Origin of the sequence: Qingrenia yutianensis, from assembly GCF_014385105.1 — a bacterium.
Classification (GTDB): domain Bacteria; phylum Bacillota; class Clostridia; order UMGS1810; family UMGS1810; genus Qingrenia; species Qingrenia yutianensis.
Genome location: NZ_JACRTE010000006.1, coordinates 1 through 57671 on the forward strand (window position 1 = coordinate 1; position 57671 = coordinate 57671).

Sequence of the window (57671 nt, forward strand, 5' to 3'; positions counted from 1 at the left end):
CGGATGGCAAAAGAAATCCTTAACTTGAGATCGCATTTTCTTTGGTAAAACTTCCGTTGTATTCTTCTGCACCAGCTTTAAATCCCCGGGCCACCCATTTTTTTCTTTATCTCTAAAATACAATTCAGTAAGAATTCCTTCATTATTATGAATGCTATTAAAATAGTCCCACACATGATAGGTCATTAGTTTATCGCAAAACAGACCAATTAGCAGATAATTTTCACGTTTTAAATGAAATTTTCGAATAACATTAGATATTCCTTGAATTGCACAACTTGTTCCCGTAACAATTATCTTCTCTTCTCTATGTGCAAGCATATATCGCACAACGTCCTCTTGAGAAACTGATATGTACCTAGATTTCTCACTTCCTGTTACTTGTTCAGGTTCTTTGCATATTTCAGTCTTGACCGTTGTTTCAAAATTATTCGACTTTACAACAAAGGCAGCTACATATCCATAAACACTTTTTTCTCTGAGTAATGTGGAAATTATACTTGAAATAACTCCACCAGATGTTGCTTTTTTTAACAATGCCTCATTAGTGGTATGACATATCTCTGTGGCTTTATAATCGCCTATACAATATGTTTTCACCTCATTTGATTTTAGAGATACCGCTTCATCTATGCCTGATTTACCCGGGCAAACATCAACACAAAGACCACATTGAATGCAATTTTCTTCATGTATTCTTGGTGTCGGTATTCCTTTTTTCATTTCCAATGAAATTGCCGATTTAGGGCAAACGCCAGTACAAATTCCACATGAACAGCATTGTCCACTATTAACAACTTGCTGTATACTTTTACTCATTTTTTCTTCCTCAATCGCCTTTCCAATTCATCAAAGCAATTTTCCTTCTGCACTTTATTCAAGTTCTGCCTGATTGTTTCTTCTTCCACTTTATGATTTTTATCCATTCTTTCAAGTGTTTCAATTATTACGATGTTGCTTACGTCCCCAACATCAAGAACATATTTACTTTGTCCCATAAGACCTAATAACTCTTGATATTTAACTGCCCACCCCAGTGCAACACAAGGGATACACTCCTTATAGGAATGTACAATAGAGTGATATCTTGCAGCAACTATATAGTCAAAATTTTTTACCAGTGATTCAAAAGCAAAACAAGAAAGCACCTCATTCAATATAACAACTCTATGCTCATTGTTAAACTCTTTCTTAATCTCGTTACAAATATTCAAATCATCGGTAGCATGACATAATAGATATACATTCTTCTTTTTTTCTAGTATCGTGTTCACAATAACTATATATTTCGACAATATGCGGTCGTGACCATACTGTTCATATAGACGTCTATTTACAACGAGACCAACGCTTTCATTTTTAATCTTGATATTACTATCTTGGAAAAAATCTTTAGCCGCTTCGAAAATCCGAGAATTTTGTAAGACAAGATCCGATGATATCTGCACATTAGCTTTTGGTGCAATTTTTTTCAAATCTTCCGCACTTTTTTTCTCTCTAGCGAAACAAACTAATGGGTATTTTAAATACTTCCTTATCAAAAGCCGAATAATATATTTAATTTTTCCGTCATAACTAAAGGGACCAAACGATTGTGGCATAAGAGCTGCTTCTGTTTTAGTCCATTTACACAGTGCTATTTTAAAAAGGTAGCGCAGCGTCGGATAATTTCCCAACTTTGAACACAGTTCATATCCGCTGATATCCAGCATCAGATCTGCTCGTTTGTATTCTTCCAACATTGCTATGAGCTTTTTCATTTTGCCGCCAGATTGCATTTTCTTAACACTGCTATTAGCTAATCGATTCAAATCTTCCAATGACCTTATTTCGAAAAAACCTTCTGCTAACTGCACACTGCAAACGCACCCATCAAATCGAGTAAAGCACTCATTCGCAGTCACATATAGCATTGCTTCAGCGCCTTTATTTACAAAATTACCGCCTGAAATAATCACTCGTTTCATCTTTATACCACGCGCATTGAGTAATGCGTACTCCTTTCTATTCAAAATTAGAGCAGCTTAATCCAGTCATCACATACCTTTTGAATTGACATATTAACGCGCACCTTCTTGGCTTCAGTGGATAGCTCTTTACATTCTTCTGGATTGCTCAGAAGCTTCTCTATTGCTGCTGCCATATGTTTCTCATCACCTACGGGAACCAAAATTCCATTTTTACCATCTTTGATTACTGCTTTCGCTCCTCCGATAGGGCAGTCTGTCGCAATTGTCGGAACTCCCATTGCCATTGCCTCCAGCATCGTATTAGACATACCCTCAAAATCAGAAGAAGAAACATACAACGCTGCACGATTCATAACTGCATAAATATTGTTAGAAAAGCCTTTTAGAGAAACTCTCTCCCGTAATTTATGATTATCAATATACAATTGAAGTTCTTCAGCAAACACACCATCTCTATATGTTTTATCTCCGTAAATATGCAGCACATATTCTGGGAACTTATTTTCAATCAATTCCCAAGCCTTAATTAACATCAAAAAATTTTTCTGCGGAACAATACGGCCAACAGCTAAAACAAGTTTTTCTCGATCACCTAAATCACAAGGATCCGGTAGTTTTTCAGAACTGATTGGATTTGCAATTATGATACCTTTTTCTTGTACACTCTTTGGAAAATAATTCTTTGCATCACTGGTTTGAAACACACAGCAATCTGCATATCTAAATGCAGTATTACGGATTTTTTTCATGAATTTTTTTCTTGGAATTATGTTTGGATCATTACGTTCTGACACAATATTTCTATTATGCAATCCAACAGATGCCAGAACACAATAGGCACTTACATCAGGAAAAAAAGAAATCACCGTACTATTCTCATGGTGTTTAAAATACTCTCTGAACTGAAGATATTTATCAAATATTTTCAGCGCCTTGTTTTTTTTCTTAGATGCAATTTTATCTACTGCAATACCTTCTGCTAGAGGATAGCTCTGCGCAGGTCGTGAACCTGTGACAAGAACTCTAACGCAAATTCCGCGTTCAGCCATTTCATTTGCAATATTTAAAAAAACTCTCTCTGCTCCTCCTCCTCCAAGCGTACCGGTAGCAATAATAACTTCTTTCATATTCTTTCCACTCTCATCTCTCCGATTTTTTTCTATACACATTTAAAAACTCCTCTGAAAGTTTATCCCATGTAAACCCATTTGAAATTGTTTCTTCCGCACTCTTTTGGATTAATTTTTTCTTTTCTTCCGTAACATTCAAAATTGTATTTGCCCACTGTAGAGCATCTTTTTTTTCAAAAACAAATCCATTTTCTTCATGCTCAATTAATGTGCTGGAACCGCCATTTCGAGTTGTTAGTACAATATTTCCGTAGTACATTGCCTCTAAAAGAACCATTCCAAAAATCTCATACTCCGTTGGTAACAAGAAAAAGTCTGCTTGTTTGTATATACAAGAAAGATATTTCTGCTCCATCTTTTCCTGACAAACCACCTTATCTCGAACGCCAGCGTTTTCCATATACAGAAAGACTTTCTTTATATACTCTGGATCTCCTGTTCCAATCATGTACAGCCGTGCGTTCACATTTTTCTCAAGAACTTTCTGGAAGACATCAATTATAAAAGGAATGTCCCTACGATCTTCAAATCGCCCAATGTAAAGCAGCTTCATACTACTATGGTCATCGGTCATTGCCTGATACAGCGGTTCTGAACATTTTTTTCTGTCATTTGACAGCATCTGAGCATCAATACCAACGCCTATCGTTTTTACGTTTTGTGAAGATATCCCTTTACTTATCAGAAATTCCTTTGCCATTTTACTTTTAACAATAAAGGAGGTTTTCTGCTTGATATATCGCTTAAGAAAAATCGCATCGAATGCTTTACACATCAAGTTGTAATGTTTATTGAATGGACTAAAGTAAGGGCCATGATAAATCACAGTTTTTTCAGGATACTTTTTTGCCAAAATCCACGCTTGCATCTGATTGTATTCGCACGGTTGAAGGACATCATACTGATTAAACAAATCTTCACAATTTTTATATACCGTATTTTTTAGCATTGTCATTCCATGTCTATAAAAGACATGAATGCTCCCGACATCATCTACCGGTATCGTTATTGTTTCTTCTTTCTTATCTGTCCAAAAAACGATATCACAAATGTGTCCTTTTCGTACTAGCGCCTTTGCCAAACCAACTTCTTGAATATTATATGTATTGTTCTTAACCGCCATATAAGACGGATAGTTTCGAATAATCAGTATCTTCATCTCTGCATCCTTCACAAGAAATCACTTTGCCTTAGTCACGCTGGAAAATATCTCTAGTGTAAACCTTATCCTTCACATCATCCAAGCACTTGTCATAGCGGTTCGCTATGATGGCCTGGCTCTGTTTTTTGAACTCCTCTAAATCATTAACAACACGGCTGCCAAAGAACGTATCCCCATTTTTCAGCGTCGGCTCATAGATGATCACAGTTGCACCCTTAGCCTTGATGCGCTTCATGACACCCTGAATGGAGCTCTGGCGGAAGTTATCACTGTTGCTCTTCATGGTCAGTCGGTATACACCAACAACAACTTCTTTTTCCTTGCTCTCATCCCAGCTGTCGTTTGCTTCATAAGCACCAGCAATTTCAAGCACACGGTCGGCGATGAAATCTTTACGGGTTCTATTGCTCTCGACGATAGCTTCAATCAGGTTTTCCGGTACATCGGCGTAGTTCGCCAGCAGCTGCTTGGTGTCTTTCGGCAGGCAGTATCCACCGTAGCCAAAGGACGGATTGTTATAATGAGTACCAATACGAGGATCCAGGCAAACACCGTTGATGATCTGCTGAGTGTTCAGCCCCTTCATCTCAGCATAGGTATCCAGTTCGTTGAAGTAGCTGACACGCAGTGCCAGATAGGTGTTGGCGAACAGCTTAACTGCCTCTGCCTCAGTAAAGCCCATAACCAGAGTGTCAATGTTCTCTTTAATTGCGCCTTCCTGCAGGAGTTCTGCAAAAGTGTGTGCCGCCTTTACCAGACGAGCATTATCCACATCAGTACCAACAATGATACGGGAAGGATAAAGGTTGTCGTACAATGCCTTGCTCTCTCGCAGGAACTCCGGGCTGAAGATGATATTGTCGCAGTGGAACTTCTCACGAACACTTGCAGTATACCCAACCGGGATGGTGCTCTTGATAACCATGATAGCTTCCGGGTTATACTCAATGACCAGTTTAATGACAGCTTCCACTGCAGAGGTGTCAAAGAAATTCTTCTTGCTATCGTAATTTGTCGGTGCTGCGATGACTACAAAGTCAGCATCAGAGTATGCTTCCTTGGCATCCAGAGTTGCGGTCAAATCCAGTTCTTTCTCTGCCAGATACTTTTCAATGTATTCGTCCTGAATCGGTGACTTCTTGTTATTAATCAGTTCCACTTTCTCAGGGATGATATCCACAGCAGTCACCTTGTGGTGCTGAGATAACAGCGTAGCAATGGAAAGACCCACGTAACCAGTACCAGCCACAGCAATCTTCAAATCCTTAAGTTCTCTCATGATATTTATCTCCTTTATTTGTAATCAGCAAAGTGCCAATATGAAACTTTCCTTACTTATAAAACTCAGCGTACCACTCAGCGAACTTTCTTAATCCAGTCTGCAGACTTGTGCTCGGCTTGTACCCGAAGTCACGCTCCAGTGCGCTGGTATCTGCATAGGTCACAGGCACATCACCAGGCTGCATCGGAACCAGTTCCTTGTGTGCCTCAAAGTCGTAATCTTCCGGCAGAACTTTTGCTCTCACTAACTCCTCACTCAGAATCTGCACGAAGTCCAGCAGATTCTCCGGGTTCTGATTGCCGATGTTGTAAACTGCATACGGCGGAATCGGCAGACCGTCCTCGCCATTCTTTTTGTCCGGCGCCTTCTTCATCACACGGACAACACCCTCGACAATATCGTCCACATAGGTAAAGTCACGCTTGCAGTTGCCATAGTTGAAGATATTTATGGTTCCGCCCTTCACCAGCTTGTTGGTAAATCCGAAGTAAGCCATGTCAGGACGGCCTGCAGGACCATACACTGTGAAGAAGCGCAGACCAGTAGAAGGAATGTTGTAGAGCTTGGAGTAGGCGTGTGCCATCAACTCATTAGATTTCTTGGTTGCTGCATAAAGAGAAACAGGATTATCCACCTTATCATCTGTGCTGTACGGAACCTTCTTGTTGGAACCGTAGACGGAGGAAGAAGAAGCATACACCAGATGCTCTAGACTCTCACTATGACGGCAGGCTTCGAGGATATTAAAGAAGCCGACCAAGTTAGATTCCACATAAGCATCTGGGTTTGTAATGGAGTAACGCACACCAGCCTGTGCTGCAAGGTTGACGACCACAGATGGCTTGTACTTCTCGAACAGTTTAGTGATCAGTTCCTTATCAGCGATGTTGCCTTTGACAAAAGTAAATGTGGGATACTTGGCCAGCTCGTTCAGACGGAACTCTTTCAGTGCTACATCATAGTAGGCATTCATATTGTCGATGCCGATAACCGTAGCGGAAGGCGCTTCCTGATAGATTCGCTTCACAAGGTTGGATCCTATAAAGCCCGCCGCGCCTGTGACTAAAATTGTTTTTTTATCTAAAGTTACTGTGCTCATATTTTTACTCCTCAATTTCTTATCTTCACAAATCTATTCGGATACAGGAAGAACTCCAACCACTTCGTTTTCTTCATAATCCAAGCTGCAATGATTGGACCCACAAAGCTAATTCCTAGTCCCAGCACCACATGAATCACAGAACTTCCGATACCCAACTTCAGTAAGACTGATCTCATTGGTGCCGCAAACAACGTATGCATCAGAAAAATCGGCATTGTGTATTTTGCAAGAAAATCCATGCCTCTACCGAACTTTTCCTCAAAACCCACCACCATCATGATAACAGCCACACAAGCCAATAATCCCATTACGAAAGAGACTGCACTACTGCTGATTTCCGCCGTATATACCATAATGCTCAGAATTATAAACAGCACTCCGCATATCATTCCTTGTACTTTTCTGCCCTTCAATTGCACGTTAAATACACAAATGCTCATGCCGAGTACAAACCAGATTTCGTTTGAGAGAACTGTCGATACTGCGTAAACGCTGTACCCCCCCGTCAAAATTAGACTTTTTGCAGCCAGTGCAACTACTAATCCAACTGCAGCTGCTTTCACACTGTTAAAAGTCGGCGTAACAAGAAAGATGAAGAACAATGCGTACAAATACCAGTACGGTGCTGTTGGATGAAGGAACAATGTTTCTCCTAGACCGCCGATTTGGTCGTTGACACTGCTTGAGAACACTTTTTTCAGTACCCATGTAGCAGTCGTAAAAGTCGCATATGGTACGCCGAGTGCCAGCACTTTTTTCGCTACATTTCTATACCAACTGCCTACACTGTTTACCTTGCTGTACTTCTGATACAGATATCCACTACAAATAAAGAACAGCGGCACGTGGAAGTAATAAATCGTTGTGTTGAACCACTCATATAAATCATTTTCGGACAGAATATTCGCCTTCGTCATGCTTTGGAAGAAATGACCTAGCACAACCAATATACAGGCAATGACTTTTACATCATCGACCCATTTTTCTCTTGTTCTTACCGCTGCCTTTTCATTCATTTAACTCACCCTCATTTACTTCTCCCTACAATGAACGGGAACCATCTATTTATGACATATGCAGGTAGTATCAAAATCACTGACAGAACAAGTGACAATCCCAAGCAAAATACTGATGATGCTACTACGTTGTTCAAAACAGTTGCATAATAAAGATGCCATGAACCTTTTTAATAGCGTCTGGATAGCGCTATACACTTTTCCGTGCAGAGCAAAATAAATCAAAGTATTTTGTCCTACATAGTTGATATATCTGTTAGTACTTACAACTTTTGCTATCGACACTAATTCAATAATTCCCACAACCGACAAGAGATACCGATACAGGATACCTGCTATCATCGGCAGTTCAATTTTTCCAAAAAACGGAATAAAAACTAAGAGCAAATATACTATTAGAACTGCTATTCTCGTCCTTTGTGTATTGCACTTATCAAACTCAGTTTCCATATTACGTCGAAACATATAACCAGTAACCATGTAAAACATAGCCTGAAACATATACTCCAAGTGCCAAGGAAGCGCTGTACTATTCCATGGAAACGTATTTGCTGGAACTAGTCGTGTATACAGGATACTAGCAAGCGAAAGGAGCCATGCAATTATGATTAGTATTACGCATTTGCTCCTGTAACCCCCGCTTACTTTATCAACTTCATCTTCATACCATTGAATAAAAAAATAAAATGGCACAAACGCTACAAATAACGCCGCTACAAACCAGATCAAATCGCCTTGTCCTCTGATTTGAAGAAAATTTCGCATCAGTTCTTCAAGCAAACTCTCATGTGCATTAAACGAAATCATCTGCGAAAGCACAATGTCAAAAACACTAAAAACCAGCCACGGTATAAATAACCGCCTAAACTTTTTAAACATAAATTCTTTGAAACTACCTTTTGGCTTATATACATACCCAGCCGTAAAGAAGAAAGCCGTCAAGAAAAAAGGTGTATAAAAAGCTCTCCAAACTTCTGTTCTTGTTTCAAGATGGGAAAGCATCACCATTATGATGCAGACATACTTAACTATGTCCACCCATTCAATTCTTTTCTTCTTTCCCATTTGTCCTCTCCTTTTACTTTTACTTCGTCTTCATCTGCTGTGCAATATCAGCATCCACGATTTCCTCGCCGGTTTTATGCTCCAGCTGCTCTTTACTTGCCTCACTCAGACCGTTGTTGATCACACAGTTCATATCGCAAGTGCTGCACTTATCCAGATCTTCTCTGGTGACCTTACCATCACGGTAGTCACGGCAAATCTTCAACTCATACATGCTGTACGGATGCTTGGTGAAAAGAGCCTTGAACTTATGAACCAGAACCCAGGTAGCCGGCTTCCAGATGTACTTATGCATCGCCGGAGAAACACTACCGATCATCCAGCAATCACGGTCACAGCAACGAACCTTTGCACGAACCTTCTCAGCCTCCGGGCTATTCCACAGTTCATCCCAAGTCTGGTTGTTCAGGTTGCCCATGACCTCTTTATCCTTGGTGCCATTACAAGGCATAACATCACCATACGGGTCGATGAAGAAGGTATCGAAGCTCATATCGCAAGGCAGCAGACGCTTCTGGCCGTAGATGTAATTGATCAGACCGTGGTTAAAGTAAGCCCGGAACCATTTCTTCGGGCTGTTGCTGCGGAGCAGTTCATTGACCAGATTCTCGAAGTTCTTTGCAACCATCGGACGATCATGGATGATATTCTTAGCCTCAACGAAGTAGAAGCTATTGTGCAGAGAAGCAGTTGCGAACTCCATGCCCATTTCATCGGAGATTTTATACAGCGGAACCAGGTCAGGAGCATTCTTATCCTGAACAGTCATGCCAAAGCCGACATCCTTCATACCCATCTCACGCAGTTTCTTCAGCGTGCCATAACCACGCTGGTAGCCATTCTGCAGACCACGGATCTCGTTGTTGGTCTGCTCCAGACCTTCAATAGAGATACGAATACCGATCTGCGGGAACTCCTTGCACAGGTCAACGATACGGTCGGTGAAGAAACCATTAGTCGAAATAACGATACGGTCGGACTTCTTGTACAGTTCACGCACGATATCCTTCAGATCGGTGCGGATAAACGGCTCACCGCCGGTGATGTTTGTGAAGTACATTTTCGGCAGCTTCTTAATGGTTTCGATGCTGATTTCCTCTTCCGGCTTGGAAGGCGCTTTATAGCGATTGCACATAGAGCAACGCGCATTGCAACGATAAGTAACGATGACCGTACCATTTAACTTCTTTTCTTCAGACATGATTAACTCTCCTATTGTTTACTCTCTCTTTTAAGAATGTTTCGATTTTATTTAAGAACCACTTGGCACATACCGAGAACACAACCGAACCGCAGATGACTGCAACAGCTGTGAAAATATATGCCAGCAGACCAATTTTTCAAATAGATGAACAAGGTGTAGCTTCTCAAGCACACGATAAATTACCATGTGGCACAGGTAAATCTCGAAGCTGATACCACCGAGGAACTTGGCAACTGGATTGACCAGACCCCCCGCTTGCATCCGAGGGTATAGACCAGTGCTGCCACACAAAAGAACAGCATCGTAAGTGTATTGTCACCTAAAGCAAAATAAGCAACTGTGGCAATCAGCAGAATTGCCGCGGCAACAATCTTGTACTTCGATGCAAACTCGGCCAGCTCTTTCCGATAGCGGAAGATCAGACCGCCTGCGATAAAATAAATTGCATCGTAGACGATATTAGTCCTCCCTGCTTTGAAGTAATTAGTGCATAACCAGTTAAACACCAGTGCTACAACAGCTACTCCCCATGCTCTCTTCTTATTTCCAATCAGGAAGCAGAAGAACGGGAACAGCATGTAGAACACAAAAATGACTGCCAGTGTCCAACTCACACCAATAACCGAAATCTTCGCATTTGGCAGAAGTCCCTGACATAAAGTCAAGTTTGCGAAAACCTCAAACAAGGATTCCTTGCTTGGTGAAATCACAAAGTCTAACGCACAAAGCAGTGCAAAGTACGGCCAGATCTTGATGTACCGTTTCTTGTAGAAATCCTCTACACTGATCTTCTGGTCAACAATTTTCTGGTAATAGCCACAGCACATACCAAAACCGCTGACCATCATAAAAAGGAAAACGAGGTTCGTGAAAGATGGTATTAGCCGTTCAAACACAAATCCTACTATTCCATATTCTCCGTTTGCGAGGACGTGCATCAGTGCAATGCCAATGATGGCATATGCCTTCAAACCGTCAATTCCCTCATATCGATCCGCTTTTGTAGCCACAAATTCTCTCCTCACATACCAGTCTTACTGATACACTTTCATAATTTTCTCATAATACTCATCAATGGTATCGAAGCTGATGTCCTTACAGTTCGCACTGTACTCCGCACACAGCTTCTTATCAGCCCAGAGCTTCTCGATCTTCTTCTTCAGATCTTCGGCATTACCGCTTTCAAACAGCTCGCCGGTCTTGCCAACCTGAATCAGCTCCGGGATGCCACCAATGTCTGCTCCCAGTACCGGTGTGCCGTACATCTGGGATTCCATAACGGAGAACGGGCAGTTCTCGTACCACTCAGACGGATAGATGGAGAACCGTGCCTCACGGATGAGCTTTCCCAGTGCCTCGCCTTTCTGGAAGCCAACGTTCTTGATGTTCTTAATACCATTTACTGTCTCTTCCAGCGGGCCAGTACCGGCGAAGATGAACTGCACGTCTGGCAGTTCCTTACAGACTTTAATGAGTGTGCCGATGCCCTTTTCCTCAGAGAAGCGGCCAAAGTAGAGGACATAGTCTTTTTTCTCTGTTTTCTTCCACTCCACCTTGTCGATGAAGTTGTGCATCGCCACGGTCTTCGTCGCAAACACCGGGTTGCTGTCCATCTTGGTCTTCATGAACTCAGAGCAGCAGATCATGGTGTCAATGTACTTATAGGTACCCTTCCACTTCCAGAACTCGGCTTCCATCATGCCAATGGCAGATTTTGCCGTGGAACCGTGGATGCACTTGCCTTTCATGCAGTTCACGAAATGGCCGCCGAGGCATTTCTCACAGTTCTGGTGGGTGTTCGGATTGTTCAGCATGTGGTTCGGGCAGACCAGCTGGTAGTCATGCGCCGTGAAGATGATCTTACAATCCCTTCCGGTCTCCTTACGCCACTTCACGATTTCCAGAATGATGGAAGGTGTTAGCTGGTAGTTAAAATTGTTCAGGTGACAAACATCCGGCTTGAAGTCATCTAGTACTAGTCTTAATTTTTCTCTTGCTTCCTTGCTGTAAATGGTCTTGATCGGGTAAGTCAGCTTGCTCAGTTTGCTGCCGCCGTGGAAATCCATATCAGATGTATAAGCATTGACCCGGTTACCCACGCAGCGGCCTTCGTGTTCCATACCGAAGTACTGAACCTCGTGTCCATGCTGCTCCAGTGCCTCACCCAATTTGAATATATACGTCTCACTTCCGCCGTTTCGGTGCAGAAATTTGTTAACCATTAAAATCTTCACGTTGTCCTACCTTTCGTACAATTCCAACGTTTTATCAACCACATCGTCCCAGTTATATTTACAGCAAATATAATCACTTGCACCGTTTTTATATTTTTTCACTGTATCGGGAGTGTCACAAAGCGACTGAAGCGTATTTTTCAAGGCATCTGCATTTCCCTGTTCAAAAACAACCGCCTTATCCTGCACAACCTCGGTGCACTCGGGAATACTCGAAACCACACAGCAATTCCCGTAGCTCATAGCCTCAAGCAGACTTATCGGCATACCCTCAAGATCACTCGGCAAAACGTAAATATACGCGTTGCTGTAAAGCTCTTCAAGTGTTTTCCCCTGAATAAATCCCGTAAAAATAATTCTGTCATCATCAACGGCCTCACGCTCGATTTCATTCATAAAATCCGTCGTATCACTCGAACCGCCCGCAATCACAAGTTTTTTATCGGTTTTGATGCTTTTAAATGCCTTTATCAAATATAAAATTCCTTTTTCAGGAACAATCCGCCCCAAAAACAGAATGTAGTTATCTTTTTCAAGTCCCCAGTTTTGCTTGATAATATCAGCGTCCTGCATTGGCATTTTATCAATTCCGTTGGGGATAAACCGTGTGTCGCGGTTATATGTATCCTTAAAATATTGTTGAACATTTTTTGAAAGGACAATAATTTCATCGGCGCATTTTGCGGCGACTTTTTCGCCGAACTGCAAATATTTTGTCGCAAAACCGCCCCATTTTGCCCTTTGCCAGTCAAGACCGTGGATTGTTGCGACAACGCGTTTGCCGAACATTTTAGGTATCCACATCATAGCGCAGGGTCCCTCGGCGTGAAAATGAACAACGTCGTACTTTCCGAATGCCGCACAAACTGCTGCACAAAACGACGATGTCATTGCAGCAAGACCTTTAACATTCAGTGTAAACACTTTTTTAAGCTTGACACCGTTGTAGTCTTTCACGTCAACCGTTCCGAACTCTTTGCCGGAAACGTGCGCACCGCTTCGGTTGTAAACTGTAACGTCGTGACCCTTTTCGTGCATTCGCGACGACAGCTCACCGACGACAATTTCAACTCCGCCTTCGCGCGACGGTATTCTTTTGTGTCCTAACATTGCTATTTTCATTATCTGTCACCATACATCTTTTCGTAATAATCCTGATATTCTCCGCTGATGATGTTCTTCCACCATTCCTGATTTTCAAGATACCAGTTCACAGTTTTAACAATCCCGTCGTCAAATTTTGTTTCGGGAAGCCAGCCGAGTTCGTTGTGAATTTTTGTCGGGTCAATCGCATAGCGCAAATCGTGCCCTTTCCTGTCCGCCACATATGTGATAAGGTTTTCGGGTTTACCCAAAAGTTCAAGTATTTTCTTAACAATATAGATATTTGTCTTTTCGTTATGCCCGCCGATATTGTAAACCTCGCCTACTCTGCCTTTGTGTATTATAAGGTCAATCGCCTTGCAGTGATCCTCAACATAAAGCCAATCGCGGACGTTGAGTCCTTCGCCGTACACCGGGAGAGGCTTGTCCGCAAGCGCGTTTGCAATCATAAGCGGAATAAGCTTTTCCGGAAAATGGTACGGACCGTAATTGTTTGAACAGCGCGAAATTGTCACAGGCAAACCGTAGGTTCTGTTATACGCCTGCACAAGCAGGTCTGCCGATGCCTTTGATGACGAATACGGACTCGAAGTGTGTATCGGCGTTTCTTCGGTAAAGAACAAATCGGGTCTGTCAAGCGGTAAATCACCATATACCTCATCGGTCGAAACCTGGTGATAACGCTCAATTCCGTATTTTCTGCACGCGTCCATAAGCGTTGCAGTACCCATTATATTTGTTTCAAGAAAAACTCCCGGATTTTCTATTGAACGGTCAACGTGCGATTCTGCCGCAAAGTTAACCACAATATCGGGTTTCTCCTCTTCAAACAACTTGTAAACCGCCTCGCGGTCGCAAATATCATCTTTCACAAATCTGAAATTCGGGTTATCCATCACTGATTTTAATGTCGAAAGATTTCCCGCATACGTAAGCTTATCAAGACATATAATTCTGTATTCGGGGTATTTTGCAAGCATATGAAAAACAAAATTGCTTCCGATAAATCCGGCTCCGCCGGTAACGATAACTGTTTTTTTCATCTTATAATCTAAATAAAAAATTTCCTGTATATAAAACTTCTGATTTATTTCACAATCCTGTATATTTCACTCAAATCGTCCATATCGCTATTTTTCGACATTGAATATTCTTTAAGACGTTTATTCACCAAATGCATTTCCGTAAACGGTATCGTAACTAAACGATAAATCCACATTATCGGCAGCAGCCAACTGTGCGAAATCAATATCGGATATTTTTGTTTCATATACGTCAACGGTTCAAAGAAATAACTCAAAAACTTTTTTCTCCAATATTTATTTTCAAATCGCTCACTATCCGTCTGACCGAACGATGCCATATTTATTTTTTGACTTACTGTACCGAAGCTTCCGCCTCTGAAAACAAACAATTCAAGCTTATTCAAAACTTTATCGTTAACTTTCTTATCAAGAAACCACTTGTCAAGCAAATTGATTATGTATCCTTCTATCTCGAGAAGATTCGCTTCTTCAAGGTATATCCGAACTTTATTTCGGTCAATCATATTTTTGCTCTGCATAATCCATATGTCACAGAAAAGCCGCAAACCTGCACCGCCCGAACACAAGTGTTTGGCAAGGTGTGCTATCAAATGCACATACAGAAAACTTATATCAAACTGGTATGTATAATTTGTTCCGTCTTTAAGTTTCGCATAATTCCAAGCCTTTGACAAAAGAGCCTGAGAACGGTCATCATCACCTACAAGCTTTCTGTGCAGTTCAAAATGAAAAAATGTACTTTTTGTAAATTCATAATGTACACCGTGATTTTCATATATATAATTAAACTTATACCCCATATTTTCAACAACAGCACGCGCCGATTCCAATTTATTTCTGCGCACAAGCACATCAATATCACCGCTTTTGCGGTAATTGGGCATAGGATAAAAATACTTCACGACACTGCCTTTAAGCGGAATATAATCTATTCCCGCATCTTCAAACGCCTTGCCTATTTTTTCAAGCTCCATTGTCTGCAAGGTATCAATTTTTATAGACATCAGATAAGAATAATAAAATTTCTGAAAAACGTCTTTCGGGACATCAATCTTTAAATCTTTAAGCCCGACATAAAGCATATTTTCAACGCCGTGACTTCTGCCGAATTCATACAGTTTTTCAAAATCAACATCATTCGGCAAGTCCGGGACATCGCCTTTTAGGACATATCTTAATAATTTAATTGTGTAATCGTAAATTTTCTCCACCTATTACACCCCTCGTTTCAGCAAGAACCCTCACCTTTAAGCACTGCGGGGATAGTTGCAAAAATCATTTTAATATCCACCCACGCGCCTCTTTCGTCTATGTATTTATTGTCAAGTTTCATCCACTCGTCAAAATCAATATTGCTCCGTCCGCAGCACTGCCAATAGCAGGTAAGACCGGGTTTAACCGCCAATCTTCGCATTGCAAAATCGTCATACTGCATAACCTCGTGACCCAGAGGCGGTCTTGGCCCGACAACGCTCATTGAACCTTCAAGAATATTTATAAGCTGCGGAAGTTCATCTATGCTTGTTTTCCTTATAAACCGTCCGACTTTTGTAATTCTCGGGTCATTTTCCATTTTAAATGCAGGACCGTTCATCTCGTTTTGCTTGAGAAGCTTCTTTTTCATACGCTCTGCACCGTCACACATTGAGCGAAATTTGTGCATCCTGAAAAACTTACCGTTTTTCCCTACTCTTATCTGTGAATAAAACACAGGTCCTCCGTCCTCAAGCTTGATTGCTATTGCGGTAAATAAAAACAGCCACGACAAAAGCACAAGCGCCGCAGACGAACTTACTATATCAAATGCCCTTTTGAAAAATTCATATACCGGTTTCGGCGGAATTGTTTTATCAAGTTCTCTTATCCGCTCGGCCGTTTGATGTAAACTTACACTGTCAAGTTTTGAAATGTTATTTTCATTTTCAGCAGAACGCATTCCTTTCACAACAAAATCTCCCTTATGTAAATTTTACAGGAAAACTTCCTGTACGGCAAAGCAATATGTAAACATTTTCAATATGCACAAATATAGTAATATGATAACATATTGCGTTTTAATTTTCAATAGTTTTCTAAAAATTTTGTGTAACTTTTTTCGCCTTTGTTAAGGCAAAAAATCAAAGTTTCACACTTTTTGTATTTTATATGAATTATAAAATATACCAAAAATTAAAACAATCGCTCAAATTTCGGCTTTTTTAGGCATATTTTGTAAACAAACACGAAATTGCATTCACAACAGCACGCAGTCAATAAAATTTTTTGCCGAAATTATATTTTTTTTGCAATTTTCACAAAAATATCGCAGAAATATCCTTATAAATATTCTTATATAAAAAGCTCACGGAAAAATTCCCGTGAGCTTTCAGTTTCTTATTTCCAGTTAAATGTTGCAAGACCGTATATGTATAAAAGAATGATTACAACGGGAATTACGTATGTAAACCACAATCTCATCCAGTCTTTTACCTTAAGTCCTTTTCCTTCATTAGCTTCAGCCTTAAATTTCTCCCAGCCCCAGCCGTAACGTCTGTTACAGCAGAAAATTGCAACTACGAGCGAACCGAGCGGCAAAAGATTTGTGCTTACAATGAAATCCCACAAATCGAGCCAAGCACTGCCCTCCGCAAACGGAACAAATCCCGAAAATGCGCTGTAACCAAGCGCGGTTGTCAAAGCGAGAACAAAAGTCCCTGCTCCGCAAATAAGGCAAGCTTTCGGTCTTTTCCATCCGGTCAGCTCACGCACGCATGCGAGAATGTTTTCGCAAACCGCAAGCACCGTCGAGAGCGCCGCAAACACCATAAACAAGAAGAACAGCGCACCCCACCAGCGTCCGCCGGACATATTATTAAATACCGACGCCATTGTGTCAAAAAGGAGGCTCGGCCCTGCGTTAACTTCAACATTAAACGTGAAACACGCAGGGAAAATGATGAGTCCAGAAACTACCGCAACAAAGGTGTCAAGAAATACAACGTTGAGTGATTCGCCGAGAAGCGAACGGTCTTTTCCTATGTAACTTCCGAAAATCGCCATTGAACCGATACCGAGGCTCAACGTGAAGAACGCCTGGTTCATTGCACCCACGATAACACTGCCGTTTATCGCCGAAAGATTGGGAACAAGATAAAATTTAAGTCCTTCTTTTGCTCCCGACAAAGTTCCGCTGTGAACTGCAAGAACAATCATAAGAACAAAAAGAACAATCATCATATATTTTGTTACGCGCTCGAGTCCGCCCTGCAAATTAAAGCAGAGTATGCCGAAGCCCACAACCACAACAACAGCAAGATATTTAACGTTTATAACCGGGTCGGTAATCATTTTTACAAAACCGATTTCTGAATTTGTACCGCCCAAAAATTTAACAAAGTAATAAACCAGCCAGCCGCAAACAACTGTATAAAACGCCATAAGGCTGATATTGCCTATGAGCGACAAATAACCCTGAATGTGCCATTTTGTGCCGGGTCTTTCGAGCTTTCTGTACATTCCTACAGGACTTGCCTGCGAGGCACGTCCGAGCGAAAATTCCATCGTCATTACCGGAATACCCAAAACAATAAGGCATAAAAGATAAATCAGCACAAACGCGCCTCCGCCGTATTGTCCGCACATCCACGGAAATTTCCATACGTTTCCGCAGCCTATGGCGCATCCTGCCGACAGCAGAATGAACCCAAGCCTTGACCCAAGTTTCTCTCTTTCCATAACAACAAACTCCTTATATATTTTTACGGAATGTATTTCTAGGCATCAGAGTATCTTCCATATAAATACACCCATACCATATATCGTATCATAAACCGCATTCAAGGTCAATATATTTATTTTTTAGTTGCGTTTTACTCGTCAAACATCAAAAATTTATATGCGGGAACCTCCAGCACATATGCAATATCGAAAAGCGTGTCGAGCGAAACGGCTTTGCATATGTTCGGCGCTTCGATGTGACCTATAAATACCGGCGTTTTTTCTATTTTCTCCGCAAGCTGTTCCTGTGTCAGACCGCGCAGTTTTCTGTAATATGAAATTTTCAGTCCTAACTGCAGATATTCCGAAGTGTAAATTGGTTTCATTATATTATCCCCTCCACATAATATAATTTTATCAAATTGGAGTGAATATTCACAACGTACCACTAAACATATTATTATATTTTACAGTTTATTTATTGTGTTTTTTGGTGCTGATTTCCCCCGAAACGCCGCACTCAAAAACACAGCATTTTCCGCAAATCGGCAAAAAAATATAAAAAAATAAAGCCGGATTTCGCCGTTTTTAAAATGCACATATTTTAGTTTTTGTTTTCTTAAAAAAACCCCTTTATATAGGAAAATTTTCGACTTCATAACCCGCGTGTTACGAGCCGGATTTTTTCTCAAAAAAGCCGTTTTTCACAAACCCACTCCAATTTAGGTACCGTTTTTGAACAAAATTATAAATTTATTTTTGAAAAACACGCATTTTTTTGAAAACGTCTTGCGGAAAAATGTCCCAAACGCAATAAAAAGGCAAAATTTTACAAAATATTGTGTTTTTCCTTGACATTTCAAAGTCGGTTGAGTTATAATTTGACCGTTGGGAAATTTTGACATTAGAAAAAGTGTTGGAAGAAGCAATGAACAAAAATGAAAAAAGTAACAGAAAACGGATAACACGGTTAAAAATTTAATATTAAAAGAATTGAGGGAATGGTGTGAGCAAAAAGGTTTATAAGGTTATTACCGCTGTCAAGTCAACCGAAGATTTTAAAAATGTGACAGTATACGGTGTCACCCTTGTGATAAACGGTTGTGAAACAGGAAAAATCGCAGACATTTCATCAGAACGTGAATTTGTTGAACATATTGTAAATAAGCTTAATTCTCACGATGTCAGCGAAGTACATTTTTATGACGTCGTAGAAGATTTTACAGCACGGCAGTTACCGATGTAATTTTGTCCGACAGCCGGCTATGGCTGCGAATTCAAAAACGGTCTTTGATTGTTATATCAAAGACCGTTTTTGTTTAGTTTATTAACACATAAATCCGCTTGTGTCAAATTTTTCGTCATAAACTATATAAGGCTTGTTGCCGTCGAATTTAATTTTCAGCACGACATATGATGATTTAAAATAATTTTCTCCCTTTCCGCCCCATCTGTCGCCAAAATACAAAAATTCTGTATCTTTTCCGTTTATCAACGGCAGAACAAATGCCGGCTGACTTCTGAATGTCGTTTCGTCACCGAAATTTTCAAGACTGCTCCACTCACCGACGATATTATCGGCATATGCCCATTTTCCTTGATTCGGTGCCCAACCCGTGCAAGCTGAAGAAAGCATATAATACTTTTCTCCTTTTTTAAACACCGCCGGCGCTTCCCTATACTCTCCTATCCAGAGTTTTGCCGCACATTTCTCTATCCCGGTATAGCTGTCATTGAGCAAATATATATGTAAATCTGCATTATCGCGGGCAGTTGAAATAAAATATGCCCTTTCACCGTCTTTAAAAAGCGTACAGTCACGCGACATCTCCCCGAGCGGATTAAAACTTCCGCAATATACAAATTCACCGTCAGGAGTGTCACAGAGTGCAACCGCACACCGAGCGCACAAATAATCGGTGCCGTTTTCATAATGAGCCCACATAACGAATTTTTTTGTTTTCTCGTTATATAACACCTTCGGGCGTTCAATATTAACTTTTTTCTTTACACCGTTTTCTGTGTTAAATAAGCTTATATCTGCATTAAAATCAAGCAGATTTTCACACGGACTATTCGTTGTAAGCACATTTTTCCGAAATTCCCAATCCTTTAAATTTTTTGAGCGGTAGCACGATACATATATATTATCTTTACGGTTTTCGCCGTACCAATAATAATATTCACCGTGCTTTAAAATATGTCCGCCGTGCGCGTGTATTTCGCTGCCGTTTATATCTTTCCAAATTGTCCCGTTTATCATGTTTATTCCTCTCCGAAATATTTTTTCTCCATCAGAAGTTTGTCAATCGCCGCAATCTGCGTTTTCATAAGGCTCGGCGAATAAATTCCTTTTTTTTCGGCAATTTTGCCGTCCTCCATTGCTTTTGCGATAAAATCGTTTGCACTGTATAAATCGTCAAGCGACTCACGGACGTTAAATCTTCCCGGACTTGTCGGCGCGGGAGGCCAGCGCGAGTCGGACACCCAAGCGGACGCAAGAGCTTTCATAGCGTTGTTCAGGTTTATGTCAAGCGAGTTTAAATCTTGGTTTAATTTTTCCGCAACAGCCTTTATGCCGTTAAACACCGCAATGCAAACGGGGTCCATAATGCGCGAATATTCAGTGTTTGCCCACGCTTTCGCCGTTCCGCCGTGCCACGCAACGCCGTTTTCAATATTGTCAACATACGGATTTTCAATCGTATTGTCAAGAACTTCGCTCGGGAGCGCAAATTCATATCCTGCATTTTTTGCCGCGTCAAGAATTTCTTTAAAACGCTCAACCGATTTCGGTTCTTCCTCAAAAAATCTTGCCTGATTAAACTGTTTAACGTAAAAATATGCACTGGAACCGATATATTCCGCGTCTTCGGCATACGGCATAATAAACGAGCCGGTGCGTGCAATTCTCTCTTTCCAGTTTTCAAACATAGTCTTGATTTCGTCCATATTTATCGGCTCATCGCGAAGTCCCTCGGTCGCGCCCATAAGATACCACAAAAGAAGATTTGCCATACAGTCGGAACGGAAAATCATTTTAAGTCCGTTCGGTGCAACAGACGCGTTTGTGATAAATTTTAAAAATTCGTTTTTGTCTTTTATGTATTCTTCAATTTTGAAAAGATGATTTTTATTTGAATGACCTGCAACGTCGTATTCAAGCCCTGTTGCCTTGCGTATTTCGTCAAACGAAAGCATAAGCGAGTCTGCGTCCATAATGAGCGCTTTCAATCCTGCCTCTTTGTATACATCGGGAATGTATCCTGTCCAGCCACATTCGGGATTCCAGCCGATTTCGGGACGTTTGCCCGTGTGCTTTTCCCAAACCTCCATAGAATATTTCAAAGAGTCGAGGCACACTTCTTTCGGAATATTTGCAAGCATAAAATGTATATACGGCGAGCAGACAGGCTCAACCTTGCCCGTTTTGACAAGTTTTCTTAATTTCGCAAGCACATCGGGTGCTTTTTTCGCCATTTCGTCAATGGTTATACCGCTCGCCTCAAAACCGATTTTGTAATCTCCGTCTAAAATTAAATCAAACAGTTTTTCGTAGCAGTTTCGCATAACCCACTCGCGCTTTTCGGGCGCAAGCTGGGAATACTGAATGTTTGCGTGCGGTAAAAATATCACTTTTGGTTTGTTCATTTTTGTATCTCCTATAAAATTTTAATTGTTGTCGTTCCAAAGTTTTTCAAGCATATGCGCTGACATTTTAGGTTCTCTTTCACGCGTAAATATGCCTTTTCTGTTAAAGATTATTCTCGATATTGACTGTGCGGTTTTAAAATCCGCAAACGCCCAAACGTGCGCTCCGGCGGCATACGTCTTTGATGCAAAAAGCCTATATTGCTTTTCAATCATTTCCGCCTGATACTCCTCGCTGAACATCTGCGCAGGCGATGTGTGCATACCGGCAATCGCGTCTGCACCGAATTCGGTTAAAATCACACCCTTTTTGTACTTATCATAAAAACTGTCAAGACAATCGGAAAATTCTTTAAGCGAGCCGTCAATCTGCCCGGGGTACAAGTACCAGCCGTAGTATTTATTGACGCATATGATATCAAAATATTTTATCGGTTCGTTATCCTCTGCCTCCATATGTGCAACATAGGTAATAGGTCTGGTGCCGTCAAGCTTTCTCGCGGCTTGGGCAAGAGTTTTAAAAAATCCGTCCGCCTCTGTACAATCGGGACAAGGCTCATTTGCAAGACTCCACATTATAACCGACGGGTGATTTTTGTCGCGTGAAATCATTTCTTCCAAAACCGTCAATGCCTTATTAAGTACATCATTTGTAAAATTTCTGTGATTCAGTCCCACAAACGGTGTTTCCCCTATAACCAAAAATCCCTCCCGGTCGGCATAGTCAAGTATTTTTTCATCATACGGATAATGCGAAGTTCTGAAAGAATTTGCGTGAAGTTTTTTCATAAGTGCAAAATCCTTTACCGTTAACGCGTGGCTGAAACCTTTTCCGATTATATAGAAATCCTCATGCTTTCCAACCCCCTTTAAAAACACTTTTTTCCCGTTTATAAAAATTGCGTTTTCTTGAATTTCCACTTTCCTTATCCCGTAAGTAAGCTCGTAGCAGTCGACTGTTTTGCCGTCTTTAACAATGCTGAAGCGCGCATTGTATAGGTTTGGCTCACCGACATTCCATAACCGCGGATTTTCCGTTTGAAATACACATTTTGCACTTTTTCCGTCAACCGTGCATAAAATTTTTCTGTCGTCGGTTTCAACCCACAATTCAGCCTTTATACTGCGATTTAACTCTATATCAAAGCTGACTTCTGCAATGCCTTTTTCCGGACTTGTCACTACTGTTATATCTTCTATACGAGTTTCCGCACACGCATAAAGATAGACACTTCTTTGTATTCCGCCGTACGGAAAGAAGTCATATGTAACAGCAGGATAAGATTTTGAAAAACCCATTCTGCCCTCATTATCCATAAGTGTGGCGGGCGGAAGTCCCCAAGGGTCAAGCGTATTGTCGGCAAGAACAACAATTCTGTTTTTTTCACCGAATTTCACATAATTTGTAATATCAGCCTCAATCGGCAAAGCAGTGCCGGTATGTTCGGCGGCAAAACTGCCGTTTACCCACACTTTTGCGGTTCCGCTTACACTTCCGAGCCTTATATATACATTCTTTCCACTCCACGAAATCGGTACATATTCATTTTTTTCATACCAGCCCTTTCCGAAAAAGTCATACAAATCTTCATATTGATCATTCCAGCTTGCCGGCACGGCAATCGTGCGCAAACTGTCAAATCTGTCGGGCGGATTATCGTACATTACGCCGTCTTTTCTCTCGGCATAAAAATTCCAAAAGCCGTCCAGACACATCATCTCACGGCACTCATTTATTTGAGGGTACAGCATATATTCAACTCCTTACCAAAACATTACATCTTTGCCGCAAAGACGAGCAAGCGCCTCGGCAAAATAGTAATCACCGTATATTATCGGGACATTCTTGCGCGTTCCTTCGCCGTATGATTCCGTTCCCATAGTGAGAACTCCGTCCGTATTGTAATCGAAATCGCAAAAATTTCTTTCTGCAGCACGTATCAGTCTTATTGCAGAATTGTAATACATATCTTTTTCAAGATTGAAAACGTTATTTGCTATTTCTAAAAGTCCGCACGCTGCAATCATACCTGCAGTGCTGTCATAATAAAGCGGTTCATCGGGACTTCGGAAATCACATTTCGGAAGGTAATCATTACACACCGCAGATATAAAATAATGCGCGGCTTTTTTCGCGGTATTAAGATATGACACGTCTTTTGTATGAATATAGCTAATGGCAAATCCGTATATTGCCCAGGCTTGTCCCCTACTCCATGCTGAATTTGTACTTCTGCCCTGACCGCATGGATAATCCGTTATTTCGCCGTTTTCGGGATTGTGGTTCACTATATGATAAACACTGCCGTCCTCGCGGACGTGGCACTTTTTTGCCATATCTGCGTGTGAAACAGCTATGTATTTATATCTGTCATCACCGCTCTTTTCGCTTGCCTGATATAAAAGCGATAAGTTCATCATAGTATCTATAATGCTGTAGCCCGGCTTATCCATATTCCATGCTCTGATATATCCTCCGCGGATATTATATCTTGATGCAAGCAGATTTGCGGCATACATAATCCGAAGATATGATTTTTCATTCTCCTCGATTTTTAAATGTGCACCGCTTGTAAGAAGCCACATAAAACCAACGTCGTGATGAAGTTTATCATACTTTTTAAAAGCGCCGTCAAGAATTTCTTCAGATAAAACCGCTTCTTTTTTAAATCTTTCATCTCCGCTCAAAAGAAACAGTTTCCACATTAAACCGCCCCAAAAGCCGTTTGTCCACCAGTTAATGCGGTATTCTTTCATATCGTCATATATACCGTCCTCTGCGATATACGGCAGTTTCCCGCTGTTTCTTTGCAGGACATATCCCATTTTTTCAACGGTCCTGCTCACTAAATCTTCTATATACTTTTCCATCTTGCTTTCTCCTATAAGACATATTTCCTCGGTGTTATGTTTTCATATTTTTTAAATGTTCTGATATAGACCGTTGCACTTGTAAAACCGCATTTTTCGGCAATTTCATCAAGCGTCATTCCGGAATTTTTCAAGAGTTTTTTACTTGCGTCAATTCTTACCCGATTAACATAATCGAGAAGTTTTTCTCCTGTTTTCTGCTTAAACATTCCCGAAAGATAATATCCTGACATACCAAACTTTTCTTCAGCCGATAAGATACTGAAATTTACATCTGTATAGTTATCGGCTACATATTCTTTTATTTCATCTACAAGTTTGCTTGTCTTGTCTATCTCCGCGCCGCCGGGTGAAACCGCCGCACACATACCGTTTATAATGTCCTTTAATTCTGAAAGATAATTTCCTATATGGTCGCAGTTTATAAGGCGGTTTATTGCATCCTCCGGCAAAATCTTTTTTCCGCACATTGATTCAAGCGACGTGGCAATTTTTATAATTGTTCCCGTCATATCAAACATTGCACATTGAATGTATCTTTTTGAAACGTCATTCTTTCGGCATTGCAGTTTTTTAAAGTAGTTTTCTGTCCACTCGTTTGCAATGCTGGCGTCACCGGCTTCTATGAGAGTTTTTAGTTTTCCGAGTTCATCATTAGTAATCACCGAAAAGCCTTCTCCGGCTCTTTTTGAGCTTAATTTTTCCAGTTCAAACACCTCATCATTGCAGTAATACTGCATAGAATTTGTTCTTTGCTTTATTTTGCAATAATTATCAAAGCTTTCATTAACGTCGTTGTAAACCGAACCGATAACGGCAAAGAATGTTGTCTTAAACTCATCGGCAATTACATTTACAGCTTTTTCACACAGGCTCTGATAACTTCTGTATTCCGATAATTTCTCAAAATTCAAAAGAAGTGCAATAACTCCCGTATCCGCGTCTATAACAAAACAGTCATTATTCTCTCCGAATAAGTATTCAAGTATGTTTTTCATCGCGTAGTTTGCATATTTGTCATATTTAAGTCTTGATGAAGGTGCGTCGGAATTTGAACGGCAAAAGAGTATAATGCAAAAATTATCATATTTAAATCTTATATCGCATTCTTCGAGTCTTATCTGCACATTCTCGGCACTGCCGTTTATCAGTCCTTTTATAACATCATTTTTCTCGATTGCCCTGTACTTTTCCAACAATGCGCTTTGCTTATTGCTGCGGTCAAAAATAAGTTTCAAATTATCTTCAATATACTTAAATTCATTCTCGTTTTTCGCTCCCGAACTCCCAATGCTTTCGATAATAGATGCAATGGGCTTATAGTTCTTTTTAAGCAGAATATAAGTCATAATGCTTCCGCAAACAAGCGTAAACAGTATTCCGGCAAACATATTTTTCTTTGCCCTGTCGCTGCTTTCGCGTATTGCATCAGAAGGAATGGCAAATATATATTTGAGCATTGTTTTTCCCGACATTCTAAACCAAAATGATGATTTTCCTTTTTTAAAGGAACCGTCAGATGCATACTTGCCAAAATCAGAATTCTCAATAAAATTGTACCGTTTGTCGTCGCTCACGGTTGACATTATAACCTTTCCGCTCTCATCGATACACATAAGCTCTCCGCCGTTTAAAAATCTCATTTCGGCGCAAAAGTTTTCAAATACCGACTGCGGAATAAACTGCATTATAACTCCGCGCTGATACATCCCCACTCTTTTGTAAGGTATCGCAAGAAGTATGCCGTTTTTCTGCGTGCCGAAGCTTTTTGAATTGAGAGGCACATATGTTTTATCCGTAATAAGCTTTAATTCGTTATTTAAATTATCTGCATATGTGCCGTTGACACCAAGATAAGTCTGCGCGTAAAAATTAAAATCATAAAGTCCGTATTTCGTGATAACAGCATCGTCGTCATAACGCATAACAATACTTTCCATACCCGAAATCATATCCAGATTTTTAAGCTGAACACTCAATCTGTAAACATTATTTTGCTCGGTATCGACTGACATATTTTTTTCATAAAGCTGTTGCAGCGAATTGTTTTCAACACATTGCGCAACGCATATTTCCGCTCTTTCCATAACCTCGTCGGATTTAGCCGCAAGCATTTCTAAAGAACGGTCGTACGACTCGTTTACAGTATTCTCAATTATGCTTATATACCGCACCAGGACCGACGAAAATATCAATGTAGGAACAAAAATGAGCAAAATATAAGATATGGTCCATACCGTTTTAACAGTCGGTTTATTTACAAAAATATTTTTAAATATCTTACCGATTTTTTTAATCACGCGCAAACTCTCCCATATTTAGTTATATCGGTTTTATCTTACAATAAAACCTTCCTGAACAGCATAGTAACTCTCTCGGAGGAAAACCTCGTCGCCGACATTTACATCGGCAAAAGTTCCCGTCTTAACCTCTTTGCTTTTTGAATCATATATGTAGAAATTCATTTTCGGCTTTATATAATATGGTTCAACAACGCTTTCGTCATTTGAGTCAACATTTATAAGCAGCGACTCCTCGCCGTACGCCTTAACTCTTCCGTAGGTAACAATAAGTTTAGTACCTGCATTGCTTATATTTTTATGATAATACAAACTGCGCTTTTCGGGCGAAAAAAGTGTTCTGACCAAAACAATACGGCAATTATCCGCACTACTTTCCTCATAAGTAATAACATCGCCCTTTTTTAAATCGGAATATTTTTCCCAGTCGTCGGTATCAATCCAAAGACTGTCTATTTCAAGTCCGTCGCGGATAAGCGAAAGTGAGATACATTCATCGCCGTTATCATTGATTTTTCTCTTAATTCCGGTTACAACCGAAATACTGTTACTGTCGTTAACTGCGCGGTTGTTCTGTTTCTCATTTACGACAACTGCTTTTGCAACCTTCGTTTCGCTTAAGTCATATGCCGTAATGTCATATTTTACATCACCGCGGAAGTAATTGATGTCGGCAGTGCGGTAAAATATATCAACGTCATCAAACGGCACAACAAAAACTTTTGTTTCGTTGTCTATTATAACCGCATTAAGAAATACATTTGCTCCCGATTTATACTGGACATCAAGAAAAGTTCCGCCGTCCGAAAGTGAATTCAATGATGAAGTATTCTCGCCGTTTGCGGTGTCAATATCGGTTATTTCGCCGTCGGAGTTTGTTTTAAAACGTATAAGCGTTCCAATGCCCACTGCACCCGTCACATCAGAATCTTTCTTTTGTTTCGTGTCGATATTTACCTTTTTTGAGCACAAAAGTTTTTGGTCGGAATAAGAATCGTACATAAGGTGCAAATACACCTTTTTACCGTCATCGTCCGCACAGTATGCGTCGCGTACATAAGCGTATTTCAAACGTTCGTTATTGTCCGATGCGACTATTTTTCCGAGAATATTTTTATAAAAGCTGCCGCTCTCGCCAATCTTTGTATCCAGGCGGCTCCGCGGTGCATTCACTGTTTTATATTCTATCCCGTTAATCACAATACCGTCGTCCGAAACCTCATCTATCTTTCCGTTTACGGCACCGCGTGTTATGTCAATTCTGCAGTAATACATTCCGTCAATAATATGACTTTTTGCGACAGACAGAACATCCCAGTCGGATATGACATCCCATTCTGCCTTTCCGCCGTTCAAATACAACGAATATTCGCAGTCTTTGTCATCAATGTTTATGTTTCCGTCGTTAAAACGCAAGGCAATGCTCTTACCTGCATCGCTGTACGAAAGCGCAACGTAATCTTCATATGACATAACCTTTATTACGTCAATTTTGTTATCATTATTGTTATCAATAAGTGTAACCGTACCGTTTGAAATTAAAACATCTGACATTTTCCATTTTTTGTACGATATATTATTGTAAATTAAATCCGCGCCTGCATCAACGGTTACTTTCCGCGTTTTTCCGCCGTCGGAAGAATATTCTATTTTATAATCCGCCACACTCTCTATTTCATCGTCCGCAAGCACTATTTCGTTGTTTCCGCTTTCCTCGTATATGCAGATTATCTCATCCGGGGAATTTGCATTTTCCCTTGCATAATATACAACTGTTTTGCCGAATAAATCCTCGGGAATGTCAATTTCGGTTTTGTATTTTGTTCCGTCAACGGTGATAAATCCGTTCTTTCCCGTACCGTTTCCCACAAGTGAGGTTTTGTCGTTTGCGTCATATACACCGCTGTGCTGTGCAACACCGAAGTATTCCTCTATAACGGTTTTATCACTTTTCAGTTTATATGTACCGTCATTCGAATATTCATCACCCGAATATGCATTTGAAAGAAGGGTGTTATATAAAATTTCAACAAGCTGATTTTCATTTATTCCGTCCGAAAATTCTATATTTCCGAAAAGATTTTGACGCGCCGCAAACGCAGAATATGCGCCCGCCGAACTTTGCGCAACAGGCAAATATCCCGTAACACCAAGCAATATTTTGGACATTTCATCTGCCGTTATGTTGTCGTCGGGTCTGAAAAATCAGCTGCCGTCACCCGATACTATTTTTTGACCGTATAAAAATGCAATGTAAGGATACTCCTCGTCGTTAATTGCTACATCGGAAAACGGCAAAACCGTGTCACTGTTCAGTTTAAAATCCGCACTCAACATCATCCTTGCGGCATACATTGCAAACTGTGCACGCGTGACTTTTTTTGATGAGTTCGGCACAAAATCACTTGAAGTAATACCGAGTGCCGAAGTAAGTTTAAGAGCATTTACTTCGCTGTATACATCAACATCTTTCGCATATACAAAAGAAAAATTGGCAGAAAACATAAGCGTCACGGCAAGAAAAATTATATGCAGTTTAATTCTGTTGTTTTTCTTCATAAATTACACCTCCGTCAGTTGTTTAAAGAAAGAATTACGGATATAACTTTTGCTGCCTCTGCCCTTGTTGCGAAATTCATCGGAGCAAAATTTCCGTTTTCATCACCACTTATTATTCCGGCCTTAAATATTTCGGATACACTTTCTTTTGCATAATTCGTTACCTTTCCGAAATCGTTTAGATTTATACCGTCATAATCAGACTCAACTGTAATTCTGCCGTTTATAATACGGTAAATTATAACTGCCATATCCTGACGGGTAATCTTTTCATTCGGTGCAAAAAGACTTTCCGAAATTTCGTTTACAGCTCCGTTTCTGACTGCGGACGCGACAAATGGATAATACCAATCATCATTTGCACAGTCGGAAAAGTTAACCTCCGCATTCCCGTCATACATACCGAACGCAAGAACTGTCATTTTGACAAATTCCGCACGTGTAAGTTCATTATCGGGTTTAAAAGTGCCGTCATCAAAACCGTTTATAATTCCTTTTTTGCAAAGGTCATAAATATAATCTTTCGCCCAGTTGCTTTCATCTACGTCAGTAAATTTAACATTGTCGTCATCTTTCGGTTCGTCGGACGGTACCGTTGGTGCGACGCTTATTGTACCGCCTTTTGTACCGCCTCCGCCGCCGCTGCTTTTGCCGGAACCCGAATTCATAAGGCTATACTGCGATTGTGTTTCAGCATAAAACTTACTTGCAATGTCCGATTTTTGTGTAAACACCGCTGACTGCATTGCTTTAAAAACATTTGCCTGCCTTGTCTCACCGAGCGACACAAATTTAACATCGGTTAAATCGATTTTCAAAATATCCTTGTAATAACCGCACAACTCGGCAATATCACCCCACGAAGAATTATTGTATAAATAAAGAATTACCGCATCATTTACGGCAATACCTATTTCGTCCGGTTCCGAAAAATTCTTCTTTTCGCAAAGTTTATCAAAAACCGCCTTTTTTCCGTCATCGCCGAGCGCCTTATACGCATAATTTTCGTTTAAATCAATTTTTAATTTTTCAGCATATTTTACAACAAGCAAATCAAAATTATCCGCGTCCGATAAATTGAATTCATCACATATCTTTGCATCTGCAACCGCGTTTTCAAAAGCTGAAACCAAATCGGCGACGGATGCAAATTTTGTCTTTGCAAGCGCTTTATCAACATACGATTTGTTTATAAGCGCCGTATACTGCTCAAGCTTGCCGCCGAATATAACAGATGCCTTTATATTGCCGTTTATAAGGATTTTTTCACTCAACGCGTCCGAAACATCATTCTCGGAAGCAGTTTCAAACCACTCTGCCGCTTTGTCGATTACTGACTCGTCAAAGTAATCAAAACCTGCGGTCTGATAAGTGTTTAGTTCCTCATCAAACACATAAAGGGTGAAATACGTGTATTTGTCAGCATTACAGGGAACAAATTCAAATAAAAACGTTCCGTCCGGCGACGCGGTAATTAAATCCGCAAAACAAACGGAATTTAAAGAAAAACCGCCTTTTCCGCCGACAACTGCCGCAAAGAATCTTTGTCCCATTCCACCCTTTAATCTTCCGCTTGCCTCTATAACAGATTTTTCATAGTTTACAACAGCATTGATTTTGCCGTATTCTCCGCCCTCGGCAAGGGTATCGCTTCCGGAAAGATTTCCGGTAAGCGGTTTATAACTTTGCCTGTCAACCGCAAACACTTTAAGAGAGTATTTGCCGTCGTCCAAAACTTCAATATTTTCGCTTATTTCGTCCGAAACAGCATTTTTCGCAAGCAAAACATCAACAGATTTCACATCGATACACGCTTTGCTTTCATCATTTAAAACGGCAAAAAAAAGTGTTGCATCAACTGCTTCGGAACGGTTTTTAAGCCTCATCTTTATAACATTTTCGCCCTTCGAAATACCATTTCTCGGTTCACCGTCTTTGCTGTAAATTCCGAAATCATCAGCCGACAGCACATCGCTTTGCACCATATAAACAGTATAAACATTGGTATTTGCGTATGAACCGTACTTATTGATAATGTCAGATTTATACGTATTTACGGTTAAATTAACTGTCCGCACGCCGTTTTGGTTATCTTCCGTTTCCGTTTCGACATCGGCAAAAATACTATGACTTGTTACTATTTCCTCGTCAGGGTCGTCAGTTCTTATCATATATCTGTTTACATTCGGGTCAAAACCCTCCGGCAATTTGCCGCCGACACTGATTTCCGAAAGTTTTGGCTGTTCAATGTACTCAATTATCGCATTTTCTGTATTCTGCGCATCAAGATATTCAAATTCCGTACCGAAGTTATATACGGAAAATCCGCCGAGATATGTAGTCTGTCCCGGCTGACCTGCATTAAGAACAAATCTTAATGCAGAAAAATCTTTACCCGATGCCGAGTAACCTGTCGAGTCAATTTTAAAAATCTGAAAGCATTTGTACCACACATCATTTTCAAGTGTCTGTTCGTTTTTTATACCTGCAAATGCATTAACGGTATTTCCGCCGTTGCTTCCGTTAGCAGTGCAATATTGCAATAATCCGCTCACACGCGGATTTGTGCCCTCATCTGCCGTCACTGCCTTTACATAATATGTAACCGCGACATAACTGTTCTCCTCATTCAAAACAAACGGAACATTGTTTCGTATTCCGCAAGTTCCGAGCGCCGAACCGCTTTTACATACCGCAACCTTTGCACTTGTTACAGGTGATGTTATATCAGAACTGAAATCTTTTGACATAGGTGCGGAGGTGTCGAGATAACTCGAACCAAAGCGCGCAATAACATTGTCGCCGCCGCTCAAAAGCGCGGGTGCACCGTCATTGTCTGCCAAAACAAAACCGTCTGCCTCACAATAATCTTCATTACTTATCTCGCTGTCAAGGTATTCTTCAAAGACGCTTTCTTCGGTGTATAAATCATCATTGTTAAGTACGTTGCTTTCGCCGAAAACGCACGGTGCAAGCAAATTGACCGCAAGAGCGCCGATTATAATTTCTGAAATAAATTTCTTCATTGCGTTACCTCAATTCGTATAGGCTTTTTGCCGCCGCTTAAATTTGCGGCGGCAAAATAATATATTGTTCTATTCTAAAATGTCAGCTTTTTGTATAGGGAATATCGAATTTATACCGTTCCATACAAATACCTTTACACGGCATCCTTCACTGGGAATATTTGATGTCAGAGAGAATGTATTTTCGTCTTTGGAGTCGAGCGAAACTGTTTTAATTACTGTGTCTGTCAGAGCTCCGCTGTTATCATATACTGCCAAAATCAAAGTTGCACTCTTTGTGTCAAGACTTCCGGAGCAAAGATTAACCTCTGCCGTAATATCACCGGTTTTCGGCGCGGAAATCTTATTTTTCGCATTAACCGCTGCATTATATGCGGCGGGTGTTGTGATATTATAATTGTTTTCCAAAAGATAACCAACCGTATTCTCAAAAGCGGTTCTTGAATCGGTATCCCAATTTGCAGTATGTCCCTGAATTACAATACACTCCGCATTTTCAAAATTTCCGATATTCTTCTTAAACTCATCAAAACTTGCGACGCCTGTTTTAGCCTCAATGTTACATCTGTCAGAGAAATTCATCTGATTTTCCGCCGTATTTTTTATACCGAACATATTGTTTTCAAAGCCAAGTGCATTAAGTGCCTTCGACGTTACAACCGTGCTGTTGTTAAACGGCGAACCGAAGGTTTTTGTAACTATACCGTGCGTATTTAAAAGCGTAAGATATTTATTAAGAGAATCATACTGTTCGGTATATGATGCTGTGCTATATTCTTGTTCGGTATGATAATATCCGTGACAGAAAAGTTCTATGCCGTATTCATCCTGCCATTTTTTGATTGTATTCCAATCGTTTTCAGAAGCATTTTCCCAATCCGTTCCGATTATACCGAATGCCGCGGTTATTCCCTTGCTGTGCAAATATTCTGCGGCATATCCGAAATCAGCAATAGTTTCGGGTCTTAAATCGTCAAGACGGAAAATTGCATTTTTTGCACTCATTGCATAGTAGTTAACCGCGTCTGCAAAAATCTCTTTTTTTGCATTTTCGCTTTTTATATTGTAGCTTATTTCATCGCCGTTCGCAGCTGTGAGAGTTATTTTTCCGTCAGAAATTTTGGTTGATATAAACGGATATTTTGCATATGCGCTTACCTTTGATATATCAAAAATTTCATCTTTTGCAAGCTTTGCGGTATATGTATCACCAGTGATTTGCATAGCCTTGGTGTTATACGACGCACCGAGAATGTCTTTGTTCTGCGAAATTGCATATGCATCTGATACCGCAATGTTTCCGAGATTATAAAGCATTACGTCCGCAATGTGTGTTGTCTGACCTTTAAGACCTATCTGAAGCTGAATTCTGTATGCAGATTCCGACGGAATTTTAAATATATACGCATAACGTTTCCAATTTGAGGTTATCTCGTCGCCCGTTTTATTTTCGATTCCGTCATTTCCGATACTGTAAACAATCGGTCCGCCGCTTTGCGTAGACTGAATAAGCGGTGAAATCATTGCTGTTGAAATGTCGCCTGTTGAAAGTTTGCTGTTATCCATATCTCCTTTTGCCCAATATGTGAGCAACAAAACATCACCGGTATTCACCAAGTCGTTTAAAATATTGGCATTTCTTGCGCTGTACTTTCCTATTACAGATTTTTCTGTATCGCTGTAGGCTCCGTTTTCGGTGTATACATATTCGGTGCTGAAAGGTACATTGTTGTCGGAAACAGCCTGTTCAGCTACAGTTACGCTTCCGCCTTTGCTCATTTTGTTTGAAGAAAGCAAATTTTCGATATCGTTATCAAACAAAGCCTTTATTTCACTGTCCGAAAAAGACGCGTCACACCTGTAAATTTCAAAATCCGATATGTAAGTAACCTGTCCGTGATAGCCGAGCGCAAGTGTAATTCGTGTACCCTCGGTTCCGTCTGCCTGAACTTTATCTAATGTAATTACGGTTGAGTATTTTTTCCAAACGTCCGAAAGCGTGAAAACATCACCGCTGTAGCTTGTCGAAAGTCCGCCTCCGGATTTTTCGCTCTGCAATGCAGGCTGAATTTTACATTCATTGCCGTATTTTGAATACGCTCTGGCATAGAACGAAATATAAACCTTGTCGCCTGTTGTAAGATTATTTGAATTTACAAGATACGAACTTGACAGCTGACCGCGGAAAATCGATTTTCCTTTTTCGCTTTCGGTATAATTTGCATCATTGCCATAGAATTTCATAGCAAATTCTTTTTCACCGTCATTTTCAATTTTCGGACGCGAATTGCCCCTGTGTTTAACATCGGCCATTGTCCACGCACCCGAATCATAAGTTTCTGCAAACATAGATGTATACGGTTCTTTAACAGAAACGGTGTATGTTCTTGTATCGGCAGGTTCGGTATTCAAAACTCCCGCCGTATAAGCTTTAGTCACAATAACCGTTTTTCCTGCATTTGAATTGTCATAGGAAACATCGCAAAGTGCGTTTGCTGCCGCACCTACTCCCAAAGACGTATCCACAGTATAATTATAAGTGTTTTTGTCGAAGCCGTCAATAACAGCACCGCCGTTTGTTATGCTTTTAAGACCTGCATCTGAAACGTAAGTTTTTATTTCATCCAATGTGTAATCGGTTCCGAAATTGCAAACTTTAACTCCGCCGACATACGTTTTCTGACCGTAGTTTCCGGCAGATACAACAAAACGAAGATTATTGTTTCCCGCAGTTTCAATTTTAAAGATTTGTATTGCTTTGTACCATACGTTTTCTTTCAATACAGTTTCACTTTTCAAAAAATTTCCGTCCGCATAAATATTGCTGTTACCTGACGTATCTTGAATTGCGGCGGTTATTGAATGTGTACCGCCTTGCGCCATAATGTAATATGACACCACAATATACGAATTTGCCGCACTTACACTAAATTGACCGTTTGTATTGTTACGTATGCCGAAATTTCCTATCTTTGATTCCGAATTCGTGCAATCCGCACCAACAACATCAGCTGTCGGAGCGCCGCTTATGCCTGTCGTTATCATACTGCCGTAGTTTGCCCCAAAACGAACGATATTTTCTGCATTTCCTGCATTTTCAATTAAAGTCGGTTCGCTTTTTTCTGCCGCGAACACCTCAAATGTCAACCCCTGAAACGACATTATAAAAACCGCTATCGCCAGCAAAATGCTGACTTTTACACTACTTTTCTTTTTCATAATCGTTCTCCTTATTTTTTTATTGTTTTATTCGTCTGTTTTTTCGCTGTTTTCCGAAATACTGTCAAGTGCCAAATCTGTCGGAACCTCATGTATTGTATAGTCGTAATCCGCTTTTGCGTTTATCACGTCAAGTCCGCTCTGTCCGTAACGCTCATTTGTCTGTGCAACGAACAAACTGTCAATATTTGAACGTGTTCCTTCAAGTTCCCAATATCCCTGTTCGAACTGCGGATAATCGCCTGCCGATACCGCACCGATATGTCCGACTGCCCAGTTCTGCGCCGTAGGCGGTTTCTGAACCGCAAGACGGTCTGTGGTATTCCATGCCGTAAACCACGCACCTGCCCAGCCGTGTCCGCTTCCCATACTCAATCTGTTCTGAATATGCAGCGCTCCGTCGGTATTGTCATATAATCCGCCTGCCGACCAAAGCATATGCGGTCCCATCTGACTGAAGTAGTCAACCGATTTACAGTCATACGCAACATTAGGTCCTGCAACATCATTTTTGTATTCCACAAGATGTCTTAAGTTTGTACCGTGAAATCTTTGAACGAGCACCTGCTGACCGCCCATATATACGCCGTACCTTCCGACATAAACCTTTGTTTCCAAAAATGTTCTTCCCGTTGACTCATATCCGTTTCCCATATAATACGAAGGCGGTGCAACCAAACAGTAAAAATCCTGAACAGTAACTCTTTTTGCCGTAGAGTAAATATTCACGTTATACAAATTAAGATGCTCGGTCGTTATGTCGCGCAGCCAAACGTCTTTGCAATTTTTTAGTGTTGCCAGTTCGCCTGCATGGCGCGTATCGTCAACATTGTCGCTGTTCGGAGTCCAGACCGCTATAACGCGCATATTTTCAACACCCACATTTTGTATTCTGCCGGTATCGGTGTATTTGTAAATATTGGCTCCTCCCCATTTTTCGGCAATCGCGTTCATTACGGGCATATCGATATAAATAACGTTGCCCTCTTTTTTTACTATTGTGCGCTCAAATGTCCAGGTATGTTCTTTCCACTGCACCGTCGCACTGTTTTCGTTATTTTTTTGGTTTGCGTCCTGCGTGGTTCGCGCAGGAATGTTATCCATTCCTATTTCGTGCACCCAGGCAAGATTTCCGTATTGTTCGATAATGATTTCGTCGCCTTCATTGTATTCCGACGCATTTTCAACCCTGAACGAATATGCACCGGTCGGAACATAGTTGTCGATTATTTTCTGCTTTGAGGCTTCGATTTTAACAGCACCGCCGGTTCCGATAATATCAAGCATTCTTGTTTCGGGCACTTTTGTTGTGAGAAGAATTATTGTACCTTCCGTATCTTTGTGCTTTTGCGCAAATTCATCAGCGTCACCGGTCGGAACTGCATTTGCAATTTTTGCATTATCATTGCCCGAACCGCGCAAAACAACTCCGTCCGATGAAATTGTAAACATTCCCGACACTTTAAAAACACCCTTTGTGAGCTGAACCGCTCCGCGCGTGCCGTCGTTTCTGACCGGAAGGTGCGAAACATAATCTATTGCGGACTGTATGTTTGCCGTGTCGTCGCCGCCTGACGGTGAAACCTCAATTACCGCCGGAACATCGGGAATTTTAACAGCGCCGTTTTTGTATCCGGCACCCGAATAATCCGGGATACGGTTGCCGAGATAATCAGGTGCATACACAAGTTTTCCGTCACTGCCCTTGTGAACTATTACCGCATCGTCATTTTTAAGTGAACTTTTGTCGATTATGCAGAAATACAAAGCATCATAGTACGTCTTGTCACCCGACAAAATTTGAAATTCAATTTTATATTCGCCCAAATCGGCAGTTAATATCTTATCGGAAATTTCAAAAGTCTTTTCTTCGGAATTGTTGATATGAAAAGTATTGTTCTCACTGATTACAGTGCTGTCACGAAGAATTTTGTATCTTACATCGGCATCAATACTGCTCTCCATCTTAAAACTCGGAATTTCATCACCGACATCTAAAACCGCAGGTGTTCCCACCTCGCTTTCAAAATATTCACTCTCAAGTGTCAGATTGAAATTTTCCCTTGGTGTAAGCACCGATTCGGTATAAATATCATCGGTATATTTCATCTTATCAAGCAAATCAAGACTCTCCGAAGTATTTGCAAAAATGCAAATTTTTTTGTCGGAATTATATAGACATTTTATTTTCAGAAGTTCCGATATTACATCATACGGTATAAAAACAGAACCGCCGTTATACTCTATACCGTACTGTGCACGCCACGGCCTGCCGTTTAATTTCCACATAGATGAACTTTTGTAAACTTCAATAACATCGCCGTCTTTTATTATGGTTACTCCCTCTGTCTGTGCGTTATATTCAACCTGTGCTCCGAATTTTTCCGAAACATAACGCAAAGGCACATATAATTTGTTATTTTTCGAAAACGGCGTACTTCCCGACAGAATTCTCTCTCCGCCGTTCTCGGTATATACATTCGGATCGTTTGCCGCAAAAGCCGCCGTACCGATTAACGCTTTTTTCTTTTCTTCCTTCTCCTGTTCAGCTTTTTCCGCTTCCTCAATCTCGTAGTTTTCGCCGAAAACTGCCTTTTTCACATCGGAAATATCATATTCAGAACCGTAATTGTCAAGTTTAAGGTCGGCAAAATATGTAATCTGTTCGCTGAAACCTATGTTAATATTTATTTTTACCGCAGGAATATCCGCTTTTGCAACAGTGACATAGCTGTACTTTTTCCAGATTTCATCAATTTTTGTAGGCTCCGTTTCGAAGATGACATTTGCGCTGTTGTCTTTTGTTTCAACAAACGGTCTTGCATATCCCTCGCCGTTCGCTACTTTCATATATACGCTCAAGACAACAATGTCTCCTGCTGAAATTGTTCCGTTTGTAAATGTCGGCTCAAGGCGCATTGCAACGGAATTTTGAGCCATAGTTCCATACTTTCCGTTCTTTATAACCGCCGCCCGTTTAAAGCTTTGTCCGCTGACAGGTACAACAGTGGGAATTCTTGTAGTTCTTAACGCACCAACCGCGGTAATTTTGTCAGTAACATCGCCGGCAACAATCGGACTGAATTTCAGTCCGCCGATTTCGTTACCCGCACTGTCACCGCCGGCAGCTAACGCTGTGTTAACGGTAAAAAATACCGCAAGCAATACCGAAACAAATTTTTTCATTTGAGTTCTCCTTCCCCGAATTGACAATATGTATAAAAATAGATAAAAAAGTCCTTTTTCATATTGTTCCTTTTATCCAATTTTAACATATCTACGCACAAAAACAAATAGACCATTTTTTAAAACAATCAACGATTTTAAAAAAACAGTGATATTATTGAATTTCTGCCATATTTAAAGCAATAAAAAAGGTCTTTGATATTAACCGCAGCCCAATATCAAAGACCTTTTTGAAGATATAATTTATTACTGCCAGGCATACATATTTGAATGCCGGACAATATATTTTGCGGCGAACAGATAAAATCTTTCACCGCCGATTTTTAATTTTTTCATCATTTCAATAATTTCGTTCACAAAATCAATATCAGACGATATACGCTCCATTCTTCCCGTTTCGACGCCGTCCTCATAGAGCACAATGCCGTAAAAATGAAAATTGCAACAAAGCTCTCTGTCATACTGCGTTTCGGATACAATATCGTAGCGGTATATAATTTCGTGATAATCTTTCCTTCTTCTTCCCATATGCTTACATCTCCGATAGACAAACAACAAAGGAGAAAACACTGCTCTCCTTTGAAAAATTTTTTATTCCTTAAATTCATTCGGCATATCCGCATTGTCTTCCTCGTCCGCATCGAACGCACCGCCGAAGTTGTTTGTGTCAAACGTCCTTGCATCAAGCGTGTTCGGAATACCGTCGGGGTAAACGTACCACGCGCAAGCAATCAAAAGTGCGCCTGCCGTAACAGCGTCCCAAAACAGCGCGGAAAAGAAACGGAAAAATCCGATATTTATAATGATATAAAATACATTGAACATCGCCGACACCGCATAAAGCATTGACGGGACATACCAAAATTTTTTTGCGTATTCTTTAAGTGACGGTAAATACGGCGTAAGAAGCGCCAGTGAAACAAGCGCCGCGGATATGTATGCTAAAAGTGCGAGCAACGAGCGCAAGCCCAATACGACATATAACACAGCATTTACAATCTGAACAAGCGCCAAGACGCCGAAACCGATACACGGCAAAATATCACGTCTTTTTGTGAACATCGAAAATGACACTATGCCGAAACCTGCCGTAAAAATAAGCGAACCGATTATGCTGCTCACAAAAAATCTGACCGGGAATGAGTTGTAAAGAATACCCGAAAAGCTTATACCCGTAAGTGCGTGAAGCGCTAAAACCGCAAACAATATGCCTGCAATCAAATCATACTTTATCGCTTTTCTCTCTGTCATAGTATCAAATCTCCCAATTATGTATTTTTCTGACGTTCTGATTATATCAGTTTTTCATATTTTAGTCAATAGGAGAAATATAAAGTCAATCACATTGTATATTATCGGGAATAATAACCTTATAATTTCTATTTTCTATTTTTATGCTTTTTTTGAACATAAGTCAGTATCATTTCGGCTCCGAGATTAACATATATATAATTAGTAACAAATTGTTACATATAGTATTATAACAATTTGTTACAATGTTGTCAAGGAAGTTTTTTTAAAAGCAGGTGAAGGGTTTGAAAATTGCTGGCTTGCGCGAAATACGCATAAAAAAAGGATATACACAAATAAAAGTTGCTATGGATTTAAACATTACACGAGAGGCGCTTTCCTATTACAAAAACGGGAAACGCAACCCGGATATAAGTCTTTTGCTCGCATTTTCAAATTATTACGGAAAGTCCGTTGACTATCTGATTACCGGCAAAGAATTCGGCGAGAAATAATATGAATTATTACACTATGTGCTTGTACACATTCTTTCGGCAAACAAAAACGGTCTTTGATATAACAATCAAAGACCGTTTTTTGAATTCGCTGCCATAGCCGGCTGAAATGTCTGCGATTTTTCCTGTGTTGTTATCCGTTGCGGAATTTAAACATCATAAGAACCGCGCCGGCTAAAGTTACCGTAATCTGCGACACGGTGAGCGCGCCCCACACTCCGTTTATGCCGGCAAAGCACGGCAAAACAGCAAGAAACAGCGGTGTCGTAACAATCGGGTCAATATACGTCAAAAAATTCGATATACCGAATTTTTCTGTAGCATAGCAGTACGAACACATCATTTTTACAGTTGCTTTAAAAGGATACGATACCGCATAAATCACAAGACCGCTCATCATCATTTTTTCGGCGGTGTACGACACTTTGAAAAGGCTCGGCAGCACATTTATGAGAGGCTTTGTAATAAGTATGAATATCAGCGAAAACACCGCTAAAATTATCACGGCAATTTTCATAACATACTTTTTCCCTTTCTCATTTCCCGAACCCGTATAAAAACTTAAAACAGGCTGTATTCCGTCGCATACTCCTTGATATATGTAATCGTATGTATAAACCGCATAGCTCATCACCGCATATGCACTCACTGCCGCCGTACCGCCGTATTTTAACGCTGAATAATTCGTTGCAAAAAGCACCAGCGACGGCACAAAATTAACACCGAACGGTGCGGACGACGCGCGCAGGATGTCCTTTATATATGCGCGGTTGATTTTGGCTGATTTTTCAATTTTCAGCGTACACAGACAAAGAACAAGCACCGCAAACTGCGATACCGCCGTTGAAACCGCAACGCCCGTAAGCTTATATTTTTCGACCAGCAAAACGTCTAATCCGATATGCACCGCCAAACTTAAAATTGTGTATATCATTGAATGAAACATTTTATTTTCGTTTCGCAAAACCGCGATAAGTCCCGAACCTACAATCTGGAAAACTGCGGTTGCACTGATGACGAGTGCATAATCACACGCATAGTTATACACTTCTCCGCGCGCGCCCATTAAACCTGCAAGCGGTCTGCAAATCGCAGACAAAACCGCGCTTGCGATAAGTCCAAAAACCGTCAGCACAAAAAGCACCGACTTTTTCATATTTTCGGAATCGCTTGTTTTTCCGCAGCCGCGCAGTGCGGACATCAAAACAGAACCGCCCACGCCTATGCCGGTTCCGAGCGACGTTATAAACGCCACTATCGGCCATACAATGTTTATCGCCGCAAGTCCGTCGTCGCCCGACACGTTTCCTATAAAAAATCCGTCTATGTTGGTGTAAGTCCCTACAAGAACCATTGACACAACCGACGGCACTATGTATTTTGACAATTTAAACTTCATATTTTCATCGTTTTAATTCTAATCCAAAATTTCAAAAATATGCGAAACATCATCAAGGACAATATCGGCATTTCCGCTCAGCACACTTTTGTTTCGCGCCGCCTTTGCCACGCCGACGCAGAAAATTCCGCCGTTTTTTGCAAATGACGTGTCGGTAAGAGTGTCGCCTACCATAACAACCTCTTTGCGGCCAAGGTTAAAATCACCGCAAAACTTATCTATGCAAAACGGATTGGGCTTTGTCGGAAAAACACCGTCATCGGTGTATATTTCATCGAAAAATTCGTGTACGCTGAGCTTTTTTAAACATCTTTCGGTGAAATACGGGTCGTCCGTCGTGATAACCGCAAGGCGTATTCCGCGCATTTTCAGATTTTTGAGAATTTCCGCCAACCCGTCACACGCAGGCGCAACCGTTCCGGCATGCGAATTGTGATGATAAGCCTCAACGGTTACAGCTTTTAAATCCGTATTTTCCGAAATTTTAACACCGTTTTCAATAAGCGTTTCATAAATACATCTGCCCATAGACTCGTACGTTCCGCTGCAAAGCTGACCTGTTATGTCAACGTCGCTGTTAATCACGCCGAGCGCGCTCAAAATCTTTGGTTTAAGGCTGATGTCCGCACCGCACTTTTGCAAAATTTCGTCTATGGCTTTGTCGGTAACGCTCACCCAAAACTTGTTAAAATCCAAAAGCGTGCCGTCCTTGTCAAAAATTATTCCGCAAATTTTCATATTTTTCTCCAAAATTTTTAGTGATTTCATTGTACCATACGTGCGCATTTAATGTCAACGAATATACATCCCGTATGTGTAAAAATTTTGTAAAATTGTTGTTTTATTTTGGAAAAATTGCGGTTAAAACGGCATATCAAAACGGTTAATTTTGAAACAAAATCTGCTCTCCCGTTTTCATAGGATAATGTAAAAGCGCGTCGGAATTAAGGTTTTCCCTGTTTATATCCACCGCGGTGATTTGGCGGTTATCATACGTCGTGTAATAATAAATCACCTTATCGGCATTATAACACACCGTATAGACAGTTATTTCATACTCGCCGTTTTTCAGCTCACAACATCCGCGGGGCTGGGCAACTGAATCCATAATATGAAAAACCTGGCTGACGCACGAATTTTCGTCAGGTTCGCAAACGGAATTTTCCTTGACAAACGTTGCTCTTACAAACCTCGACTGTGAAGATAAATCACCCGGAAGTCCGAGTGCGCCAAGTCCCCGGCTGTATTCAGAAAACGGCAAAGCACTTGAAAACGTTGGAATTTCAGGGGTTTTTGCCGAAAGATTTCGGTAATTGTTAAGGTTGAACATCTGCATATCAAAAGGCGGATTGTTGGTCAAAACGCCTGCCGGATTATCATAAATTTTAATTCCGTCTTTCACGCTTTCAAGCGTTATACTGCCTGTTTTGTCCGATATAATCCAGTGAAGTTCGGCAACAGGAAATTTGTCACTGAACGGAGTGTTTGTGATATTTATTTTTTCAAGCAGTTTACGCGCCTCGCAAAGATTTTGACATTTGCACAAAATCCAAGGTATAAGTTCAAATTGCGCAACATTGTCCATACCGTTGATTTTCTCTCTGTAATGCGCGTTGCCGACAAAATTAAGCCCTGCGGCCGCAAGACCTTTTTCGTTTACCGCGTCGTAATAAAGCGGATAACCGTCCGCTATGTGCGCAGTCCCGATAATGGCATAATGATTGGAAATATCCCCCGTTTCTCTAAACCGAAACGGATAATTCCGCGGTGTTACTGCAATCTCCTCGCCGTATGAAAATTCATAGTCGAGTGTCCGCCCAAAATAAAAATCATCTTTTTTGTATGTCACCGCCGTGCACATATCATCACCCTTTTTCATTTTTATAATATTTTTCGCAGGTCGGTGAAAATAAATTCAATTTGTACAAAAAATGTCCGCAAAGGTTGATTTTTTGAAATATACCAAAATAATTTAACCTTTGCAGACATTTTTAGTTTAACCAATCCCACAAACTCTTTTTACCGCGACTCCTGCATAATTCTCTCAAATCATCGTCAAAAAATCCAAGTTCGGGAAAATCGTAACCGCTCTTTCGGCAATCGTTCACAAAAACAACAAAATCAGGCATCTCGCCGTTTTTAAGGTTTTCTTCAAGCGGCAGTTCAAGCATTTCTTTTAAATCAGTAAAAATTTGCACAAACGAAAATTTACCGCCAACAAGAAAGTACGTATCAAATCTGATGCAGTCTAAAAAAACGTCTTTTCTTTTATAATATTTTTCCGTTTTTTTGTACCGTGCAAAGCTCTCCGTACAAGCTATATATTCAGATTTAACATCTGCGTTAAAATGGCATTTTGAGACTTTTACATAATTTAACGTATGCCTGATTTCTTTCCACTCACCAATCGGCATTTGCATAGTGTGATTGACAAAAACAACATCATACATTGCCTTGTCACACTCAAACCGTTTAAGTTTCTCCGCGCCGCCGAAATAACCTTTCGGAATGACATTTTTCTGCAAAGGAAAATATACTATTATATTTTGCCGTTTTATCATCATCAGTGCCGAGAGCATAATCGCTTCAAGTCCCTTACGGTCTGCGTCAAACATATAGTGATTGTTTACAAATTTATCAATGTTATCCGGAATAACGATTGTGTAATTCTTGTTTTTCCTATTTACAATTCTTTCGGTATATGTTAGTTTCATCATCATTTTCATTCAAAGTTTTTATCGTCCTCAAGTATCACCTTTCTATACGGTAATTCTAATTCAATAGAATCAGGAAGCATAAAGAAAAAACCGTTATACTTATACATTCTGTACTTTCTTGTATCGTTGAAATCATGTAAAAAATTTAAGAAATCACTTTCACTGCTTTCGTATAATTTTAATAAAAATTTTGCAAAAGGATTTTTACTGCTTTTTAATTTTTTTACATTATCAACTGCATCTTTTATAGCCTGTTTCAGCCTTTCATCGCGCTCATTTTCCGTATTGCGCAGTTCACTTATAATTTCCTCCACATTACATGACAATTCCTCATACATTGAATCTGAATTTTCTACCATCTCCCTGTACTCTTTTTTCTCACCGCAAACAGCATGCGTAAACCCATTACACACCTTCCCGAACTTTAACTTTCCGCTCTCCCATTTAAGATTTTTTTCTAACTGGGCGCACTTACTTGTAAGACGTATCACTTCACTTTCAGTATACATTATTAACGTTGATTTTGATTCAATGTTCTTTATAGTTGCCGGTATCGCATAGTCAAGCAAGCTTGTCAATAAACCGTCATCAATATATGCTTCCATATTGCTATTTATATAAGTATGTGTTTCTGCAAGTCTCTCGATCATGCCATCCTTACCAAGCATTATTGCATAATGAAGCGGAGTAAATCCCATTGCGTCTATACAACTGCGCAATTGCCATGGTATTTCTTCGTCATTTATCATTAGTTTAACGACACTTTTCATCTGTTTATTTCCGTAAACACAGATAAAATTTTCCATATTGTAAACTGAATTTTCATCATATATACATCCCAGTGAATTAACTTTTTGACGCGCATCCGCAAACCTGTTTGCCCTTGCATAGGCAAATATCAAAAGCTCATCTTTTTCGCCGTCATTGAAATCATCTGTTTTTTCCAAATTACCAATAAGCAAATTTGTATATTTCGGTTCAAACGCAAGATTTACATCAGACAAGTCTGCACGAAGATTATCAATAAAAGAGCTCGGTATATTTAATAAATCTTCTGCTTCGCCGTCTTTAAAGTTTTCTTTATTACTTTCAACAAACGAATTATAATCTTCCATATTGAATTGACGGAATATTCCTTCTGCAAGCAAATAAAGTGCATGCTTTCGAAAACGTTTAGCAGATACCAGACCCTGCAGAAGTTCGCGGTTTATATCTGAAATCACATCACATCGCATTTGATTTCTTACATCCAGAAAAAACTTTTCTGCCATATCGCCGAATTGTTCATTTAAATCTGGATATTCAGTTAAAATTTCTTCTTGAATCGCTCTCAGCAAGGTTGTTATCTCATATCCGGCAACGCTTTTCAAGATTAACGAACCATAGCCGATTTGATATAAATTTTTATTATTGAATATATAGACATCAGACCTTCCGTTTTCCTGAACTATCAGATATTTGCATAAACTTGTATATTCCACCCTCTGCGGCGGCACATCGCCTATTACCGGCTTATAACTAGCAGAGCGGGGCATACTGTAAAACGCCTTATCAGTAAAAATTACACACTCTGTTGTAATCCCCAGTATGCGCTTTTTACAATACGCAATAATCGTTTCATCTACAGGAATATGATAAGTGTTACAACATTCCCCCAAATTGCATATATCATATTTTACTTTTTTGAAATCGCTTGAATATCTTTTTATTATTTCTGAAAAATTTATTTCTGCGCACATTCCAATCACCGTTTCGTTAAATTTTATAAGGTTCCTAAATAAACTATAGGGACAATTATCATAAAAATTGTCCCTATAAGCCTTACAGGGATTTTAATTCTTAGCAGTCCCTCTCTGTCGAAATTGCAAATTAACCAATTGTTCGATTTTGAGTCCAAACGTGTCTTCCGCTCTTGTTTTTAGGACAACTGCCCGGAAGAGGTCTTCCTCCGTTGACTGGTTTTACCACCTTTTTACCACACCATGTGCACATATACTCAACCTGTTTTGACATACTATTCACCTCCTCTCTAGCCGTGATTTGAATTGCAAAAGCAAAGAATCACCGCAATTATAATTAAAAGAATTGCTAAAAAGGCTTTTTTATGTCTGCCTATAAATTCAAACATCATCTGCAATCTTGCAAGGTGCATCATTAACCCGATCCACATAATTATCTCATCTACAAAAGGAATTGGGTCGGGCAAAAACGTGTTTGCAATTAACAAGATGACTTTTCCTATTAAAGGACAAACCATATATACACAAACAATAACAACTGCAAAAATAATTCCCATTATTATCCCCCATTATGTAACAAATTGTTACATAATTCATTATAACAATTTGTTACAATATTGTCAAGAGGTTTTTGGAGGTGAACGGTTTGAAAATGGTCGGTTTGCGCGAAATACGCATAAAAAAAGGATATACGCAAATGAAAGTTGCTATGGACTTGCACATTACACGAGAGGCTCTTTCCTACTACGAAAACGGCAAACGCAACCCTGACATAAGTCTTTTGGTTACATTTTCAAACTATTACGGAAAATCTATTGACTATTTAATCACCGGAAAAGAATTTGGAGAAAAATAGCATACACCACTTTTCCCTTTTACTCCACACAATAGATGTAGTCCTCAATCTCTTCGGGCGAGAATCCGTTGCTCATAAGGTCATCGACCATATCGGGCGGGTAACCCTGATACGCGGCCGCGGTTTTTAAATTTTCCACATAATCATTATCGCTTATTTCGTAATCCCACCACTGATAACAACTGTAATCACTGTACTTAAACTTGTCTTTAAAAATTTTTCCGTTCGGTTTAATACGTACAATATCGCCCGATTCGATCATAATTTCTTCAAATCTTCCCTTCTTTATCTCATCAAACAGTTTTGTATCAACCAGCGATTTATACAAAATTTCATCTGTCGATGCATAGACGTACAGTTTATATTCCGGCAGATGAACAACAGAAAGCGGACTGTCGCCGCGCACCAGCCAAAGTGTATTTGAGCTGTCAAGAATCGAAAACGCAAAACTCCCTTTTAAACTCTCCGACATAAATTTTACACTGTCAATATTAAGATTCCTTTTCTTCTCCAATAACTGAACCGCAATATAACTGTCGGTTTCAATCCTTGTTTTCGGTAAATTGTACTGTGATTTAAGCTCGTCATCATTTACAATCACACCATTGTGTGAAAGTGCAAATTTAATATTTCGGCACGAACCCGAAAACGGATGATTGTTATAGTTTTTCTTTTTATCGCCTTGTGTTGCATGACGCGTATGTCCTGTTACGCACACTGCATTGTCAGGATGTTTGAAGTCGATATAACTTGCAGATTTTGCCTCTTTATGTATGACAAGTTTTCCGTTGTCGTTATATGCTATCCCGGCAGCGTCCGTACCTCTCACCGCTGCGTTTTCCGCAAGCAAATTTGTAAGCACCGAAATTTTCTCAATTTTCGAACCGTATCTGTAATAGCCGAATAAACAGCACATATTATATCTCCTCGCTTTCACTCGATATTTCGTTGATGTAAAGCCGTTTTGACTTTAAATATTCGATAAGTTCGGGCTTATCAGCGGGTATCAGCGAAACAAATTCCGACCACGACAGTCCTTCCATTCCCTTATCATCAAGCTGAATTGCAAAACGGCAGATTTCATACACAAGCTGGAGCACAGCAATAAATGTTTTATATCGCAAAGTGCCTCTGAAAATACGAAATTCAATCGTATCGTAATTTTCAAGATTGACTGCGACGTACCTTCCCATATGCTTGTTTTTTGCATTTTTGTACGTATCTTTCGCAGTGGCGGAAATTCCGTACCGATTCGCCCAGCGGTTGATGTTTTCCTCAGTGCGGCGGGAAAATTTCAAAAGTTCGTTCCAGTGATTTTCAACAAAATACACAATCCGTGATATGACATCCTCCTGCGTATCAAGGGTTCTTCCAAGCGCGGTGCGGTTGATGTGAACGTGCAGTCCGCAAGTGCTTGTCTGATGCGAACGATAGTTCATTGAAACGGCATTTTCAAACACTTCCTGCCAATTCATATTACTTTTGTGATATTCGAGCGTCATCGGGTGACTTACAATTTCAAATCCGTTTGAAATACTCCCGTCGTGTTTACAATAGATGTGTTCACCGCCGCGGTTTGCAACAGCCAGTAAATCGTCCGCATTACCGATATCCTCACCGCCCTTGTCAATCTCAAGTTCTGCCCCCATAAACAAAGGTCCCGTACCGTAAAATATCGGTTCGGGCTTATAGTTATATGATTTTATAGACGCTTGCTGAAGTTTTTCGTAACAGCTGTGACAATACGGATAATCATTGTCGTCATCAAAATATGCGTCGTCGTTGTGAAGCAAAACTCCGCAGTCTTCACAAGTTGTGTAATAACTGTCGTAGCAGCTGCTGCATAGTTCCGTTTCACCGTCACCGTGTACGTCGCCGCGCCGTATCCGCGTATTGCAGCAGTCACAGAGTGTCGTCAATTCGTCTATGCAGCCGGCACAGTATACCGCACCGCCAAATTCAAACATTTCATCTCTGTCAGTCTCCGCACCGCAGTGCGAACAAAAAAGTTTTTCGCTCATTTTAATCCTCCGAATATATAAAAGGGAGTATCCGAAAAATCAGATACTCCCAAATTTTGAGATGCGGTTTTGTTTTTATGTAAATGATATGCTTGCAACAAACGTTATGACTGCAAGAGTTAAAAATTCGCCAATCGCAGGTATTACTTTCTTAAAAAAGTTTCTCCACATTATCCGCATTGTTATCCCTCCTTTTTGGTGTTATTTTGATAAATATACCCATACGCATCTCATTGTTATGATATATAAGCGAAAGTTTTTAATTTGACAAATTTTTAATTCTTTATCTGTAAAAAATAATCGGCTCTGTCAATTCTTTGCCGCTGCCGTCAAAAAACTCTATCGGCGAAACAAGTTCTGTCAATTCATCAAAGTTGGGAATTTTCGAAATATATTCCTCAAAGGGTGCGCGTTCAAAATGTTCATCTTCGCCGTTATCATCATAATAATCCTCAATGGTATCATTGATGTAAAAATCAACAAAACCGTTGCCGAGTCCATGATCCTGTTCCAAATACGCAATAAATTTTTTGAATTTATTCATATCATCTCTGCTTTGAGAAAACTTATGACCGTCATTTATACTGACACTGTTAATCACAAAATGAATATGGTGATTTGCGGTATTATTGTGTATTGCGAACAACACCTGAAAATCACTGAATTGCTCCGAAACTTCCTCTGCAAATTCATAGAGGTTTTGCACATCACGCTTTCCTTTAAATGAAATGGTAAAATGGATATAAATCCTCCCATCCTCCTTGCCATAATACTGTTTAACGGCTCTCATCCGTTCAAGCGCATTTTTCTCATTTACATAGAGTCCGCCTGTCTGCCCTGCCGTCTTTTCAGGATTTGAAATATAATTTAAAACCCTTTTTAATGTGTATTTTCCTTTGCTTATACTGTTTTTTGAGTTAAAGTATCTAATGATAGCCATATAGCGTTGCAAACCTCCTCAATCCGCATTTTTTCTTCGTACGTAATTTCACTGCACTTTAGCTTTCTGTCGATATCCTTTAAACAGTTTAAAATTTCTATTCCTTCTTTCAAAACAATAATTTTGCCGTCCTCAATCATGTTCTTTAAAGCTTGAGAAAAGTTCATATTTCTCGAATCGGCATATTCTGATACTTTTTCGTATAATTCATCTTCCAGACGAATTGAAACCGACTTTGACATAATTTTTATTTCCTTTCCGGTGAAAATATTCTTTTATTTTCCTTGGATATTAACAGCTGATTTGTTCCGCTGTTCCAAAGATTTTTTTGTTTTATATAAATTTTGTATTACATTTCGGAATCTTGATGTACTCTGCTTTTTACACTTATTCCTATAAAACCTCTTCTCGACTCTCCGTTACCTGAACGGAAACGTTTGTTTTCCACGCCTTTAACAGAGCTTATTTTCTGTGAAAATAAATTTTGACTTATTGACTTAACTCCGTTTGCCGAACAAAATTCAATATAGCGTTCATATAATGCTACAGTATGAATTCTATACTCCGGTTTTATAATACAACACTCATCGATAAAATTATCAATATGTGTCTGCTGAAACGAATAATCGGCAAGCATCATATCGGCATCTTCCATTTTCGGAAACATATAATTATTTTTGATAAGAATATCTACCTTATCAATTGCCTCCGAAAAAATCGAATCAGCTTCACCCTTAAGCCTTTCCATCATATCAGGGATTCTTTCCTCCTGCTTAATGCTGTCGGGAAAAATCAAAAGGGCAATGCGGTCTACAAATGCAGTGGATATATCCTCGTTTTTTATCGGCGGTAAAATATTGCCGGCGTAAATGAGCTTGCATTTATTTTTAAACTGAAACACATCTTTACCCTTGAATTCACCGCTTAATGTGTCACCGCCCACAACCAGCTTAAAAATTTCAATATTTTTCAGCGGTCTTGCTGATAGTTCGCCGCATATGTTAAGGCGTTTTCCGCTCAATACAGCCGTTGAAAACCTATTTCCGAGATTTTCAAGCTGGATACTTGAGATATAATCATCACCTATCATATATTCGATTAGGTGAAGTATAAGCGATTTTCCGCAGTTCGGCGGGCCCAACAGAATAAAGCATTTTTTTGCCATCATTAGAATAGTACAACAATATCCGATCATTTGCAGCAAAAATTCCTTTTTTGTTTCGTCACCGCCAAGTGACGTTTTACAAAAATGTTCAAAATTCGGCATTCTTCTCTTATCAGGACTTATGTAATTCACATTTAAGAAGTAATTAAAACATTCGTCTTCGTATTCGTCATACAACTTGCATTCCGCGACATCATATACTCCGTTTAACAAATTGATACAATATATATCGCGGTTGAAATCATTAAATGTCATTTGAATTTTGAAATTATCTTTTATTTTGTTGATAATTTCATCGGATTTTGAATGACTTATTTTTTCCTGTGTCGCGTCGCTGATAAAGCAACTCACAACATGCCATTCATTTTGCTTTTCTATCGGAATATAATATCTGTAATCCCGATAGTAAAAGTATAATTGCTGATTACAGCAACGAAAAACATTTTTTCGCAAAATAAACGCAACAATTTCTTTAACATCAGCCCTCCCGTCAAATTTTTCGGTTATGGATTCACAAAATTTTAGATTCATCAAAATCCTCCTTATTTGAATTTATTTTGAAATTTTAGATGCACCTTATTCTTTCTGCTATCATTATATCGGGAGGCGTATTGTCAAAAAAAATGAAAAAAGTACTTTTTTTGAAATTTGCGTACTTATAATTGCACTAAAATTAAAAATAAAATAACCCCAAAAGCCTCTAACTTTCGGGGTTTATGCAATTCGTATTATTTTTTGTTTTATTATTTTTAATTTTTTTTGATTCTTTTTCACGTTCAAATTCATCAAGCTTTTCTTTGTATTCTTTTCTCCCGGTTTCCAAAATTTTCGTATCAATAAGAGGAGAATTTGTATATAACATTCTTATATAGTCGTAACAATTATTTTTACCGCTCTTTTTGCACATATTCAAATTGAGTTTTTTAAATGCTTTTGTAACACAGCAATCATTATACATAAAATCTGCAACTTCACCAAAAAATTCCGTAGTCCATTCTGGTTTATCCTTGTGTAATCCCCTAAACATGTTCATCGCATATTTTATTATCATACGTATCATCATAAATCGGGTGTTGATTATATCAGCCTTTTCTTTATCATCAGAATCGTAAATAAATCCAAGGTTGATTATATATCTGTAATCCATTACAATCGGCGAGTATTTTAGGCTTTCGCTCAAGGGAAATCTGTCTATGACCACTTCAAACAAATCCGGAATTTTGGTACTTAATGAAAACTGGTACTTATTCATAACCTTGGCAATTTCCGCAAACATTATAAATCTGTATGTATATTCGAGCTTATAAAGCGCACAGCACGCCGTAACATACTCAGCTGCAGTGGGGTAATCATTTTTCTGAATACGGCTCAGTAATTTGTCAAAATTTTTATATGCATCAACCAATCCGTAATCACCTTTCTTACGTTTTCCGGCAGTTGATACCCTCATTGCTTCTTTATTGCCGTAAAGCATCTTCAGCATCTGTAAACTTCCGCTTCCGACCCATTCTGTAACAATCAGTGTATCAAAATGATACTTTTGTTTTCCTTGTGTTTTGTATTTAAACTTAACATATTCATGTTTTTCGCATTCTGCCTGTTTGTTCTGAAGGATGTGAATAGCGGCAATCTTATCGAGACTATCATCGATTTTCGACTTCAAATTATCATCGAGCGAAAAAAATTCGCCGTCGTACTTTTCACCGGATCTCTTATATGCAGTCTGCTGTTCTGTTGTTTTAAATTTTTGACCGGCATAGTAATACGGTGTTTGACTTAAAGAGTCATCGGTATCAAAGCAAAAAAACAAGTAGTCAAACAAGGCTATTTCTTTCATGTACTCAAGCTCATAAGGAATTACTGCAAGCCCAATAATTTTTGACCATGCATCAGCCATCTCTTCAACACAATATGATATTCCTTTTTTCATTTCTTCCAAATTATCCATTTAAGCATCCTCCCATATTTTTATTATAATTATTATACCATGCACATATAATTTTGTATATATCTTTAAAAGTTTTTGATAATTACACACAAAAACGGTATTACAACTTTGTCAGAATATACTATACCTTATCCGACTGCCGACAATTATATATCTTCACTTTATGATGTTAAAACTATAAATTTTGAAAAAATTTAATAAAAGTTTGAAAACATCCCCAAAACAAAGTCCCCCATTAAAAATGAGGGACTTACATTTTCCATTCGATATTTACTTCGTTTTCGCCTATCAAAATTCTGTTTATAAACTGTGACGCAACAAGCTTTTTTTCGCCAAATCCGAGAGATTTAAAATCTATTTTTTCAAACTTTTGCACCTCATTTTTCGGTTTGTTAAGCATTTCTTCGCGCATTTTGTGCAAACGTTCGATTTCTTTTGTTATATACACCGCGGAGATTTCACTGCCCTCGGCGAGCGCGCAGACAAGACGTTCGATTTTTCTCTCGATTGACAAAAGCTCCTCCGAATTTTCGTTTGTATCGGGCAAATTTACGTTCGGCGGTGTTTCGAGCGCTTTTTCAATTTCGTCCGATATGTAACTTTCCAATTCGCGCAAATCCACCGCAATATCAGCGTCGCACGCGGACAAATTTGACTTTCCCGAGCACACAAGCTTTAATTTTCCGTCATTTTTAAAATTATTCACCTTAATTGCATAACCGCATTTTGCACACTTCATAAGTCCTGTAAGAAACGAATATTTCCCGGCATTCGCACGCGAAATCTGCTTGTTATTATTAAGCTTTTCCTGTACCTTAAGCCAAATTTCCGCCTCGATAATCCCCTCGTGGTTTGCAACCGTAAGCGCCTGTTTTTCAAATTCGTTATATTTATTTTTTCCGCGGTCGCGTCTGCGCATCACACTGCACGCGTGTACTCCGTCAAACGCCTCGGCGCTCTGATTTATTTTCATTCCCTTTGAAACGTAGTACCAATATATATCCGCATTAGCCTTGACGTATATCGGACTGTGCAAAATTCTAGACAGCGACACACCGTCCCAAGCCTCGCGTTTCGGTGCGTGAATACCGTCCGACGTTAAATTAAGCGCAAGATTTCGGAGCGATATGTCGGTGTTTGCGTAGGTTTCAAAAATATATTTCACCGTTTCGGCGTTGCTGTTTTTCACAAGCGACGAAACTTTCCGCGCGCCGTCGTCTATTTTGATTAAGTCAAACCCGTACGGTGCAGGGCCGCCGCCCCACGCTCCGAGATTAAATCGGTGAATGTAGTTATCCTTCACGCGCTCGGCAGTGGTTTCACGCTCAAGCTGGGCGAAAACAAGCACAATGTTGAGCATAGCCCGTCCCATCGGCGAGGACGTGTCAAAATTTTCGGTCGCGGAATAAAATTCAACACCGCATTTGTCCAAAAGCTCCCAAAGACGGCTGAAATCGGCTATCGAACGGCTGAAACGGTCGAGCCTGTATACAAAAATTTTCTTAATTTCGCCCGACTTAACCGCATTCATAAGCTCGGTGAACGCAGGACGCTTGGTGTTTTTTCCCGAATATCCCCTATCCTCAAAAATTTTCGCGTCGTCGCCCGCAAATTTTCTGCATCTTTCAATTTGTCCCTCAATCGACAAACTGTCCTTTTTGTCGATTGACTGACGGGCATATATAGCGTTCACGACGCATTTTCCTTGTTGCGCACGGCACGCAGAAGAAGTATGCACCGGCGGTGCAGTTCGGATTGTTTTTCCCTTTTTTCCGCATCATTTTTGCTGTAAAATGTATTTGTGATTTTCATATATACAACCTCCTCATTTTGATAATATGCAACCGTAATACGTAAATATGACGATTGATTATTTAAAGGTTATATATGTTTTATAAAATTACAAAAGGCAACCCTGTTTAGGTTGCCTTTAAAAATCACCTCTGTATAATTTATCACACTTTGAAAATCTTTTTTGACTTGCCGTTTACAAACTGTATAAGCGGACCCGAAACAACAACCGTAACAACGGTGCATATTCCAAACTTTCCGCCGAGCAGCATTCCCGTTATGACCATTAAAACATCAAGTATCATACGGACAATTTTAACCTGAAGATTGTTTTTCTCCGCTATTGCAAATGTCACTGCCTCGTACGAACCTCTGCCAAAAGATGCCGAGGCGTACAGTCCCGTTCCTATCGAAAACAAAGCAATTCCTATAAGCATAATGAAGAAATTTACCCACATATGACTGCTGTATACGTGACACTTTGCGAACAAATCCACACATACGCTGTATACAATCTGGTATAAAACCGTCCCGATATGAATTTGCTTTCTGTCATATATCAGCGCAAACAAAATCATTACAACCGCAACGATAAATGAAGCCGTTCCGATAGTTATGTGAAATGTTTCGGAAATTCCCTGCCACAAAACCGCCAGCGTCGCACCGCCGAATCCTGCGTACATAGCAAGCGTAATTCCGTAAGCTGCGATGATTGAACCAACTATAATTATTATAATCTTTTTAAGCAAATCGTTTGTTATTGCCGATTTTTCCTTTTTATGTACCATAAAATCCAAATCCTAATCCCTGTTATTGTCTTTAATTGCCGTCAAAAGGCAAAGTCCCACGGCTATTACGGGAAACAATATTCTAAAGTATAAGTCCTCCGCAATATTTCCGTCCAGATAAAAACCCGCAAGCCACGCCAAAAACGAAGAAACAATCATCGTGACATACATAATACTTTCTCCCTTTTAATTATTTTCTTTCGGATAAGCAAATTATATCACAAGCACGTCTTTTTTGCAATAAATTTAAAAAAATAACTATTTATTATACTTTGGTATGATGACAAAACGGTTTTAATGTGATATAATATATAATCAGAAAATTATAATAACATTGTCGCCGAATTTTGCCAAAAGACGGAAAAACGCGCTTACAGACTCATCTTTAAGGTCAGTGTAACCGAGCATATAACCCTTGCTTGAAACGTTTATATTATTGTCCCGGTCGGAAAGCTCTTTTTCCGCGTCCGAAACATAAAAGAATGCGTTTACATCTTTGATTTTTGCTTGCTTTATCCACGTTTTCGCTATCATACTCACCGCAGTTTTGCCTGCCGAGTCAAACACAAGTCTGCAGCTTGGAAACGCCTTTGCCATAGCGTAAACAAGCGATTTTACCTGTTCATAGCGGAAATAGTAAAAAACACCCGACGCAAAAAATACAGCGCCGTCCGACGCGTCTATTTTTTCAAACCATTCTGTGTTGTTCAAATCGCACGGTATATTTTTCTCGCGTTCGCCGGCGGGCAAAAGCTCATTGCGCACGGCAATAACGTCGGGAAAATCGAGATTATAAATTTTACAGATGCCGTTGTCGCAGTGTCTGCCCGTATTGTCAAGACCGCATCCGAGGTTTACCACCGACGCATTCGGATGGGTTTTTAAGTAATCACGCACTTCAAATGCAAGGTCGTTCTGCCTTACTCCGACCTCCAAAAATCCGAATTTCTGCATAAAACTTTCCGACTTTTGAGCAACTTTTGTAAAATCATAATCAATTTTATCAATCAGCCGTGCCGATGTTTCATCGCGGTATAAATCCGGGAAAAGCTCGGAACACATTTTCCGCGCATAAAGCGGAATTATGAGCGTTTCCTGCACAGTGTTCTTTTCTATTTTATATTTCATAACCGACACCTTTCAAAAATCCGTTTTTTGCGCCTTCCTCCGTGTCGTCCGACTCGTCATATGCGTCATACGGCGCCGACGGGTCGTGAACTTTCTTTTTAAACGGTGAGCAAAGCTCGTCCTTGTGCGCAAAGGCAAACTCAAAATTGTCTGTCCAGCCGGTGTGCCCCGTGATGAATAACGGTTTTACACCCATCTTTTTAAGCTTTTCTTTAAGTATGCCGAGCGATTTCACGGCAAGTTTATTGTCCTCCGCAAGGGCGGAAATAAAACTGTAACCGCCGTCCGCGCCGAACCAGATTGTGTCGCCCGTAAATAAGTATTTGTCATCAATAAGATACACCATATGCCCCCACGTATGGCCGGGAACGAGAAAACAGTGAATTTTTATATCGCCTATCCGTAAGGTTTCGCCGTCCTTGAGGAGCTGTTTTTTGTTGTTTACCGTCACCTGCGGAAGCTTATAGAGATGATAAATAACCTTTCGTCTGACCTCACCAGTAAGATAGCGGTTTTCGGTTTCGCCGATGTATAATTTCGCTTTTTTGAAAAGTCCGGGACTGTCGGACTCAACCGCGCCGACGTGATCCGTGTCCTGATGTGTTATGAGT

Annotated in this window: 50 protein-coding genes (1 of these 50 running past the window's edge); 3 read left to right on the top strand and 47 right to left on the bottom strand. The window is 40.0% G+C overall.

The genetic code is table 11. The features are described 5' to 3' along the window. The 17 genes from H8706_RS06350 to H8706_RS06430 form a co-directional block, all read right to left on the bottom strand. Positions 1 to 819: 4Fe-4S binding protein (locus H8706_RS06350; protein WP_262431950.1), on the bottom strand; the 819-nt coding region annotated here is incomplete at its 3' end. After that, positions 816 to 1967, bottom strand: a complete 1152-nt coding sequence (locus H8706_RS06355) for a polysaccharide pyruvyl transferase family protein (RefSeq protein ID WP_262431951.1) — start codon at positions 1965 to 1967, stop codon at positions 816 to 818. The genes H8706_RS06355 and H8706_RS06350, both read right to left, overlap by 4 nt. A gap of 47 nt (positions 1968 to 2014) precedes the next feature. After that, positions 2015 to 3097: a glycosyltransferase gene (locus H8706_RS06360; RefSeq protein WP_262431952.1), complete on the bottom strand. Its 1083-nt coding sequence runs from the start codon at positions 3095 to 3097 to the stop codon at positions 2015 to 2017. A 13-nt stretch (positions 3098 to 3110) separates the two neighbouring features. Further along, a complete protein-coding gene (locus H8706_RS06365; protein WP_262431953.1) occupies positions 3111 to 4259 on the bottom strand; it encodes a glycosyltransferase family 4 protein in 1149 nt (382 codons plus the stop codon). A gap of 31 nt (positions 4260 to 4290) precedes the next feature. After that, entirely contained in the window at positions 4291 to 5523 is a 1233-nt protein-coding gene (locus H8706_RS06370; protein ID WP_262432073.1) for a nucleotide sugar dehydrogenase, read from the bottom strand. A 70-nt stretch (positions 5524 to 5593) separates the two neighbouring features. Next, a complete protein-coding gene (locus H8706_RS06375; protein ID WP_262431954.1) occupies positions 5594 to 6643 on the bottom strand; it encodes an NAD-dependent epimerase/dehydratase family protein in 1050 nt (349 codons plus the stop codon). Between the two features lie 11 nt (positions 6644 to 6654). Continuing rightward, complete coding sequence (locus H8706_RS06380) at positions 6655 to 7662, bottom strand: acyltransferase family protein (protein ID WP_262431955.1); 1008 nt, start codon at positions 7660 to 7662, stop codon at positions 6655 to 6657. A gap of 45 nt (positions 7663 to 7707) precedes the next feature. Then, a complete protein-coding gene (locus tag H8706_RS06385) occupies positions 7708 to 8727 on the bottom strand; it encodes an acyltransferase (RefSeq protein WP_262431956.1) in 1020 nt (339 codons plus the stop codon). A 19-nt stretch (positions 8728 to 8746) separates the two neighbouring features. Next, positions 8747 to 9928, bottom strand: coding sequence for a radical SAM protein (locus H8706_RS06390; RefSeq protein WP_262431957.1), 1182 nt, complete (start codon positions 9926 to 9928; stop codon positions 8747 to 8749). A gap of 182 nt (positions 9929 to 10110) precedes the next feature. Further along, positions 10111 to 10941 (bottom strand): acyltransferase family protein, encoded by an 831-nt coding sequence (locus H8706_RS06395; RefSeq protein ID WP_262431958.1) that lies wholly within the window; start codon positions 10939 to 10941, stop codon positions 10111 to 10113. Between the two features lie 24 nt (positions 10942 to 10965). Further along, entirely contained in the window at positions 10966 to 12153 is a 1188-nt protein-coding gene (locus H8706_RS06400; RefSeq protein ID WP_394354538.1) for a glycosyltransferase family 4 protein, read from the bottom strand. Positions 12154 to 12171: 18 nt separating this feature from the next. Further along, the gene (locus tag H8706_RS06405) at positions 12172 to 13287 is read right to left on the bottom strand and encodes a glycosyltransferase family 4 protein (protein WP_262431960.1); all 1116 of its coding nucleotides are present in this window, start codon (positions 13285 to 13287) and stop codon (positions 12172 to 12174) included. After that, positions 13287 to 14312 (bottom strand): dTDP-glucose 4,6-dehydratase, encoded by a 1026-nt coding sequence (gene rfbB / locus H8706_RS06410; RefSeq protein WP_262431961.1) that lies wholly within the window; start codon positions 14310 to 14312, stop codon positions 13287 to 13289. The genes H8706_RS06405 and rfbB overlap by 1 nt, the downstream gene beginning before the upstream one ends. Before the next feature lie 44 nt (positions 14313 to 14356). Then, complete coding sequence (locus H8706_RS06415; protein WP_262431962.1) at positions 14357 to 15526, bottom strand: nucleotidyltransferase domain-containing protein; 1170 nt, start codon at positions 15524 to 15526, stop codon at positions 14357 to 14359. A 17-nt stretch (positions 15527 to 15543) separates the two neighbouring features. Further along, the gene (locus H8706_RS06420) at positions 15544 to 16251 is read right to left on the bottom strand and encodes a sugar transferase (RefSeq protein WP_262432074.1); all 708 of its coding nucleotides are present in this window, start codon (positions 16249 to 16251) and stop codon (positions 15544 to 15546) included. Between the two features lie 437 nt (positions 16252 to 16688). Then, a complete protein-coding gene (locus H8706_RS06425; RefSeq protein ID WP_262431963.1) occupies positions 16689 to 18029 on the bottom strand; it encodes a sodium-dependent transporter in 1341 nt (446 codons plus the stop codon). Positions 18030 to 18163: 134 nt separating this feature from the next. Continuing rightward, positions 18164 to 18397, bottom strand: a complete 234-nt coding sequence (locus H8706_RS06430; protein ID WP_262431964.1) for a helix-turn-helix domain-containing protein — start codon at positions 18395 to 18397, stop codon at positions 18164 to 18166. A gap of 620 nt (positions 18398 to 19017) precedes the next feature. Here H8706_RS06430 and H8706_RS06435 point away from each other — a divergent pair. Next, entirely contained in the window at positions 19018 to 19257 is a 240-nt protein-coding gene (locus tag H8706_RS06435; protein WP_262431965.1) for a DUF6514 family protein, read from the top strand. An 81-nt stretch (positions 19258 to 19338) separates the two neighbouring features. Here H8706_RS06435 and H8706_RS06440 read toward each other — a convergent pair whose 3' ends face one another. The 12 genes from H8706_RS06440 to H8706_RS06495 form a co-directional block, all read right to left on the bottom strand. After that, positions 19339 to 20274: a family 43 glycosylhydrolase gene (locus H8706_RS06440; RefSeq protein ID WP_262431966.1), complete on the bottom strand. Its 936-nt coding sequence runs from the start codon at positions 20272 to 20274 to the stop codon at positions 19339 to 19341. Between the two features lie 2 nt (positions 20275 to 20276). Further along, a complete protein-coding gene (locus H8706_RS06445) occupies positions 20277 to 21662 on the bottom strand; it encodes a glycoside hydrolase family 38 N-terminal domain-containing protein (protein ID WP_262431967.1) in 1386 nt (461 codons plus the stop codon). A gap of 21 nt (positions 21663 to 21683) precedes the next feature. Continuing rightward, entirely contained in the window at positions 21684 to 23414 is a 1731-nt protein-coding gene (gene uidA, locus H8706_RS06450) for a beta-glucuronidase (RefSeq protein ID WP_262431968.1), read from the bottom strand. A gap of 12 nt (positions 23415 to 23426) precedes the next feature. Next, positions 23427 to 24533: a glycoside hydrolase family 88 protein gene (locus H8706_RS06455; RefSeq protein WP_262431969.1), complete on the bottom strand. Its 1107-nt coding sequence runs from the start codon at positions 24531 to 24533 to the stop codon at positions 23427 to 23429. An 11-nt stretch (positions 24534 to 24544) separates the two neighbouring features. Further along, a complete protein-coding gene (locus H8706_RS06460; protein ID WP_262431970.1) occupies positions 24545 to 26833 on the bottom strand; it encodes a helix-turn-helix transcriptional regulator in 2289 nt (762 codons plus the stop codon). A gap of 33 nt (positions 26834 to 26866) precedes the next feature. After that, the gene (locus H8706_RS06465) at positions 26867 to 29002 is read right to left on the bottom strand and encodes a hypothetical protein (RefSeq protein WP_262431971.1); all 2136 of its coding nucleotides are present in this window, start codon (positions 29000 to 29002) and stop codon (positions 26867 to 26869) included. 36 nt (positions 29003 to 29038) lie between these two features. Next, complete coding sequence (locus H8706_RS06470) at positions 29039 to 29392, bottom strand: S-layer homology domain-containing protein (RefSeq protein ID WP_262431972.1); 354 nt, start codon at positions 29390 to 29392, stop codon at positions 29039 to 29041. Positions 29393 to 29406: 14 nt separating this feature from the next. Beyond that, on the bottom strand, positions 29407 to 32418 hold the full coding sequence (locus H8706_RS06475; protein WP_262431973.1) for an S-layer homology domain-containing protein: 3012 nt from the start codon (positions 32416 to 32418) through the stop codon (positions 29407 to 29409). A gap of 69 nt (positions 32419 to 32487) precedes the next feature. Further along, a complete protein-coding gene (locus H8706_RS06480; RefSeq protein WP_262431974.1) occupies positions 32488 to 35637 on the bottom strand; it encodes a DUF2334 domain-containing protein in 3150 nt (1049 codons plus the stop codon). A gap of 27 nt (positions 35638 to 35664) precedes the next feature. Continuing rightward, a complete protein-coding gene (locus H8706_RS06485) occupies positions 35665 to 38823 on the bottom strand; it encodes a copper amine oxidase N-terminal domain-containing protein (RefSeq protein ID WP_262431975.1) in 3159 nt (1052 codons plus the stop codon). Positions 38824 to 39069: 246 nt separating this feature from the next. Then, complete coding sequence (locus H8706_RS06490; RefSeq protein ID WP_262431976.1) at positions 39070 to 39351, bottom strand: hypothetical protein; 282 nt, start codon at positions 39349 to 39351, stop codon at positions 39070 to 39072. A 63-nt stretch (positions 39352 to 39414) separates the two neighbouring features. Continuing rightward, the gene (locus H8706_RS06495; protein WP_262431977.1) at positions 39415 to 40074 is read right to left on the bottom strand and encodes a hypothetical protein; all 660 of its coding nucleotides are present in this window, start codon (positions 40072 to 40074) and stop codon (positions 39415 to 39417) included. A gap of 284 nt (positions 40075 to 40358) precedes the next feature. On the opposite strand from H8706_RS06495, the gene H8706_RS06500 reads away from it, so the two are divergent. After that, positions 40359 to 40568: a helix-turn-helix domain-containing protein gene (locus H8706_RS06500; RefSeq protein WP_262431978.1), complete on the top strand. Its 210-nt coding sequence runs from the start codon at positions 40359 to 40361 to the stop codon at positions 40566 to 40568. 133 nt (positions 40569 to 40701) lie between these two features. Here the strand turns inward: H8706_RS06500 and H8706_RS06505 are convergent, their stop codons facing one another. The 6 genes from H8706_RS06505 to H8706_RS06530 all read right to left on the bottom strand — a co-directional run bounded on the left by H8706_RS06505 (position 40702) and on the right by H8706_RS06530 (position 46980). Beyond that, entirely contained in the window at positions 40702 to 41967 is a 1266-nt protein-coding gene (locus H8706_RS06505; RefSeq protein WP_262431979.1) for an MATE family efflux transporter, read from the bottom strand. Positions 41968 to 41985: 18 nt separating this feature from the next. After that, positions 41986 to 42735 (bottom strand): HAD family hydrolase, encoded by a 750-nt coding sequence (locus H8706_RS06510; protein ID WP_262431980.1) that lies wholly within the window; start codon positions 42733 to 42735, stop codon positions 41986 to 41988. Positions 42736 to 42850: 115 nt separating this feature from the next. Beyond that, entirely contained in the window at positions 42851 to 43828 is a 978-nt protein-coding gene (gene bsh, locus H8706_RS06515; protein WP_262432075.1) for a choloylglycine hydrolase, read from the bottom strand. A gap of 130 nt (positions 43829 to 43958) precedes the next feature. Continuing rightward, a complete protein-coding gene (locus H8706_RS06520) occupies positions 43959 to 44693 on the bottom strand; it encodes a hypothetical protein (RefSeq protein WP_262431981.1) in 735 nt (244 codons plus the stop codon). Then, entirely contained in the window at positions 44690 to 46423 is a 1734-nt protein-coding gene (locus H8706_RS06525; RefSeq protein ID WP_262431982.1) for a hypothetical protein, read from the bottom strand. The genes H8706_RS06520 and H8706_RS06525 overlap by 4 nt, the downstream gene beginning before the upstream one ends. Before the next feature lie 290 nt (positions 46424 to 46713). Continuing rightward, complete coding sequence (locus tag H8706_RS06530) at positions 46714 to 46980, bottom strand: hypothetical protein (RefSeq protein WP_262431983.1); 267 nt, start codon at positions 46978 to 46980, stop codon at positions 46714 to 46716. A gap of 80 nt (positions 46981 to 47060) precedes the next feature. Here H8706_RS06530 and H8706_RS06535 point away from each other — a divergent pair, with 80 nt between their 5' ends. Beyond that, a complete protein-coding gene (locus H8706_RS06535) occupies positions 47061 to 47279 on the top strand; it encodes a helix-turn-helix domain-containing protein (protein WP_262431984.1) in 219 nt (72 codons plus the stop codon). A 19-nt stretch (positions 47280 to 47298) separates the two neighbouring features. On the opposite strand, the gene H8706_RS06540 is transcribed toward H8706_RS06535, so the two are convergent. The 12 genes from H8706_RS06540 to H8706_RS06595 all read right to left on the bottom strand — a co-directional run. Further along, the gene (locus H8706_RS06540) at positions 47299 to 48195 is read right to left on the bottom strand and encodes a class II glutamine amidotransferase (protein ID WP_262431985.1); all 897 of its coding nucleotides are present in this window, start codon (positions 48193 to 48195) and stop codon (positions 47299 to 47301) included. 1 nt (position 48196) lies between these two features. Then, a complete protein-coding gene (locus H8706_RS06545) occupies positions 48197 to 49300 on the bottom strand; it encodes an amidoligase family protein (protein WP_262431986.1) in 1104 nt (367 codons plus the stop codon). A gap of 283 nt (positions 49301 to 49583) precedes the next feature. Further along, positions 49584 to 50240 carry a relaxase/mobilization nuclease domain-containing protein gene (locus tag H8706_RS06550; protein ID WP_262431987.1) on the bottom strand — a complete coding sequence of 219 codons (657 nt, stop codon included), beginning with the start codon at positions 50238 to 50240 and terminating at the stop codon, positions 49584 to 49586. Beyond that, positions 50201 to 50482: a hypothetical protein gene (locus H8706_RS06555; RefSeq protein ID WP_262431988.1), complete on the bottom strand. Its 282-nt coding sequence runs from the start codon at positions 50480 to 50482 to the stop codon at positions 50201 to 50203. The genes H8706_RS06550 and H8706_RS06555 overlap by 40 nt, the downstream gene beginning before the upstream one ends. Before the next feature lie 107 nt (positions 50483 to 50589). Further along, the gene (locus H8706_RS06560; protein ID WP_262431989.1) at positions 50590 to 51936 is read right to left on the bottom strand and encodes a DNA primase family protein; all 1347 of its coding nucleotides are present in this window, start codon (positions 51934 to 51936) and stop codon (positions 50590 to 50592) included. A 169-nt stretch (positions 51937 to 52105) separates the two neighbouring features. After that, entirely contained in the window at positions 52106 to 53353 is a 1248-nt protein-coding gene (locus H8706_RS06565; RefSeq protein WP_262431990.1) for a hypothetical protein, read from the bottom strand. A gap of 250 nt (positions 53354 to 53603) precedes the next feature. After that, positions 53604 to 55046, bottom strand: coding sequence for a recombinase family protein (locus tag H8706_RS06570; RefSeq protein WP_262431991.1), 1443 nt, complete (start codon positions 55044 to 55046; stop codon positions 53604 to 53606). After that, positions 55043 to 55165, bottom strand: a complete 123-nt coding sequence (locus tag H8706_RS06575; RefSeq protein ID WP_262431992.1) for a hypothetical protein — start codon at positions 55163 to 55165, stop codon at positions 55043 to 55045. Before H8706_RS06575 ends, H8706_RS06570 begins: the two co-directional genes overlap by 4 nt. Before the next feature lie 143 nt (positions 55166 to 55308). Then, positions 55309 to 55932 (bottom strand): YczE/YyaS/YitT family protein, encoded by a 624-nt coding sequence (locus H8706_RS06580; protein ID WP_262431993.1) that lies wholly within the window; start codon positions 55930 to 55932, stop codon positions 55309 to 55311. A gap of 12 nt (positions 55933 to 55944) precedes the next feature. Beyond that, complete coding sequence (locus H8706_RS06585; protein WP_262431994.1) at positions 55945 to 56103, bottom strand: hypothetical protein; 159 nt, start codon at positions 56101 to 56103, stop codon at positions 55945 to 55947. Positions 56104 to 56247: 144 nt separating this feature from the next. Next, on the bottom strand, positions 56248 to 57060 hold the full coding sequence (locus H8706_RS06590) for a class I SAM-dependent methyltransferase (protein WP_262431995.1): 813 nt from the start codon (positions 57058 to 57060) through the stop codon (positions 56248 to 56250). Then, positions 57050 to 57671: the 3' portion of an MBL fold metallo-hydrolase gene (locus H8706_RS06595; protein WP_262431996.1), read on the bottom strand. Its footprint extends 248 nt past the window's final position; the window shows 622 of its 870 coding nt (coding positions 249-870); its start codon lies beyond the right edge, outside the window; the stop codon is at positions 57050 to 57052. The genes H8706_RS06590 and H8706_RS06595 overlap by 11 nt, the downstream gene beginning before the upstream one ends.

Coding starts and splice junctions, on each gene's coding strand:
- H8706_RS06470 (WP_262431972.1), bottom strand. CDS start 29,392: ATGAAGAAAAACAACAGAATTAAACTGCATATAATTTTTCTTGCCGTG.
- H8706_RS06510 (WP_262431980.1), bottom strand. CDS start 42,735: ATGAAATCACTAAAAATTTTGGAGAAAAATATGAAAATTTGCGGAATA.
- H8706_RS06360 (WP_262431952.1), bottom strand. CDS start 3,097: ATGAAAGAAGTTATTATTGCTACCGGTACGCTTGGAGGAGGAGGAGCA.
- bsh (WP_262432075.1), bottom strand. CDS start 43,828: ATGTGCACGGCGGTGACATACAAAAAAGATGATTTTTATTTTGGGCGG.
- H8706_RS06495 (WP_262431977.1), bottom strand. CDS start 40,074: ATGACAGAGAGAAAAGCGATAAAGTATGATTTGATTGCAGGCATATTG.
- H8706_RS06380 (WP_262431955.1), bottom strand. CDS start 7,662: ATGAATGAAAAGGCAGCGGTAAGAACAAGAGAAAAATGGGTCGATGAT.
- H8706_RS06480 (WP_262431974.1), bottom strand. CDS start 35,637: ATGAAAAAGAAAAGTAGTGTAAAAGTCAGCATTTTGCTGGCGATAGCG.
- H8706_RS06375 (WP_262431954.1), bottom strand. CDS start 6,643: ATGAGCACAGTAACTTTAGATAAAAAAACAATTTTAGTCACAGGCGCG.
- H8706_RS06440 (WP_262431966.1), bottom strand. CDS start 20,274: ATGATAAACGGGACAATTTGGAAAGATATAAACGGCAGCGAAATACAC.
- H8706_RS06555 (WP_262431988.1), bottom strand. CDS start 50,482: ATGTCAAAGTCGGTTTCAATTCGTCTGGAAGATGAATTATACGAAAAA.
- H8706_RS06385 (WP_262431956.1), bottom strand. CDS start 8,727: ATGGGAAAGAAGAAAAGAATTGAATGGGTGGACATAGTTAAGTATGTC.
- H8706_RS06550 (WP_262431987.1), bottom strand. CDS start 50,240: ATGGCTATCATTAGATACTTTAACTCAAAAAACAGTATAAGCAAAGGA.
- uidA (WP_262431968.1), bottom strand. CDS start 23,414: ATGCTGTACCCTCAAATAAATGAGTGCCGTGAGATGATGTGTCTGGAC.
- H8706_RS06465 (WP_262431971.1), bottom strand. CDS start 29,002: ATGTCCAAAATATTGCTTGGTGTTACGGGATATTTGCCTGTTGCGCAA.
- H8706_RS06575 (WP_262431992.1), bottom strand. CDS start 55,165: ATGAAAATCACAAATACATTTTACAGCAAAAATGATGCGGAAAAAAGG.
- H8706_RS06365 (WP_262431953.1), bottom strand. CDS start 4,259: ATGAAGATACTGATTATTCGAAACTATCCGTCTTATATGGCGGTTAAG.
- H8706_RS06545 (WP_262431986.1), bottom strand. CDS start 49,300: ATGAGCGAAAAACTTTTTTGTTCGCACTGCGGTGCGGAGACTGACAGA.
- H8706_RS06590 (WP_262431995.1), bottom strand. CDS start 57,060: ATGAAATATAAAATAGAAAAGAACACTGTGCAGGAAACGCTCATAATT.
- H8706_RS06565 (WP_262431990.1), bottom strand. CDS start 53,353: ATGGATAATTTGGAAGAAATGAAAAAAGGAATATCATATTGTGTTGAA.
- H8706_RS06400 (WP_394354538.1), bottom strand. CDS start 12,153: ATGGTTAACAAATTTCTGCACCGAAACGGCGGAAGTGAGACGTATATA.
- H8706_RS06475 (WP_262431973.1), bottom strand. CDS start 32,418: ATGAAGAAATTTATTTCAGAAATTATAATCGGCGCTCTTGCGGTCAAT.
- H8706_RS06530 (WP_262431983.1), bottom strand. CDS start 46,980: ATGGGAATTATTTTTGCAGTTGTTATTGTTTGTGTATATATGGTTTGT.
- H8706_RS06390 (WP_262431957.1), bottom strand. CDS start 9,928: ATGTCTGAAGAAAAGAAGTTAAATGGTACGGTCATCGTTACTTATCGT.
- H8706_RS06430 (WP_262431964.1), bottom strand. CDS start 18,397: ATGAAACCAATTTACACTTCGGAATATCTGCAGTTAGGACTGAAAATT.
- H8706_RS06540 (WP_262431985.1), bottom strand. CDS start 48,195: ATGTGCTGTTTATTCGGCTATTACAGATACGGTTCGAAAATTGAGAAA.
- rfbB (WP_262431961.1), bottom strand. CDS start 14,312: ATGAAAAAAACAGTTATCGTTACCGGCGGAGCCGGATTTATCGGAAGC.
- H8706_RS06425 (WP_262431963.1), bottom strand. CDS start 18,029: ATGGAAAGAGAGAAACTTGGGTCAAGGCTTGGGTTCATTCTGCTGTCG.
- H8706_RS06355 (WP_262431951.1), bottom strand. CDS start 1,967: ATGAAACGAGTGATTATTTCAGGCGGTAATTTTGTAAATAAAGGCGCT.
- H8706_RS06580 (WP_262431993.1), bottom strand. CDS start 55,932: ATGGTACATAAAAAGGAAAAATCGGCAATAACAAACGATTTGCTTAAA.
- H8706_RS06455 (WP_262431969.1), bottom strand. CDS start 24,533: ATGGAAAAGTATATAGAAGATTTAGTGAGCAGGACCGTTGAAAAAATG.
- H8706_RS06420 (WP_262432074.1), bottom strand. CDS start 16,251: ATGCGTTCTGCTGAAAATGAAAATAACATTTCAAAACTTGACAGTGTA.
- H8706_RS06560 (WP_262431989.1), bottom strand. CDS start 51,936: ATGAATCTAAAATTTTGTGAATCCATAACCGAAAAATTTGACGGGAGG.
- H8706_RS06445 (WP_262431967.1), bottom strand. CDS start 21,662: ATGAACAAACCAAAAGTGATATTTTTACCGCACGCAAACATTCAGTAT.
- H8706_RS06585 (WP_262431994.1), bottom strand. CDS start 56,103: ATGTATGTCACGATGATTGTTTCTTCGTTTTTGGCGTGGCTTGCGGGT.
- H8706_RS06520 (WP_262431981.1), bottom strand. CDS start 44,693: ATGAAAATGATGATGAAACTAACATATACCGAAAGAATTGTAAATAGG.
- H8706_RS06490 (WP_262431976.1), bottom strand. CDS start 39,351: ATGGGAAGAAGAAGGAAAGATTATCACGAAATTATATACCGCTACGAT.
- H8706_RS06505 (WP_262431979.1), bottom strand. CDS start 41,967: ATGAAGTTTAAATTGTCAAAATACATAGTGCCGTCGGTTGTGTCAATG.
- H8706_RS06485 (WP_262431975.1), bottom strand. CDS start 38,823: ATGAAAAAATTTGTTTCGGTATTGCTTGCGGTATTTTTTACCGTTAAC.
- H8706_RS06525 (WP_262431982.1), bottom strand. CDS start 46,423: ATGTGCGCAGAAATAAATTTTTCAGAAATAATAAAAAGATATTCAAGC.
- H8706_RS06405 (WP_262431960.1), bottom strand. CDS start 13,287: ATGAAAATAGCAATGTTAGGACACAAAAGAATACCGTCGCGCGAAGGC.